Here is a 57,671-nt window from a genome sequence, read left to right on the forward strand (position 1 = left end):
TTAGGGTGAAACTTCGGAGCATGATTCACACCTGTAGTGATGATTGGGCTACGAGGCTACTTCTGCAGCCTCGGCGGGTCAATACCCACATCTGGTTTCATCCTGATCCCCTGAACGAGGTATGCGGTTGGGATGAGCGGGACTCGCGGTACCACCTGCGGTAGCGGGTAGGCGGTGCTGGGCGGCCGAGCCCAGCGTCGGTGTCAGGGGGCGTGGAGCGACCGCAGATGTGATCGGACCGATGCTAGACGCATCGGTCCGACCCACCCGCTACCGCAGGTGGTACCCTGACTGCCGCCCATCCGCCCTGACGCACCGCCCACACGCTTAGTCCTGCCGGTTCATTACGTAGTCTATTGCTTGTTGGACGCCCTGCTCGCTCCATAGGTATCGTCTGCTTCCATGGTCTGACCAGGGACTGTGTGGGCTCTTCCAATACCCTTGTTCTCGCAGTGTTCGAGTGGCATTGGATTTCAGGGCGTTGAGTACCAATTCGGGACGAGTGCCATTACAGGAAACCACTGCATGTACATGGTTGGTCCTGACATTGACCGCGAGCGGGTTCCACTGGCGTATCATGCAGGTGTTCCGGATGGCTCGCTCGACGAGGTTCCGCTGCTCGATGCTAAGTGCGACCGGCGGTTGCTTCATGAGACGTTGATCTTGCCTCCGCCAATCCTCGTCTTGCGGCAGAAACGGTGAACCGTATTGGTTATGAAGCCGGTCAGTTGATCCACGCTCATCACCATGCAGTGCCATAACAACGGAAGCTGATGAAGTAAGCCAGAGCTGGAACATCAACCATAGCGCGCAGAGTGTATCAGGAGTGCAGGACCTGCGCGCTCGCGGTACCACCTGCAGTAGCTCGTGAGTCCGGTCGTCGCCGTACGCGACCAGCCGGTGTTCACGGTACCACCTGCTATAGCGGGTGGGTCGGTTGGGAGAAAAACAGCACCTTGCTGAGCCCTTAAAGCCAAGCACTTCAGGCCACCTTGATGCCGCCTTCCGCCAGAAGGAATCCGGCAGTGGCCACAAGCAAATGCGATAAGATGACGCCGCTGTGGCAATCGCGCACCGACGAGTACGAGAAGTTGTCGCACTAGGCATTGTGCTGGCCGGAGTGCTGCGCGCCTTCGCATTAGATCCATCGCTCGACGTCAGCCAATACGCGCACACTGCCTGGAAGGTGCGAGACGGCTTCACCAAAGGCCAGATCACTTCGCTTGCGCAAACTTCTGATGGCTATCTGTGGTTGGGCACGGAATTCGGCCTCATGCGCTTTGACGGCGCGCGTGCCGTCCTGTGGCAGCCGCCAGCAGGTCAACTGCCAGGCAATTACATCGGAGCGCTGCTGGTTTCCCGCGACGACACCCTTTGGATTGGCACATTGAAGGGGCTCGCGAGCTGGAAAAACGGCAAGCTGACCACCTATCCCGAGCTGTCTGAGGAGAATGTAGGCGCATTGCTCGAAGACCGCGAGGGCACAGTTTGGGTCGGCACTATCTCGACTCTGGGGGCTGGTGGCAGGCTCTGCGCCATCCGGAACGGGAGCTTGCAGTGCCACGGCGAAGACGGCAGCTTGGGACCTGGAGTTATGGACTTGTTTGAGGACTCCAAGGGAAACCTCTGGGTGGGAGCGCAGAACGGGTTCTGGCGGTGGAAGCCTGGCACGTCGGAATTCTTCTCGGTGCCCGGAGAGCTGGATGGTGTCCGGTTTGGAGGAGATGACGATGGCGCACTGATCATTGGCGGTTTGACTGGACTAAAGCGCTTCAAGGGTGGCCACATTGAGCCATTTACTGTCTCTGGTCTTGTCCAGCCGTTCTCTGTCAGGCGAATGCTGCGCGACCGCGACGGAGCTTTGTGGATCGGCACCGCTGAAAGTGGAATTGTTCACGTGCATCAGGGAAAGGAAGATGTCTTTTCCCAAGCCGATACGCTTACCGGTAACAACCCGGGACACCTTATAGAGGATCGAGAAGGGAATGTTTGGGTCTCCACTCTCGACGGTCTCGACCGGTTTCGGCCTTACAGTATTCCCACCATTTCTGTGAAACAGGGGCTCTCGAATTCCGCGGCATGGACCGTTCTCGCGGCGAAAGACAGCAGCGTTTGGATCGGGACTTACAATGCACTGAACAGGTGGGAGCGCGGACAAATCACTGTGTTCGGCCGCCACATCGGCTCTCAGAATTCTGACGGGAAACCCATTGGACTCATGCCCACCTCTCTGTTTCAAGACAGCGAGGGGCGGGTATGGGTCGCAACCACTCACGAATTCGGATACCTGGAGAATGACCGGTTTGTCCCGGTGACTGCACTTCCGGGCGGATACGTGAATTCTATAGCGGAAGTTCCGGCGGGACACCTGTGGGTTGCGTACCAGGACGCAGGTCTCTTTCATCTATTCCAGGGAAGAGTAGTCCAACGGATTCCCTGGGCTGGCTTTGGACACAAAGACCCCGTCAAGGTCTTGGTCGCTGATCCTTCGCAAAATGGCCTGTGGCTCGGCTTTTATCAAGGCGGAGTGGCCTACTTCGCAGACGGACGTATTCGTGAGTACTACTCCAGCGGCAACGGCCTTGGAGAAGGAATCGTCAACGACCTTCGCTTTGGGCCACGCGGCGCGCTTTGGGTCGCGACCGAAAGCGGGCTTAGCCGGATTAAGGATGGCAAAGTCGCAACCCTTACGAGCAAGAATGGGCTGCCCTGCGATTCGGTCCTCTGGATGATGGAGGATGACGACCATGCCTTTTGGCTCTTGATGCCGTGCGGCCTCGTGCGCCTTACCAAATCGGAACTGGACGCATGGGTTGGCGATCCCAACAAAATCCTGAGTACTACGGTGTTCGATAATTCTGACGGGGTCCGGACTCGTGCCCGCGCTGGAGGATTTACGCCGCATGTGGCTAAGTCTCAGGATGGGAAAATACGGTTCGCCGCCTGGGACGGTGTCAGCGTCATTGATCCGCACCACCTCTCTTTCAACAAACTTCCGCCGCCAGTGCACGTCGAGGAAATCATCGCCGATGGCAAGACCTACGACGCCACAGACGGTTTGCGTCTGCCTCCCCTCGTACGCGATCTGGAGATTCATTACACCGCGCTCAGCCTCGTTGCGCCCGATAAGATCCGTTTCCGATTCAAGCTCGAAGGACAGGATAAGGACTGGAGAGAGGTGGTCAACCGACGTCGCGTGGAATACTCGAATCTTCCTCCTCGCAACTACCGCTTCCGCGTGAGCGCGAGCAATAACAGCGGCGTGTGGAACGAGGCCGGCACGTTCCTGGATTTCTCTGTCGCCCCCGCTTACTACCAGACCATCTGGTTCCGTTCAGTGTGCGTGATCGCCTTCCTCGGTTTGCTCGCCGCGCTCTATGAACTGCGGCTAAGGCAAGTGGCGCGGCAGTTCAATATGCGTCTGGAAGAGCGCGTGAACGAGCGCATACGCATTGCGCGCGATCTGCACGATACCCTGCTGCAAAGTTTTCAAGGCGTGCTGCTGAAGTTTCACGCCGTAACGTACCTGCTGCCGGATCGCGCTGCCGAGGCCCAGAAGAATCTTGAGGCCGTGATCGAGCAGGCCAGGGCAGCGATCACCGAGGGGCGGGATGCGGTGCAGGGGTTGCGCTCGTCCGCGCTTGTCACTAACGACCTTGCGGGTGCGATCACCGCGCTCGGAGAAGAACTCGCTGCCTGTCAAACCGATCAGAATTCTCCCGACTGTCGCGTGCATGTGGAGGGCGCAGCCCGGAATCTTGCTCCGATCCTCTGCGACGAGGTCTACCGTATTGCGGGCGAGGCATTGCGCAATGCATTTCGACATGCACACGCGACGCGGATCGAAGTGGAAATCCGGTATGACCGGCGGCAGTTTCGCGTGCGGGTTCGAGACAACGGCAAGGGCATTGACTCGAAGATTCTTGGTGGAGACGGGCGCGCCGGACACTACGGCCTGCCCGGCATGCACGAGCGCGCCAAGCTCGTAGGAGGCAGGCTGGCGGTCTGGAGCGAAGTCGATTCCGGTACCGAGCTCGAGCTGACGATTCCCGCCTCCGTTGCCTACGCCAAGTCAGCCGCTGGCAGCCCGTCGGTCCCCGTGGGAAAAGGCGCTTGATGAGCCATGAGCGCGGCCCCAATCCAATTCGGATTCTTGCGGTTGACGATCACCCTCTGTTCCGAAATGGGATCGCCGCCCTTCTCGCCAGCCAGCCGGACATGAATCTGGTTGGCGAAGCTTCCAACGGACGAGAAGCGATTCAGCAGTTCCGCGCGCAACACCCCGACATCACTCTCATGGACTTGCAGATGCCTGAGATGAATGGCCTTGATGCAATCATCGCCATTCGCCGAGAATTTCCCGAAGCGCGGATCATCGTATTGACCACTTACAAAGGGGATGTTCAGGTGCTGCGAGCCATGAAGCTCGGCGCTCGGGCTTACCTGCTGAAGAGTCTGCTGGATAAGGAACTCCTGAACACCATCCGCGCCGTTCATGCCGGAAAAACGACGCTTTCCGCCGAGGCCTCTGATGAGCTTGCCGAGCATGCCGGCGATGAGGCGCTGACGCCGGCGGAGGTCGACGTACTCAAGCTGATTGCCGCCGGGAATGCCAATAAGCAGATTGCCGCGCAGCTCTCGGTCACGGAAGAAACCGTTAAGGGACGAGTCAAGAACATCCTCTCCAAATTGGGCGCAAACGATCGAACTCACGCCGCGATGATTGGACTGAAGCGCGGAATTATCGAATTCTAGCGGAGTGCATTAATCCTCGGAAGTCGAGCCCGTCGTCACTATGTAAATGTTTGATCCGTGTTCTGACGATTCCAACTCCAAGAATCTCAGTCATTTAAGGCTATCGCCATCTTGAGACTGTCATCCCTCCCGTCCGACGCGGGGGATCTGCTTTTCCTGCGAGACGAGAGACAGCAGATCCCCCACTCCGCCTAAGATGCATCGACACATGAACAGCTTCGCTGCGGAGTGAGGGATGACAGCGCCTGAGAGGGTGGCTATCCCAACCGCCGCACATCGGAGAAAGTTAGTAATTGGACTTCTCATTCCCAAAATGAACCTAACGATTCCCTGTTGACTCCCTGTTAACTTTTTGCATCTCGCAAAAAAGACCTCTAAGCCTTTTGTTCACGGTTGCTTACAAAAAAATCCACAGAAATCCCTGTTCATTCCCTGCCCGCTGACGGGAAATTTGCGATTTTTGGGCAGAATTCGAAGATTTTCAGATCGAATTCGAAAACTCGCCTGTTATTCTCGCTGTTCCGGCTCGGACGATAGATTTTCCGCATGTTTCTAAGACCCCGAAAGAGGTATCTCGTCCCGCCCTTTTGGGGCTTTTTTGCGCACTCCTTAATTAGATAGCCTGCGAATGAGGTAATTTTGCGACGGCTATTCTCAACATTCGCCACAGGCCGGCCTGGCGTGGGTCTTCTGTTCATGCGGCTGGTTGCTGGGGCTTTACTAAGTGTTCACGGGATCATGAAACTGCGAACCGGGCCGATAGTTCCAGACGTCCTTGCGATCGCTGCCGGAGTGCTTCTGCTCGCAGGTTTGTGGACGCCCATCGCGGGATCGCTGGTGGCGATCCTCGGACTATGGAACATAATTTCACAATCTGGAGATCCGTCGGCGAATATTCTGTTGGGAACCATGGGCTTAGCTTTGGCGTTGCTGGGACCTGGCGCTTGGTCAGTGGATGCTCAACTTTTTGGATGGAAGCGCATTGATGTTCGAGACCGAAGGAACTAATAGTCATCCGCTCTTTTGCGGATCTTTCATGGATCTGGGATTTTTTCCCAGAACAGCACTTGTTTTCAATCGGGACCCTTCAATTTAAGTACGAGGAGCCGAATATGACGAATGCAGCTCGAATACGAATCTTGAGCGTGGAAGACCACCCATTACTTCGCGAGGGGATCGCCGCAATCATCAATTGCCAGCCGGACATGTTGCTCGTGGCGGAAGCCCCGAATGGCAAGGAGGCGATTGAAAAGTATCGCGCCGTGAGACCTGATGTCACCCTTATGGACCTCAGGCTGCCGGATCTCAGCGGCATCGAGGCGATGATCGCCATCCGATCGGAGTTTGCCGACGCTCGCATCATCATACTGACGACGGCTGCAGGCGATGTCGAGATTTGTCGGGCTCTGAGAGCGGGAGCGCATGCGTATCTGCTGAAGAGCATGCCTCCGCAAGAAATGATTGCCACGATTCGCCAGGTGCATGCCGGTAAGAGATGCATTCCGCCGGAGATCGCTGCCGGACTTGCCGAACATCTCAGCGACGAAGCGCTCAGCGAACGCGAAGTGGAGGTTTTACGCCACGTAGCTGCAGGCAACCGCAATCGGGATGTCGCAGACAGACTTTCCGTCGCGGTGGAAACCGTCAAGGCTCATATGAAGCACATCATGGACAAACTGGGCGCCTCTGATCGCACTCAGGCAGTAGCAATCGCGGTGCGGCGCGGAATCATCGATCTGTAGGCGAAGGCTCCGGGGATTCTACCCCGCAAGCCTTGATTTGCCTCGTTCGCGGTTCGCGAGATGATCCTTGTCTCCTCCTGGATTTTCGTCCCATAATCCTCCGCTCTCCTGGACTACCTTGACCGGCGGTACGCTCGGCCCCAAACTCAAAGACTCCATGGAACCGCTTCCCCAAGGTCGCGTCCGGCTCGGACTCGCGGATCTCATCGGGAAAGAAGTCTCACACTATCGCGTCCTCGAGGCCATCGGGGGTGGTGGTATGGGGATGGTGTTTGACGCAGAAGACATCAAGCTTGGCCGCCGCGTAGCGCTTAAATTCCTGCCGGAAGAACTAGCCAGCGACCCGGTTGCCCTGAAACGTTTTGAAGGCGAGGCGCAAACCGCGTCGGCGCTAAACCATCCCAACATCTGCACGATCTACGAAATTGAGGAACACGACGGCCAGCCGTTTATCGCCATGGAACTGCTGGAGGGAGACAATCTGCATCACTGCATGACGGCATCAGAGCCGATGCCCTTTGCATTGGTTCCATTGCTGGACATCGCAGTTCAAATTTGCGAGGGGTTGCAGGCCGCCCACGACAAGGGCATCATTCACCGCGACATCAAGCCCGCAAACCTCTTCGTAACGAAACAAGGGACAGTGAAAATCCTGGACTTTGGCATCGCAAAGGTGGCTGCGAACGAAGATATCGCAGAAAGAGTCAAGGCGGCAGCATCGCCAAACACACATCCCTGGCATCCGATCTCGGAGAACGCCGTGTGTGCCGACCGAATTGATGCAACCCTGACCCGTGCTGGGACAACGGCGGGCACTGCCGGGTATATGTCTCCGGAGCAGGTGCGCAAGGAGAAGTTAGACTCCCGCAGCGATCTCTTCTCCTTTGGGCTGGTCCTGTATCAGATGGCTGCTGGGCGGCGGGCCTTCACGGGCGAGACCGTCGAGGCTGTTCACGACGCGATTCTCAACCAGACACCAGTCCCAGTGCGCGAAGTAAACTCCGCGGTCCCGCCTGAACTGGACGCCGTAATCACAAAAGCGTTGCAGAAGGACCGCTCACGACGCTACCAGTCCGCCAATGATCTGCGAACCGAACTCAAGCGCCTGCAGCGGGATCCCGATTCGGATCACGCGGCGGTGGTTGCCGTGTTGCCGGCGGCGAAGCAGCGCGCACTTCCGGTCTGGGTAGGAATGCTGGGGGCGGCGCTGATAGTCGCCACAATTGCAGCATCGCTATTGCTGAGGACGTCCGGGGGAAAGACGGTGAACGCGATCGCGGTGCTTCCGTTTGTGAACGCCACCAACGTTGCCGACAACGAGTACCTGAGCGACGGAATCACCGAGGACCTGATCAACACGCTCTCGGAGTTGCCGAAGGTAAAGGTAGTGGCGCGCAGCACCGTGTTTCGATTCAAGGGCAAGGACGATGACCCAGCGAAGATCGGGCAGCAATTGAAAGTAGACGCCGTGCTCACCGGGCGGGTGTCAGAACACAACGGCGAACTCAGCATCCAGACCGATCTGATCAACACAGCCGACGGCACCGAAATGTGGGGAGCGCAATACTCGCGATCGAAGCCGAACATGATGACGCTGCGCGGCGAGATCGTGAATGACGTGGCGGCACGCCTGCGAGCTAAAGTCTCCGGCGAACAGCACGACGCCATGACCAGGCCGGAGACGCAGAATTCGGAAGCCTACGATCTCTACCTGAAGGGCCGCTTTGCCTGGAACCAGCGCGGCAGAGACAACGTGCGCAAGAGCATTGAGGCCTTCCAGCAGGCGATTGTGGCCGATCCAGCATTCGCGCTCGCATATTCCGGGCTGGCTGACGCGTATTCCGTAGCGCCTGGTTACGGCGTCTCGACAGCGAAGGACGCGCACGCGCTCGCCCTGGCAGCGGCTGCGAAAGCGCTACAGCTTGAACCTAACCTGGCCGAGGCTCACGCTGCGATGGCCGAGGCTCTGGCCCACACTCGTCAGTGGGAATCTGCGGAGAAGGAATTCAAGCGTTCGCTGGAGCTGAATCCCAACAACGCATCGGCGCACTACCTCTACGCCCACGCGTATCTCGTGCCGATGAAGCGCCTGGATGAAGCCACTCGGGAATACCATGAGGCGCTTGAGATCGATCCCTTATCTCCGATCATCAACGGTAATTACGGCGTGCTCCTCTCTATACAGCACAAGTACGACGAAGCCCTGAAGCAAATGACAAAGACCATGGAATTGCAGCCGAGTTTCACGGTGACTGCATTGCGCATGGGCGAACTATTTGCTCTCAAGGGCGACTATCAAAGCGCAGCCATCCAGTTGCACGTGTATTTTCCCACTCTAACGATTCCCGAGCACGCGGACGCGAGGAGTTACGGGCAAGCGACCGTCAACGCGATCGCTAATCTAACCGGATACCAGCCACCGTATCTAACCGCGGAGGCGTGGGTGTGGGTGGGAAACCAAGACAAGGTATTCGAGTATCTGCGACAGGGCTGCGCCGAAGAAGATCATCTGGAGCAGGTATTCTTGCGCAGCCCGTCATTCGATCCAATCCGGTCCGATCCACGTTACGACGAAGTAACAAAGTGCCTGAGGATTCCGCAGTAAATTGTTCCGAAGGTACCCTGCAGCCCCCGCGCGCGGGCGTCCTTACTGAAGCAGCCTGACTCATCGTCTATGCCATACCCCAAAAGAGTCATGGAAAATTCCTTCGATCTCGTGATGTGTTTGTCTTCCCTGACGCGGCATAGTTGAAGCGGGTGGAAATCCCATCGGGTGCACGAACACGCTTATAGGGCCCTCAACTCGTCCGAGCTTATGGCTTATCGAGACCAGAAGATCAAAGAGAGCGATTGCAAAATGCGGCGTATAAAGAACTCGGCCACACTGAGCGCGCTTCAGATATGCACTTTCCTGTTCTTGTCGCTGGCTACAGCGGCCGCCGCTGAGCCAAAGGCTCCCTCCAGTCTCACAAATATCTTCGCGCCCGAGTCCACGCCGGCCAAGTCGATCTTTAATTTGTCCATGTTCGTGTTTGCCATAACGGGAATCATATTCGTCGTTGTCTCTACTTTGCTGATCTATGCCGTGGTGAAGTTCCGCGGCAAAGCGGCGGATTCTGGGCGGGAACCCGCGCAGGTGTACGGCAGCACGCAGATTGAGCTGGCATGGACGATTATCCCGGTGTTGATCGTGGTCGTGTTGTTTCTGGCTACGGCGCGGGTGATCCACGCGATCCAGGACGCTCCGAAACCGGCAACAGCTTTGGAGGTCACCGTCATCGGGCACCAGTTCTGGTGGGAGTTTCGCTATCCCAAGCTGGGAATTGTCACAGCCAACGAGCTGCATATTCCGGTGAGCGATCCGGCTCACCCCACGCCGACATTCCTGAAGCTGCTTTCCGCCGACACTGACCACAGCTTCTGGGTGCCTCAGCTTGGCGGCAAGACCGATTTGATTCCGAATCGGGTAAACGAGATGTGGATGGATCCACATCGTCCGGGCCTGTTTCTCGGTCAGTGCGCGCAGTATTGCGGGGTGCAGCACGCGAAAATGCTGCTGCGCGTATCGGTGGACAAAGCTGACGATTTTGACGCGTGGGTTAGCTCGCAGCGGCAGCCCACAACTGACAACGAGGCAGTGATTGCCGGCAAGCGCGTGTTTGAAACCACCGCTTGCATCAACTGTCACACGATCAGCGGCACGGCCGGGAACGGACATTTCGGTCCGGACCTGACGCACCTGATGAGCCGTCGCACCATCGCGTCGGGCGCGGCAGAGAATACAGACGAAAAACTGCGTTTGTGGATACGGAACCCGGACGCCATTAAACCCGGATCGCTGATGCCGGCTATGCAACTTAGCGAGCCAGATGTGGACGCACTCGTGCGTTATCTGGAGACACTGCGGTAGTCGAAAGGATTGGGAGACCAGCTTATGTCGTCGGATGCGATGGCGATTCCAAACGTGCAGGTTGTGAGCCAGCCCTGGATCCAGACACTGCACGAATGGCTGACCACGGTCGATCACAAACGACTGGGCATTCTCTACGTCCTCTTTGCTCTGGTCTTTCTCGTGATCGGTGGAATTGAAGCGGTCATTATGCGCATTCAGTTGATACGTCCGCACAACGACTTCGTCTCGCCGCAGGTCTTCAACCGAATGTTCACGATGCATGGGACGACCATGATTTTCTTCGTGGCGATGCCAGTCTTGTTCGGGTTCGCGAACTACCTGGTTCCGTTGATGATTGGCGCGCGGGACATGGCGTTTCCGCGCCTGAATGCCTTCAGTTTCTGGCTGACGGCTCTGGGTGGCCTTGTTCTTTACTTCAGTTTCATCGGTGGAAGCGGGCTGTACGGCGCCGGCAACGCACCGGACATCAGCTGGTGGGCGTATGCTCCTCTGGCCGCTCGGGCGTTTTCCCCAGGCCACAGCTCGGATTACTGGACGATTGCGGTGCTGGTTTCAGGGTTTGGCAGTATTGGCACGGCCATCAATCTCATCGCTACGATTCTTTGCATGCGGTGTCCCGGAATGACACTCAGCCGCATGCCGTTGCTGGCGTGGCTCAACCTGGTGATGGCGGGAATGGTTCTGATCGCTATTACGCCGCTCTCTGCGGCGCAGATCATGCTGTTGGTGGACCGGTATCTGGGAGGGCATTTCTTCGATACGCAGGCCGGTGGGTCAGCCGTGCTTTGGATGCACTTCTTCTGGATATTCGGCCATCCGGAAGTATACGTCCTGATTATTCCCTGCTTTGCCTTCATGTCGGAAATCGTTCCGGTGTTTTCCCGGAAACCGATTTTCGGATACCCAGTCATGGTCGCGGCCACCATCTCCATCGGCTTCGTTAGCCTGAGTGTGTGGGCTCACCACATGTTCACCGTCGGAATGAATTCCTATGCCAACAGCTTTTTCACGATCACGACAATGGCCGTGGGGATTCCGACGGGAATCAAAATCTTCAACTGGCTCGGCACTATATGGGGCGGGAAGATCCAATTCAAGACACCGATGCTGTTCTGCATCGCATTTCTGTTTCAGTTTTTAATTGCTGGTCTCACGGGCATCATGCAGGCCGCAGCGCCCTTTGATTGGCAGCTTAGCTACTCGTATTTCGTTGTGGCGCACTTTCACTATGTGATCGTAGGCGGAATTCTGTTTGCGCTCTTCGCCGCCTTCTATTACTGGTACCCGAAGGTCACCGGAAGAATGCTGAGCGAAAGGCTGGGCAAAATCCATTTCTGGCTTTTCGTCATCGGCTTTCATCTCTGCTTCGACGTGATGCACATTGAAGGATTGCTCGGCATGCCGCGTCGAATCTACACCTACGAGCCCGGCCGCGGCTGGGACACATTGAACCTGATCGTCACCATCGGCGCATTCATCCAGGGGATCGCGGTTCTGGTGTTTGTAGCGAACTTGATCATTTCTTATTGGAAGGGTGCCATAGCGGGAAATGATCCCTGGGATGCATGGACCCTCGAGTGGTCAGTGAGCTCGCCGCCACCTGAATATAACTTTGCCTCCATTCCCGTCGTCGCCAGCCGGCGGCCGTTGTGGGACTTGAAGCATCCAGAAGACCCGGATAGTCGCTATGAATGAAAGGAGCGAGCAATGAGCGCGATCGCGTTTCCGCGTCTGGAAACACCGGCTGAAGCCTGGAGTCTTCCGTATCGCGGTACGGTGGCCATGGCCGGTCTGATCATCGCCGAGTCGGCGATCTTCACGATTTTCGTGGCTGCCTATCTCTTCTACGTAGGAAAGAGCCTCACGGGCCCGACTCCTGGAGAAGTTCTCGAGACGCCCATCTTCTACACGATCTGTTTGCTGTCGAGCAGTCTCACCGTTCACCTCGCCGGAAAGTCCCTTCAAAAGGGTAAGCGAAGCGCGTTCCTGGGCTGGTGGTTGTTCACAATTCTCTTAGGTGGTCTCTTTTTGTTCGGCACTGGCCGCGAGTGGCACCGGTTGATCTACGAGCGGGGGCTGACGATCTCTACGAACCTTTTTGGAACAACCTACTACTCGCTGGTCGGTCTGCACGCCTTTCACGTCACCGCGGGTCTGGTGATGCTGACAATCGTGCTTATCTTCGGCTTGGCTCGCCGTGTCGGCGTGGAACACTCCGCTCGCGTCGATGTGCTTGCTTTGTATTGGCATTTTGTGGATGCCGTGTGGGTTGTGGTTTTCACTGTGGTTTACGTTCTCGGGCGCTGAGGAGAAAACATATCAACGATGGCATCTGCGAAACAAATGGAGCGAGTGGTTGGGGCACCAGGCGAGATCGAAGTGCCTGCACCGACCGCGTGGCCGCTGGTGCTGGCTTTCGGACTTACCTTGGCGTTCACGGGCCTGCTTACGAGCGCGTCGGTCAGCATCCTCGGCGTCGTGCTTATTGTGGCGGGTTGTGTCGGTTGGTTTCAGGAAGTCTTGCCGCACGCGCATGAAGAAGTCGTGCGCGTCGGGCTTCGAAAGGACGTGGCCGTAACGACCGAGCGCCGGACAGTCGAGCGGTTTCCGATCACGCCAGATCAGCAACGCGCCTGGCTTCCTATCCAAACGTATCCGGTGTCGGCCGGTTTGAAGGGCGGACTTGCGGGAAGCGTAGCGATGGCCGTGGTGGCCTGTGCGTATGGAGTGCTGAAGGTCGGAAGCATCTGGTACCCAATTAATCTTCTGGCGGCAGTGATCCACGCACAGTCGCTGAAACTCGTACCCGGACAGTTGAATTCGTTTCACGCGGACAGCTTTGCGATTGCTGTGGGTCTGCACCTCCTGGTCTCCACGCTCGTCGGATTGCTTTACGGCGCGATGCTTCCAATGTTCCCGAAACGGCCAATCGTACTCGGAGGACTGATCGGCCCGGTCTTGTGGTCGGGGCTGCTGTACACAATGATGGGGCTGCTCAATCCTTTGCTGGAGAGCCACATTGACTGGGCGTGGTTTATGGCTTCGCAAGTGGCCTTCGGCGTCGTCGCCGGCATCATCGTCGTAAAGCAATCGCGAATGCCGACGCACGAGAACGTGTCCTTCGCCATTCGCGCCGGGGTTGAAGCTCCGGGGATTATTCCACCAAAAGGAAGCGGAGAAGAACGCCCGTGAACGCATTTCGGTATCTATGTGCATCTTCGGCGCTCAGTGCGATGCTGCTCTCGGGTTGCAACTCTCCGCACGGCCGGCCGCGCACAGGCTCTGAGGCTTTGGCGCCGAATCAGGTTTCGGAATTTCGAACTCTGTATGCGGAAAACTGCGCTGGATGCCACGGCACGGAAGGACGCGGAGGAGCGGCGATCGCGCTCGCCGATCCGGTCTATCTGGCCATCGCGGATGAAACGGCAATGCGCAAGGTGATCGCCAACGGCGTGGGCGAAACCTCGATGCCGGCTTTCGCTCAAAGCGCGGGCGGAATGCTGACGGATAAGCAGATCGATGTGATCACCAGAGAAATCCGATCACGTTGGGGCCGGGTGGGCGTTCTCGACGGAACCAATCCGCCTTCCTACGCACCGAAAGCTACAGGCAATGCTCTGAGAGGCGAAGCCGCGTACAAGAACTACTGCGAATCGTGCCACGGCCCGGGAGGCCGAGGCGGGCAAAAAGGGAGCGCCATCACCAATGATTCATTTCTGGCGCTGGTGAGCGACCAGGGTTTACGCACGATTGTCATCACCGGCCGTCCTGAATTGGGAGCCCCCGATTGGCGCGGTAACGTGCCGGGCAGGCCGATGTCGGACCAGGACGTTACCGACGTAGTCGCCTGGATGAGCGCGCAGCGCCCTAAATTTCCCGGCCAACCGTACTCTCCATCGCCAAAGGCAGGACAATCTCCATGAACGACTCCAACGACCTCACACGACGAGCACTCTTCGCCAAGGTTGCGCTTCTGCTGAACGGCCTGGCGGCAACCGCTCTTGCCGTTCCTGTTTTGGGATTCTTACTTTCTCCGGTGTTGCGCGGGCGGAAATCGGCATCGCAATCGTGGGTCTCGCTCGGCGGACTCGATCATTTTCCCGAAGGCCAGACCCGCCTGGCAAGCTATCGCAATCCCATGGTTAACTCCTGGGATGGTGAGACCGCCAACATCGCCTGCTGGGTTCGCCGGATGGCGGGCGAGAAATTCCAAATATTTGCCGTAAACTGCGCGCACCTGGGATGTCCGGTGCGCTGGTTTCCGCAATCGGCACTGTTCATGTGCCCCTGCCACGGTGGAGTCTACTACTCCGATGGCAGCCGCGCGTCAGGACCTCCGGAGCGCGGCTTGTTCGAGTATCCCTACAAAGTTGAAAACGGCGAGTTGGTGATTCAGGCCGGCGAATTGCCGACTCCAGGACCCAGCGCCAAACTTGGTGGCAGGAAGTCGTCATGCGCGTGACCGTCGGAAAGATCGGGCGCTGGTTCGATGACCGGCTGCAGGTTGCGACCATCGTGCGCGGCGCCGCGGCGCATCCTGTCCCACGCGAAACCGCGAGCTGGGCTTACGTGTTCGGGAGCGCCGCGCTTACCGTCTTCATGGTTCAGATCGTTACGGGTGTACTGCTGGCGCTCATCTACGTTCCTTCTGCGAGCGAGGCCTGGAATAGCCTGCAGGTCCTGAATCATGAGGTGACTTTAGGCTGGTTCATTCGTGCTGTTCACGGATGGGGCTCGAACTTCATGGTGGCGATCGTCCTCATCCATATGGTCCAGGTCTTTTTGTTCGGCGCCTACAAGTATCCCCGCGAGCTCACCTGGATCGTAGGTGTCTTCCTTCTTCTTGTCACTTTGGGAATGGCCTTTACCGGACAGGTTCTTCGATTCGACCAGGACGCCTATTGGGGACTCGGAATCGGCGCCTCTATCTCTAGCCGCATTCCGGTTTTGGGACCATGGATCGTCCATTTGCTGCTGGGCGGCCCGATCATCGCCGGAGCAACCCTTTCCCGCTTCTTCGCGTTGCACGTCTTCTTGATTCCTGGCCTGCTGATTGCATTTGTAGGCGTCCATGTGTTGATGGTTCTTCGTCTGGGAATCAACGAATGGCCGATGCCCGGCCGTGTGGTGCGTCGCGCGACTTACGTGAAGGAATATCACGAGCGCACGGCGAAGGACGGTATCGCCTTCGTGCCTTACGCAATCTGGAAGGACCTGGTCTTTTCCGCCTTTGTAGTCGTTCTTCTCATTGCGTGCGCTCTGTACTTCGGACCTTTTGGGCCAACAGGCCGGCCGGATCCCACAGTCATTCAGACTGTCCCTCGTCCTGATTATTTCTTTCTTTGGATCTACGCGCTGCTCTCGCTATTGCCGCCATCGTTGGAGACGCCCGCTCTTCTCATCGGTCCGGTGATTGCCATCTGCGGATTACTCCTACTCCCCTTTATCGCCGGAGAAGGTGAAAAAAGCTGGCGCCGGCGTCCGGTGGCTGTTCTCTCCATCGCGCTAATCGCGGTGGTCTTTGGGGAGTTTACGCATCTCGCCGGCAACGCTCCCTGGAGCCCCGTCATGAATGCGTGGAGCGGCCAACCAATTCCCGCTCAGTTCTTGAAAGGAAGAACAGCGCTCGAACGGCGCGGCGCACTGGTCTTCCAGGCCAAACAGTGTCACAACTGCCACTCCCTCGAAGGCAATGGCGGAATGCGCGGGCCGTCGCTTGATGCGGTGGCCGTGCACCTGACTCAGGATCAACTGATTCGGCAGGTGATTCAAGGTGGCGGAAACATGCCTGCCTATGGAAAGAATCTCAGCCCCGCCGAGACTACCGCGCTGGTCGCATTCCTCGAGACGTTGCATCCACTACGCCAGTCTCCAGCGCGTGATGCCTCGCAGGCAGCGACATTAGGAAACGAATCCAGCGGGCCTTCTGCGGTTCAAAAGTAGGTTATGCACTCTCACCTTCATCAGCCGGAGTCTTGGTCGTTTCCTCTGGGCCTGACTGCTTCCCTGCTAGCCGTCGCGATCGTCTACGTTCGCGGTTGGTGGCGCTGTCGCACGACGTTTCCCAAAGTAATTTCCGTATCGCGGCTGGTCGCGTTTCTGAGCGGACTCTTGTTTGTGTGGATCGCAGTAGCTTCTCCGCTGGGAACCCTCGATCACGAGATGCTTACTGCCCACATGCTGCAGCATCTTCTACTGATGGCAGCCGCCGCACCCTTGATTTTGCTCGGAGCTCCGGCCGTCCCACTATTGCACTGTCTTCCGCAATCATTCATTCGTACAGGCGTTAGTAGTCTCTTCCGCCGCCCGTGGGTGCAATGGCTCGGACGCGCTGTGACGCACCCGATGTTTTGTTTGTTTGCGCCCTCACTTGCGTTGATCGCGTGGCACGTTCCTGTGCTGTTTGAGATTGGAATGCGATCCCAGGCGTGGCACGACGTTCAGCAGATGTCTTTCTTCGCGACTGGAATTCTCTTGTGGTGGCCTGTAATTCAGCCCTGGCCAAGCGTCGCGCGCTGGCCACGGTGGTCGATTCCGCTATACCTGTTCTTCGCCACCTTGCCCTGCGACGCTCTTTCCGCTTTTCTCACATTTTGCGATCGCGCCATTTATCCCTCGTACCAAACTGTTACCGCGCCTTTCGGCCTGTCACCCCTTGCTGACCAGCAGCTCGCGGGCTCGTTAATGTGGGTTTGCGTAACTTTTATCTACTTGTTTCCGGCCGTCGGAATCACGATGCGGATACTCTCTCCTTCGCGCCGGCAGCGCTCGTTCTCGGAGGCTCCCAGCGCTAAAACACCGCCCAAGGATCCGTCCGGGATCGGAGTTTCCTGGTGATGGTCAGTCAACCTGCAGCCCTGACGTTGGGAGTGGAAGAAGCTCCGAGATTGCAAGCTCGCCTTGCAACACTTGCCGACTACTGGATGCTGACGAAGCCGGAAGTGAATCTCCTGATTCTGATCACAACGCTCGCAGGATTTTGCTTAGCTCTTCCATCTTCAACTCAGCACTTCCCGGTATTACTCCTTATTAATACGTTGCTGGGAACGCTGCTGGTCGCCAGTGGGACAGGAGTTCTAAATCAATTTATCGAGCGTACTTTCGACGCTCAGATGAGAAGAACTGCTCGACGCCCGATAGCGTCCGGCAGAATAGCTGCCTCGAGTGCCTTCTGGTTCGGGATCGCGTTGGCTTGCTCGGGCTGCCTTTACCTCGGCGTGGCCGTCAATAAGCTCGCAAGCCTGCTCGCGCTCCTCACGCTGTTAAGTTATTTGTTTGTCTACACACCGCTTAAAAGAAAGACTCCGCTTTGCACGCTCGTGGGAGCCCTCCCGGGTGCGATGCCACCGCTGATCGGATGGGCCGGGGCAGCCGGCAAGTTGAGTCTGGAGGCTTGGTCGCTATACACCATTCTCTTCCTCTGGCAATTCCCGCACTTCATGGCGATTGCCTGGATGTATCGGGAGGATTACTCACGTGCCGGGTACCTAGTTCTTCCTCACGAAGAGTCGAGGGGAAGCCTTATGGCTCTGCAGGCCGTTCTGCCATGTCTGCTCCTGGTACCGGCGGGCCTCATTCCATTGATTCTCGCGCATTCTTCTTTCCCCTATTGGGTCGCCAATCTACTGCTCACCTCTGGCTTCCTCATCTACGCCGTCCGACTGGCTGTTGAAAGATCAAATGCGGTGGCAAAGCGACTGCTCTTAGTGTCCATCATTTACCTGCCGCTAGTCTTTTTCACAATTCTGCTCAGCAAGCCCTGAACGTCAAGCCTCGTCTAGTGACTGCGGATCTTAGGGTGTGAGCGTGGGTTGAGGGATACCGATCTGGAACTAGTATCTGCAAATCGCAAGCGAGATCTGTAAGCGATTCAGACCTGACTCGTCGTTATGGAACTATACGATTCAGAGGAGGGAGGAGGGTTCCGGCCGGGACGGTTGGTCCGACCCGCGCGGGAGGAGGTTAGAAAGTCACGCCGGAACCGGATGAGCCCTCCACGGCGACTTCCCAGAAACTTTGACAGCGTCTTACTTCTTCATTGCGGACTTACAGGCAATCTCTATGCACCGTAGCCTGCGCATCCTCCTTGTTGTTGATTAAAGGCTGCGACTGGCAAGTGCGCCACGGCCTGTGTACGTTCAGGTCGGTACTCGGACGAAAACGCTTTGCGTCCTGCTTTCAAGTCAAGGCTGAATTGGGTCTTGGTCCTGCGCGTGGCGTTTTGAAACCGCTGCGTGAGTTTGGCGCGGCCACGAGTGAGCTGCGCTTTGATAGTTCCGTGGGGTACGCCCAGTGTCTCTGCAGCCTTTTTTATGGAAAAGTCATCCCGCTGATGGAGCCGCAGAGCCGCTTGCTGCGAGGATGGAAGGCCAGCGATTAGCTTGCGAACAAGTTCACGCTGCTCGCCCTGTTCCAAGGTCTGCTCCGGAGTGGGACTCGGGTCCACGAGTAATTCCGAAATCGCCCACTGGCCGTCCTTGGGAGCTTCGTCTAGTGACAGCATTTGGCGTCGACCGCGCCTTCGCAACTGCATGCGTACTGCATTAATGACAATCGATATCAACCAAGTCGACATCTGCGCACGACCGTCGAATTGCGCAATGTGTCGAAATGCCGACAGCATAGCGTCTTGCACTGCATCTTCGGCATCTTCGGGATTGCGTAGAGAGCGCATCGCTATGCGCTTCAGGCGAGGCAGCGCGTCCGAGAGAATCTTCTCGAACTCGCGTCGACGTTCGCAGCTTGTCGCTACGGGGACTCCTTGGGGACCAGCAACGGCCACGAAGGGAAGACTGGAATCTTCAACTGCAGGCATCAGTGTCGGCATACTTCGCGAATCTCCGTTTCCGAAAGCTGTTTTTCGAACCGAATGTCGTTGTTCGCTTCTCACTTCCGATACAGAGCATTTTCCGTACCAACAGCAAACCGGCCCAAGAGTCCCTTGCCTTCTGTAGGAATTGAGAGGCTGTTGTGGAAGCACTGTCATGTGCTTACGAGCACTGGACCGTTGGCACACTCGACGGGCACGGTCTCCGGCGCTCGCGTGCATCGGAAGTCACAATGTCGACTCCGTGAAAGCGCCGACTGTCAGATGCCAACTGCTTGACACTGGCGTTTGTTTCGGACATAGGAACCGGCGGCTCCTCTCTCCATGCATGGCGGCTAAACGATTGTCCTGCAGCAAGATGGGCGCGGGAGCCTGCGGCATTCGTATGGAAGTTCGCATGCCCTTTAACGAGAGCGAACCCTGAACGTAAGAAATTTGGCTTGCGGTCAAGGCGATGACATCGTCGAGGGCATGATCTGAAGAAAATTCTGTTAACACACGGCGCAGTTACTCCGACCGATGATCTTGAAATCACCGTGGATCATGGCGAAGAGGGCGCTCTCGTGCGCTTGAATGGCCACCTCAACATTGATTCTTCACCAGCCCTGCGTAATCGGCTTCTGAGCATGCTGAGGGAGCAGTCAACCAAAACCGTGATCGTCGACTTGACGAGAGTCTCCTACATTGACTCTTCAGGCATTGCGACTCTGATCGAGGGACTCAAAGTCGCGCTCAATCGCCAAATCACGTTGCGCTTGCAAGGTCTGCAAGGTCGTCTCCTTCATTTATTCGAGACTACGGGCGTATTGGCTCTCTTCGAAAGGGATGGCGGTAAGAGCACTTCCTCACCGCCAAAGGTTTCCTGATGGCAACTGCTCTCGAAAACGTCGGAAAAAACACCATTACTCAACTCGACTACGTCGGGAGCCTGAATATTCAGTTGTGGGCGACTCTCCGGGCAATGGGGACTGCGTTGCCGTTTGTGGGAAATCGTTATCGGTGGCAGGCATCCGTGCGCCAGATGCTGCAGATCGGCGTTGACGCCCTGCCGATGGTGTCACTGATGGCTATTTGCACCGGCTTCATTCTGGCCATGCAGGGAGCGTCTGAATTGCGACGCTTCGGAGCTTTGCACTACGTCATCGACCTGGTTGCAGTTGGCTTTACACGTGAACTCGGCCCGCTGCTTACTGCTATCGCTGTCAGCGGACGTTCTGGTTCGGCTTTCGCGGCAGAAATCGGAACTATGAAGGTGACCGAAGAACTCGATGCGCTTCGCGTCATGGCGCTCGAGCCTGTGGAGTTCCTCCTTGCGCCGAAGTATCTCGCAGCGCTGATTTCAGTTCCCTGCCTCACCGTCATCTGTAATGTGTGCGGCATATTGGCGGGCGGATTATTCATGTTCTTCAGCACGCATCTGACGCCATTGCTCTACTTGCGATACGTGTTGACATCCATCCAGTTGCAGGACGTGATCACAGGACTCATCAAGAGCGTGGTCTTCGCCACGATCATTGCGCATGTTGGCTGCCTGGAAGGGTTCCGTGTCCGTGGAGGACCCGATTCGGTAGGACGCTCCACAACCAGCGCGGTCGTGAAATCAACGTTCCTGGTCATTATCGCTGACGCCGTTTTCACGGCCATCTTTTACTTCATGGGAAAGTCGTAATGCCGATCATTTCGATTCGCGACTTGGTGGTCGAATACGACGGGCGACGCGTATTGGACGGTCTCAATCTCGATATCGAACAGGGAGAGACGATGGTCCTGTTGGGCGGCAGCGGTTCTGGGAAGAGCACGCTATTGCGGCAGATCATCGGGCTTGAACGTCCGAAGTCAGGCAGTGTTTACGTAAAAGGAATTGATATCACCCGCTGCTCACCCGCCCAATTGAAAAACGTCCGGCGCTCAATAGGCGTGGCCTTTCAAAGCGCGGCTTTATTCAACTCGCTGTCAGTTGAGGAGAACGTCGCGCTCTTGCTGCGGGAACACACAGCACTCGCTCCGTCGATTATCGATCTGATGGTCTGGATGAAGTTGGCGGTGGTAGGGCTGGGAGATTTCGGCAAGTTGCAACCGCAGGAGCTGTCGGGCGGAATGAAGAAGCGTGGCGCCGTCGCCCGTGCTCTGGCGCTGGATCCTGAAATTCTTGTGCTCGACGAACCTTCTGCGGGTCTGGATCCGATCGTCGCCGCGGAACTCGACGAACTGATTCTGCTTTTGAAAAACGCTTTTCAGATGACAGTGATCGTCGTGACCCATGAAATGCCGAGCGCCTTCCGGATCGCCGACCGCATCGCGATGCTGTACAAGGGCGCGTTCAGGTCGGTTGGCACAAAGGAAGAAATCAGGGCCAGCAAAGATCCACGCGTCCGGCAGTTCCTCGATCGCATTCCCGGGGACATGGCAAAGGCGCCAGCCGTAGCCGCTTACTTCGAAAAATACCTGCAGCATCAGGAGATGTACAAGTGACAACAGAAGCAAAAGTAGGAGCGTTTGTCCTGGGATGCTTCGGGATCCTGGCGTTCACGCTCATTTACCTCATGAACGCGCAATTCAGCGGCGCGACAGTTCCATATCGGACCTATCTTAAGTATGCCGGTGGGCTGGAGCCGGGAGCCTCGGTGCTCTTTGGCGGCATCAGCGCCGGCAAAGTAACAGCCGTTCGGCCCTGGGCGACAGACCCAACCCGAATCGAGATTCTTCTCGAAGTAAAACAGGGTACGCCTCTCAATGAGAAGTCCGTGGCCAAACTGGGTCTGGTCAGCATTATGAACAGCGCTTCTTTATCAATCACTACAGGCAGCAATGATGCAAAGCGACTTCCACCGGGGTCATCCATTCAGTCGCAGGAAGCCGCCAGTCTGGATGAGATCGCCGGCAAAATGGCCACCATCGCGGACAACGCAAATGCCTTGGTCACGCAGGTTAAGGGAGAGCTGGAAGGAATCAGCGGCGACGCCCGACATCTCCTCGCCAACCTCAATACCGTTACGGGACCGGTCAATCAACAGAAGATTCGAGCCGTGCTGGATAACGTGAACACCATGCTCGCGACGGAAGGTCCGAAGATTGATCGCATCTCAGATCAGTTGATCGCAGTCAGCCAGCATGCCGATGACACCATTCAGAATGTGAATGGCACAGTCACCGATATCCGGGACCCGATACGCAAGGATCTGGCTGAGTTGCAGAGTACTTTGCAGGCAGCCAAGAGCTTACTCACGGATATGCAGGTTATGGTGCGAGCGAACGACTACAAGATCGACGATACGGTGGACAACCTGCGGGTAGCAACCGACAACCTGGATCAACTGACCGACTCACTGAAGCAGCGTCCCTGGAGCATGATTCGGATCAAGCAACCGAAAGAGCGGCAGGTCCCGCAACAATAAGGAAGGGCGCATATGAAAAAGCGCGTGATGATATTTCTGTTTGCCATAGCACTCCCGATCGTTCTGGCGGGTTGTGGAGGCGCGGTGAAGTACCCGAACTACTACACTCTGCACGTGCCGCCTCCACCCGATCCACCGGCGCAGGAAGGCAATCGCACATCTTTGGCAGTACGCGAATTTCGATCGCCCTCTTACCTGCGGCAAGGGGCCATTGTCTACAAAACGTCCCCGGAGCAGATCGGGTTTTATAACTACCATCGCTGGGCCGTGGATCCTCGTGAGTTCCTGACCAACGCAGTTGCGGAGCGCCTCAGCGCGAGTGGAAACTTCGCGAACGTAAAGCTGTACGACGGCCGCTCCAACGTCGATTACGTTCTCAGCGGACGCCTTGAGAAGCTCGAGGAAATTGACTACGAGGGCGGCGTCAAGGTCGAGGTTGCGATTTCAGCTCAGATGACGAACCTTGCCACTGGTGCGACCGTGTGGAGCAATGCTGTCTCCGAGGTTGGAACAGTCAACAAGCGCGATGTACCTGCTGTTGTATCCGAAATGAACCGGACGATGGATCGGGCGATCGAGAAATTGCTCACGCCGGCTCCTGCAGTCACCAAGTAAAAGGAGGTGCTAATGGCAGTTCCTGGTGGTCAAGCCACAACTATTCCTTCTACCGAGTTTCGAATTACCAGCACAGATGGGTTGCAAATAGCCTGCGCGCGGTGGGACAGCCGTGGGGGTGTGCGAGGCGTGGTCCAGATTGCCCACGGTATGGGTGAACATATCGGGCGGTATGCAGGGTTGATCGAGTTTTTGGTATCCGCGGGGTTCACTGTTTACGGAAACGATCACCGCGGACACGGCCGCACGGCGTCTTCCGCGAAGCACTTCGGCGACTTCGGCCACTGGGGCTTCGACTTGCTCGTCGAGGACATGGTGCGGTTAAGCGCTATTGCCAGAGAAGAAAATCCCGATGCTCCATTCATCCTGCTAGGACACAGCATGGGCTCTTTCGCAGCCCAACAATACGTGCTCGAGCATAGCCGCCAAGTCGACGCACTTGTCCTTTCTGGATCAGGCGCTCTGGACGGACTCGCACACCTCGCCAGTGCAGCGCCGCCGGGCAGGAACATTCTGAACGCTCCCTTTGAGCCGGCGCGGACTCCACTCGACTGGTTGAGCCGCGATGACGCAGTTGTCAATGCGTTCATTAACGACCCGCTGTGCTTCCCGCGACTTCAGCCCGCGTCTTTCAATTCATTTCTCGCGGCTGCGCCTCGATTGTCCGATCCCATGAGGCTTGGAAGGATACGTTCCGACTTGCCTATCTACCTTTTTTCGGGCAGTGCAGATCCAGTGGGCCAACAACTCGAAGGGCTTGAAATCCTGATAGCTCGCTACCACCAAGCGGGACTCTACGACATTACGCATGATTTTTACTCCGGCGGGCGGCACGAGATGCTCAATGAACTAAATCGCGACGAAGTCCGGGCTAATCTGCTTGCCTGGATCTTCGGGGTTCTGAAGAAAGAGGACCAGAGCGAGGCCGCTTCCGTTAGGGAAAACGCAATTCCTGCGGAGGATCAATCGAACATGCAAACAGAAGATGGTAGGAGCTAAGCAAGCTACATGCCGACGTCTGTAGCCATTACCTTTGTCCTGATTATCGTGGCGCGAATCACTGATGTCACGCTGGACACAGTTCGCACCGCGGCGATCATTCAAGGCCGTCGCGTATTTGCAGCGGTCCTTGGCTTCTTTGAAGCCGTCATCTACATCTGCGTCGTGGCTAAGGTCCTACTCAACGTGAATCACCCGATATATGCGCTCGCATACGGGACCGGATTTGCTTCCGGAACATTCTTGGGAATTTTGATCGAGCAGCATCTGGCCTTCGGGGAGCAGGTGGTATCACTTTTCACGAGGAAGGGCGCAGAGCTCTCCAAGGCGCTTGCAGATGCTGGCTATCTCACGGCGGAAGTGCACGGGCATACGCGCGAGGGAGACTTGGCGATCCTCCACGTTGAGATTCCCCGCAAACTCACTCGCGACTTAGTTCGGGATGCCACCGCCGTCGATCCGAGTTGTTTCTGCGTGATCAACGATGTGCGAATGGCGAAATTCCTAGCAGGCTCAACGCAAAACTCCACGCACATGGGCATGAGCACCTCAGATGCGCATGGATTTGCTCGTTTGAAACGTCAATAAGGTCAGCCAAGTGTTTGTCACCTGCCATCGCCCTCGCAACTCTTCATCGACCGTCGGCTTCCATTTTCAAACGCTTACGAGTGGTCTCAGGGTTGCACTTCTGAGGACGCCATCAGCGAATGGCAAGAGCCAACCACTTGGGCAACGAAACGAAAATCCATTCCGACTCCACCGCGGGGAGCAAGGAGCTTAAGAAATGACCCCAGTCGTAGAAGAAATCGTAGAAGTAGCAGAAGAGCCGTCAACCACTTCAAGTTTGAGCGCATATGGAAAGGCGAGATCCACCGTTCAAGGATCGCCCCTGAACTCCGAGGAATTAAGAAAGACAGACGCTTATTGGCGTGCCAGCCTCTACGTCTGCCTGGGGATGCTTTACCTTCAGGACAACCCCTTGCTCCGTGAGCCGCTCAAGATTGAGCACGTCAAGCCACGCATGCTGGGTCACTGGGGCTCGGATGCCGGCCAAGCCTTCACTTACATCCATTTCAACCGACTGATTAAGAAGTACGATCTGAATGCGTACTACGTTTGCGGACCCGGGCACGGGGCGCCCTCGGTTCTGTCCCAGGGCTACCTCGAGGGGACATATTCCGAGGTCTACCCGGACAAGAGTGAAGACCTCCGCGGACTGCAACGCTTTTTCCGGCAGTTCTCATTCCCGGGAGGGATCGGCAGTCACGCCACCCCCGAGACCCCCGGCAGCATCAACGAGGGCGGCGAGCTGGGCTACTGTATCTCGCACGCCTACGGATCGGTCTACGACCACCCCGACCTGATCGCCCTGACCGTGGTGGGCGACGGCGAGGCCGAGACCGGCCCGCTGGCCACGAGCTGGCACAGCAACAAATTCCTCAACCCGATCCGCGACGGGGCGGTGCTACCGGTGCTGCACCTCAACGGCTACAAGATCAACAACCCCACACTGCTGGCCCGCATCAGCCGCGAGGAGCTGGAAGCGCTGTTCGTCGGCTACGGGTACACCCCGCATTTTGTGGAGGGCAGTGACCCCGAAAGCATGCACCAGGCGATGGCCGCGACCCTGGAACACTGCGTCCTGGAGATCCGCAAGATCCAGGATGAGGCGCGGCGGACCGGCAAGCCATCGCGACCGCGCTGGCCCATGGTCATTCTGCGAACCCCCAAGGGCTGGACGGCCCCGCGGAAGGTGGACGGACAATACCTCGAAGGCTTCTGGCGCGCGCACCAGATCCCGCTGCCTGACGTCCACTCCAACCCTGCTCACCTGCAACTGCTGGAAAAATGGCTGCGCAGCTACGAGCCGGAGAAGCTCTTTGATCAGGCGGGCCGGCTTATCCCGGAACTGCGAGCGCTGCCGCCTGAGGGAACTCGACGGATGAGCGCCAACCCCGTGACCAACGGCGGGCTGCTTCGCAAGCCTCTCGACATGCCGGACTTCCGCACCCTCGGCATCGAGGTCAAGAAACCAGGAACAATCCAGGTCGGTAACGCCGGCTTCCTCGGTGCCTTGATGCGGGAGATCATGAAGCGGAATAAGAACAACTTTCGACTCTTCGGGCCGGATGAGTCGCAGTCCAACAGGCTCGACGCCGTGTACGAGGTCACCGAGAAGGCTTGGCTCGCTGAGTATTTCCCGGAGGACGCCGATGGCGGCCACCTGGCCCCGGACGGGCGCGTCATGGAGATGCTCAGCGAGCATACCCTTGAAGGGTGGCTGGAGGGCTACATTCTGAGCGGCCGGCACGGCCTGATCAACAGCTACGAGTCGTTCGTCCACCTCCTCGACTCAATGTTCAACCAGCACGCAAAGTGGCTGGAGAAGTGCAGCGAGGTACCGTGGCGGGCGAAGGTCTCCTCGCTCAACATGCTGGTCAGTGGCCTGGTCTGGCGACAGGACCACAACGGGTTCACGCACCAGGACCCCGGCTTCCTCGACGTGGTCGCGAACAAGAGCCCGAGCATAGTGCGCGTCTACCTTCCGCCCGACGCCAACTGCCTGCTCTCAGTCGGCGATCACTGCTTCCGCAGCGAAAACTATATCAACGTCATCGTTGCAGACAAGCAGCCGCAGGACATGCAGTACCTGGACATGGAGGCGGCGATCGCCCACTGTACCAAGGGCCTGGGTATCTGGAACTGGGCCAGCAACGACCAGGGGACAGAGCCCGACGTGGTAATGGCAAGCTGCGGCGACGTGCCGACGGTGGAGTGTTTGGCGGCCACCGCCCTGCTGCGGCACCACATCCCCGATGTGAAGATCCGTGTCGTGAACGTCGTAGATCTGTTTAAGCTGCTGCCCAGCACCGAACACCCGCACGGGCTGACGGACCGTGAATTCGAGGCCGTCTTCACGGCGGACAGGCCGGTGATCTTCACCTTCCACGGATACCCGGGGCTGATCCATCGACTCACCTACAGGCGGCCAAGCCAGCACAACCTCCACGTGCGCGGCTACAAGGAGCACGGCAACATCAACACACCCCTGGAATTGGCCATCCGCAACGAGACCGACCGCTTCACCCTGGCCATCGATGCCATCGATCGGATCCCTCGCTTGCGCACCACCGCCGCCGCTGTTCGCCAAGAACTTGCCGACCAGCGAATTGCGTGCGAGCAGTACGCTTACGAGCACGGCATCGACCGGCCCGACATCACCGAATGGAGGTGGCCGCACCCGACCTCCTAGGTTGGAAACAGCGTGAGGGGTGGCTGGCAACGGGGAATCGGCCACCCTCGGGCAACCACCAAGCGCAACACTTGAAAGCGCAATTCCAGAATACGCATTGCGGAACGATGATCACCGGAGCGATGTGAATGAGTCTGCTTACGACATCAATGACAAGATTGGGTCCATCATCAAGAAAAACCGGGAGCGTCGCCTATGTCTGACACTGGTCTTGCGTGCCTCGCTTCGCCTGATGTATTGGCCCGTGCCCGTAAGATCAAACTTTTTCTGATGGACGTAGACGGTACGCTGACCGATGGCGGCGTCTGCCTGATCTCGGCCACAATCGCCGACGGCTTAGGAGAACCGATCGTCTCCGAAATGAAAGTGTTCAACTCCCGGGACGGCCAGGGATTATCGCTTGCCCACACCATGGGGATTCAGACAGGCTTCATCACCGGCCGACATTCACCGGCCGTGGCTAAGCGTGCTCAAGAGCTGAAGGTCACTTTTGTTTATCTGGGACAGGGGAAGAAGACGGCGGCTTTCGAAGAGTGCGTACAAAAGGCAGGCGTGAGGGAAGACGAGGTTGCTTATATGGGTGATGACCTGCCGGACATTCCTCTGGCGCAGCGAGCCGGACTGGCAGTGTGCGTAGCCAACGGGGCACCTGAGTTAGCGGCCGTATGCCACTTCACCACTCGCCAGCTTGCGGGGCGGGGTACCGCGCGCGAGGTGGTGGAACTAATCCTGAAGGCGCAGGGACGTTGGGAGGAGGCGGTGCCCCAGGCGCTTGCGTAACAAAACTGCCGATTAGGAATTTAGAACGAAACCGACACTAGACCGCCACCAGCGAAAGGATCTGTATGAGTGTAACCATCGAGACTCCCATCTCTCAGGCACCCCAGGACATCAACACCGTACCATTCCGGGAACCGGCGCGCAGCGCCTCCGGAGCACAGCAAGACATGGATTTGCTCAGCATCAACACCATCCGCACCTTGTCCATGGATGGTGTGCAGGCGGCGAATTCAGGGCATCCCGGAACTCCAATGGCATTAGCGCCGGTGGCGTACTGCCTGTGGCAGCAGTTCCTTCGATTTGATCCGCAAGATCCCGTATGGCCCAACCGCGATCGCTTCGTGCTCTCGATCGGGCACGCGTCGATGTTGCTCTATTCACTGCTTCATCTGACCGAAGTGCGAGCCGTTAGCAAAGACTATGAAACTCTCGGCGAAGTATCGGTGCCGCTGGATGCCATCAAGGCGTTCCGCCAGCTGGATAGCCGTTGTCCCGGACATCCTGAATATCGCTGGACGTCGGGCGTCGAGACCACTACGGGACCGCTAGGTCAGGGTGTCTCTACCAGCGTCGGCATGGCGATTGGTCGGCAGTGGCTGGCCGCGCGCTACAACCGCCCGGGTTTTGAGGATCTGTTCGACTTCAACGTTTACGCTTTGTGCGGCGATGGATGCATGATGGAAGGCATCTCTCACGAAGCCGCCTCCCTCGCCGGACACCTGGGGCTCTCAAATCTCTGCTGGATTTACGACAACAATCACATCACGATCGAGGGCAACACATCGCTGGCCTTTACCGAAGACGTGGCCACTCGCTTCATTGGCTACGGTTGGAATGTGACGCGGGTGGGTGATGCAAACGACCTCAACATGCTCGCTCGTGCCTTTCGAAACTTTCAGAGCACGAAAGGTCGCCCTACCTTAATTATTGTGGACAGCCACATCGGCTATGGCGCACCACATAAACAGGACACTAGTGGGGCCCACGGCGAACCCCTGGGCGAAGAAGAGATCCGGCTGGCCAAACGAAACTACGGCTGGCCTGAAGACAAAAAGTTCTACGTGCCAGATGGAGTCTACGATCACTTTCGTCAGGGCATCGGAAAGCGGGGTCAGCAGTTGCGCGACGCCTGGTTCGCGCGAATCGCCGAATATGGCAAGCAGTACCCAGAGCTGGCGAAGGAATTATTCCAGATGCAGCACCGCCAGCTCCCTGAAGGATGGGAGCGTGACTTGCCTGAGTTCCCGGCCGATGCCAAAGGCCTGGCAACTCGCGAGTCTTCAGCAAAGGTGTTGAACGCAGCCGCCAAAAACATCCCCTGGTTAATCGGAGGATCAGCAGACCTAGCACCTTCTACGAAGACCCGCCTCACGTTCGAGGGCGCAGGGGATTTCTCGTCAGACAATTATGCCGGACGCAATTTTCATTTCGGGATTCGCGAGCACGCCATGGGCGCCATCCTCAACGGAATGAGTCTGGTTAAAGTCCGCCCCTTCGGCTCGGGATTTTTCATCTTCGTCGATTACATGCGCGGGTCTCTGCGCCTAAGCTCCTTGATGGAGCTTCCTGTCATTTACGTCTTCACGCACGACTCGATTGGAGTCGGTGAGGACGGTCCAACCCATCAGCCCATCGAGCAACTTGCCCACATGCGCTCCATGCCCGGGCTGATTATGATCCGGCCTGCAGACGCGAATGAGGTGACTGAGGCGTGGAAAGTCATACTGCAACTGCATCACGGGCCGGCGGTACTGGTGCTCACTCGCCAGGCCGTGCCCACGATCGACAGAACGAAATATGCGGCCGCTTCGGGACTGACGCGAGGCGCCTACACTCTGGCCGATGCCCCCGGTGCCGACCCTGAGGTCATCCTCATCGGCACCGGTAGCGAGGTTGCACTCTGCCTCGAGGCATATGAGCAACTGACTAAAGAGGGCGTGCGGGCGCGAGTAGTCAGCATGCCGTCGTGGGAATTGTTTGACGATCAGGATAAGGGCTACCGAGAATCGGTTCTGCCTCCGAGCGTGAGAGCGCGCGTGTCGGTAGAAGTGGCATCGGATTTTGGCTGGTCCAAATACACTGGCTCCGAAGGGCATAACCTTTGTATCGAGAGCTTCGGCGCTTCCGCACCTCTCAAGCAATTGTTGAAGAAGTTCGGCTTCAGTGCGGACAAGATAGTTGCTGCGGCGAAGAGCCAGATCGCCCGGCACGGGAGCACAAAGTGAAAGTAGGCGTGGGAGCAGATCACGGCGGTTTCGAAATGAGACTGCAACTTGCGAAGTTGCTGAAGGAAGAGGGCTACGATGTCGTCGATTTTGGCAACAAGGTCTATGACACCAGCGACGACTATCCGGATTTTGCTATTCCACTTGCGCGGGCTGTGGCCGGCGGGGAGATAGATCGGGGCATTCTCGTGTGCGGCAGTGGCGTCGGAGCGTCAGTGGCTGCCAACAAAATTGTCGGCGTTCGAGCCGCGCTCTGTCACGATCACTTTTCGGCACGTCAGGGTGTGGAAGACGACAACCTGAACGTACTTTGCTTCGGAGGCAGGACTACGGGCATCGCAATCGCCTGGGAGTGTACGCAAAACTTCCTCAACGCCCGGTTCAGCGGCGCAGACCGGCATCGTCGCCGGCTGGCCAAGGTTACTCAACTCGAAACACTACGGTCACAGCCAGAAGTGGAATGTGACTGTCCGCAGCTATGAGCTTGCATAACAGGAGAAAACAATGACGCTGTTTGAATCGTTGAAGAAATACACGACCGTTGTAGCGGATACCGGTGATATCGAGGCTATTGCCCGCCACCGTCCGCAGGACGCCACAACCAATCCTTCCCTTCTTTATCACGCTGCCCAGATGCCTGCTTACCGGCACTTAGTGGAAGAGGCTGCTGACGTTGCGTCGGAGCTCGGCGGTAGTCATGCACAAATGGCGGAGGAGTTCATCGATCATCTCTTCGTGCTCTTCGGATCCGAGATTCTCAAGGTAGTTCCTGGCCGGGTATCCACGGAAGTTGCAGCGAGCCTGAGCTTCGATTCTCCCGCCACAGTCGCCAAGGGTCGCAAGCTCATCTCGCTCTACGAGAAGAAAGGCATTTCGCGCCAACGCATTCTGATCAAGATCGCCAGCACATGGGAAGGAATTCAAGCGGCCGCGATGCTGGAGAAAGAAGGCATCCACTGCAATCTAACTCTTCTTTTCAGCTTCGCCCAGGCAGTCGCATGCGCCGAGGCTGGAGTCACCTTGATCTCGCCTTTCGTGGGCCGGATTTACGATTGGTATAAGAAGGAGGGTGGTGGCAAGGAAATTCCTCCGGACCAGGACCCCGGAGTTGAGTCGGTTACGCGAATCTACAACTACTACAAGAAATATGGTTACAAGACCCAGGTGATGGGCGCGAGTTTCCGCAATGTGAATCAGATCGTCCGCCTGGCTGGATGCGATTTGCTCACCATCAGCCCCGAACTTCTCGACCAGTTGGAGAAGACGGAGGGAACTCTAGAACGCAAACTCGATCCAGCCAAATCTCAAGCAAGCAAAGATGAGCGTCTGCGCCTCAGTGAAAAAACCTTCCGCTGGATGCACAACGAGGACGCAATGGCGACGGAAAAGCTCGCTGAGGGAATTCGCAAATTCAACAGCGACGCGCGTCACCTGGAAGAGTACGCGCTCTCGCAAGTCGCCGAAAAGGTCGGGTGAGTAGTGGCCCCCGCGAAGGGTGCGGCTCACCTTAGGTCGAGCCGCACCGCATCGTGCGAGATCAATAGCTTTCTTGAGTGGAATCGCGTTGCGGCACATTTTCATCAAACAAGTATCCGCGTTGGAGGCTGTAGATGAGCGCTAGTCGGGCGGTTCTTTGGGATATGGACGGGACTCTCATCGACTCAGAAGAGTTCCACTGGATCTCCTGGCGGAACGCGCTCGCCGATGAGGGCATCACCATCACGCATCAGCAGTTTCTTGCCTCGTTCGGCCAGCGCAACGATTCCATCCTCCCGCAATGGCTGGGCACTGCGGCGACCCCAGAGCTCATCGAGAAAATCGCAAAAGCCAAAGAGGAGTTATACCGTCATCTGATTATCCGAGACGGAATCTCTCCCCTACCCGGCGTTGGCGATTGGGTGGACCGACTTCACAAACAGGGATGGCTTCAGGCTGTTGCCTCGGCAGCTCCACGCGCGAATATCGATGCAGTCCTTGAAGCTCTATCGGCGACTCATATTTTTCAGGCCATCGCCTCCGCCGAAGATGTGCACCGAGGCAAACCAGATCCTGAAGTGTACTTAGTGGCTGCTTCGCGGGTCGGCGTGCCGCCCGAACGATGTGTAGTTGTGGAGGATGCGGCTGCCGGAATTGAAGGAGCACGCCATGCTGGCATGCGGAGTATCGGCGTTAGTCGCGACGGTCATCGTTTGGCGGCTGATGTAGTAGTGCAGTCCCTTGATCTTCTGGATTCTGACGCTTTTGAAGTGCTACTTCGGGCAGGACAGTTGCTGTAACAGAGCGGGGGAGTGCATAACTTACAGTCAGAATCAGGAGCGCTTGCTTCAAACCGGCTGAGGTAAACAGGGACTCTTAGGAGAAAGATTTTGAGGAGAAAGATAATGATGAAGTTCAAGCTGAATTACGGATTGGTTGTTGCATTGTGTCTGGCCGCGTCAGTCGCGTCGGCCGATTCTTTGGAGCTAAAGAATGGCAGCCTGATTCAGGGCAAATTCGTGAGTCGCACGGATACTGAAATCACCTTCCAGGTTGGCTCATCGATTCAGAAGTACAACCTGTCTGACATTGTTTCGCTCAAGTTCGATTCCGAAACGGAACGAAACGACACGCTGCGGCGGCGGAGTTCGCTCTCGAGCGAACCGAACACCGTGGGGCGTAGCAGCTTGAGCCCACCGGTGTATGTCACTATCCCGGCGGGAACGCGGATTTCTGTGCGGACGGTTGATGGCATCGATTCCACCAAGAATCACCCCGGGGATCGCTTTCAGGCTTCGCTGGAAGAACCGCTGATGGTAGATGGTAACGTGATTGCCGCAAAGGGGAGCGACGTCTATGGCCGACTGGCGGAGTCGAAGAAGTCAGGGAAGTTTACTGGGAGATCGCAACTACAACTGGAGCTAACCGGGATTGTTGTGAATGGTCAGACCGTGCCTGTGGTGACGGGAGAATATGAATTGACCGGCAAGTCGCGCGGAGCAAGCACTGCCAAAAGGACAATCGGCGGAGCGGCGGTCGGGTCCATTATCGGAGCCATTGCGGGCGGAGGCAAAGGAGCAGCGATCGGTGCGGCCGCCGGCGGTGGGCTTGGCGCAGGATCGGAAATTATCACCAAGGGCGACCAGGTGAAGGTGCCAAGCGAGACCCTGCTTGATTTCACGTTGCAGCAGGATCTGTCGATCCCGAGCCCCGGAGCTAATTCGGGAGAGTAACGAAAAATCAATAAACTCCGGTTCTGAAAAGCATCAGATAAGTCGCCCGGATTTCAGAGAATCGTCTTTTCCTATAGGATTAGTGCGCTTCGTGAGGAGATCTCCATGGCAGAACAGTCTCCCATCGACATCGTGCGGCATGCCTCGACCTGGTCAATCGTGTGGGGCGCGCTGCTGATTATCTTCGGCATACTGGCGATCAGCTCGCCCATGCTCGCCGCCATCGCGGTCAGCACTGTCATTGCCTGGCTCATCGTTTTCGCTGGCGTAGTCCACGTGATCCTGGCATTCCACGCTCATGGCGCCGGCAGCCTGATCTGGAAGCTGTTAGTGGGAATCGCGTATCTGTGCTTCGGTGGTTATCTACTGGTGCATCCAGTGCTGGGTGTGGCGTCGCTTACGCTGTTGCTCGCGTGTCTGTTCCTGATTGAAGGTATCTTGAACATCGTTCTGTTTTTTCGGATGCGCTCCATGCGCGGGTCAAACTGGGTGCTGATTGATGGGATCGTCACCCTCCTATTGGGTCTGATGATCTACCTGCAATGGCCGTCGAGTTCCGCCTGGGCGATCGGCACCCTGGTTGGCATAAGCATGCTCATCAGCGGCGTGACTCGCGTGATGCTGTCGTTAGCCGTGCGCCGAATCGCGACTGCGGTGGCGTAGTTGCGTTTGGCGAAGGCTGGGGAAGAATACCGTCCATGGCTGGCGCAGTTCGCTGGTAGTTCCCTGTTATTTTTTTGAATCTCACGCGAAATAACGCCAACTGTTTTGTTGACGGTAGGTTAGGGAGATATCCACAGAACTCTCTGTTAATTCGCTGGTCCAGAGCAAAATTTGCGGATTTTGGGCAGAATTCGACGATTTTGAGATCGAATTCAAAAATCCCCCTGTTTTCTTCCCTGTTCTCTTGCATTTTCCTGGACGTCACCCGGTCTTAACCATAGGCGTCATCTTTTGAGAGGCAATTTCTTTTTCAAAGTTGAAATCCGAGGATGCAGCGCCAGTAATTAGCCGCGCTCCACGGCTGAAGGTCAGATCCTGGATCGCCCATTTCATGAAAACGATGATGCGACTCTGAAACTCGACTATGTACATGAGGTGGATGAACACCCAGACCAACCAGGCCGGCAGGCCCGAAAGGTGCACGCCGAAGACATTGGCAACTGCGGCCGCCCGACCAATCACGGCGAGATTTCCTTTATCGAAATACTCGAAGGGCTCCGGCTTCGCTTGGCCTCGCACTTTCCTCACGATCGCTTTCGCTGCATACGTTCCTTGTTGCATCGCAACTTGCGCGACGCCGGCGAGTGGCTCTCCATTCTTGTTGACAGTAAGCGCGAGATCTCCGATGACGTAGATGTCCGGAAAATTAACAAGTGTAAGGTCGGGGCCAACCTTGATTCTTCCTCCCCGGTCGGTTTCAGCTCCAGTGCGTTTGGCCAGTGTCCTCCCCAAGGGAGAAACCGTGACACCGCCAGCCCATATGACGGTCTTCGAGGAGAGGCGCTCTGTGGAACCGTTGATCTGAAGGCTTACTCCGTCTCGATCGACATCCTTAACCATCGTGCCCATCTTCGCTTGGACGCCGAGCTTCGCGAGGAATCGCTCCGCCTTGCGCGCCAAGTCTTCGGGAAACGACATGAGCAATCGCGGAGCTCCATCCAGCAAAATGATCTGCGCCTCTTCGGGATGTATGGAACGAAAATCGTTCTTCAGCGTCTGCCGCGCAATTTCCCCGATAGCCCCCGCCAGTTCCACCCCTGTGGGTCCTGCTCCCACGATCACGAAGGTGAGCCAGGCGCGCCGTTGGGCAGGATCGGGAAGCCGTTCTGCAACCTCAAATGCGTAGAGGATCTTGTGCCGGATGTTGATCGCTTCTTCCACACTCTTCAGGCCCGGAGCCCATTGTTGCCAGACGTCGTGACCGTAATAGGAGCTTTGCGAGCCGGCCGCGACAATCAGAGAGTCGTAGTCGAAACTGGCGCCGTCGGCGAGCAGCACGCGCTTCGATACAGGATCAATGTCGCGGACGTCGCCCAGCAACACGCGAGTATTTTTTTGATGGCTCAAGACACCGCGCAGTGGCGCGGCGATCTCGCCGGGTGAGAGCGAACCGGTAGCAACCTGATACAGCAGAGGTTGAAACAGATGATAGTTTCGGCGATCGATCAGGGTTACGTCGACAGGAGCCGACTTCAGCGCCTGAGCGGCGCATAAACCACCGAACCCACCTCCTATAATAATGACCTTCGATTTTCCACTCATAAACCTTCGCTCCTCTCGAGCAAGACTTCACCACTTCACAATCGTCGCGAACGACCCAGGATCCAGGCTGGCTCCGCCAACTAACACGCCATCGATTTCCTCTTTTGACATTAACGCAGTAGCGTTTTCCGGTTTGACGCTGCCGCCGTAGAGGATTCTTAGACTTGTTCCTGCACCGTCGCCGACGGCTTTCGCTGCTTCCTTGCGAATGAAAGCGTGCGCTTCGGCGGCCATTTCTGGAGTGGCCGTCTTCCCGGTGCCGATAGCCCAAACAGGCTCGTAGGCAAAGCAGAAGTTGTCCGCGTCGGTGACGGAGACCTGGCGCAGGGCGGTGGCAACTTGCCGGGATAGCACGCGCTCGGTTAATCCCGATTCACGCTCTTCGAGTAATTCGCCAACACATACAATCGCTTTCAATTTTTCTTCGAGAGCGCTTCGAAGTTTACGATTTACGTCAATGTCGGTCTCACCGAAGTACTTGCGGCGTTCGGAGTGTCCGATGATCACTTGTCGACAGCCCATTGCTGCCAGCATTGCTCCACAGATCTCGCCGGTGAAGGGGCCCTCCTTTTGCCAGTACATATTTTGCGCTCCGACCTCGATCTGACTGCCTCGGACGGCGTCAAGCGTGGCCGAGAGACTAATGAATGGCGGCAGGATAGCGATATCGTCGCGTTCGTGCCCCGAGATCAGCGATGTGAATTCGCGAACGAAGGCCACAGCCTCGTCGGGCTTTTTGTGCATCTTCCAATTGGCTGCAATGAGCTTTTTCCGCATGCGAGTCAGCTCATGGCAGCCTTGTGCCCGCTGCGCTGTCGAAGTAAGACAACGACGGACCTCGGCGCCACTCTGTAGGTCGCATTTTGCAGAGGCACACCTTTGTCCGAGAAATCATCGGGACTGGCCAGACTTGTATCGACGATTCGTTTCCACTCCTGTGCTCTTCCTTCCTGGACGTTGAATTCCAACTCTTCCCAGAACGCATTAATCACCACGTAGATGTCGTCATCGTTTTGAGAAGCGCCGTGCAGGCAGAACGCCAAACTTCGCGAGTCATGCGACAAGTCTGCCATTGGACCGGTTCCGTACCAGACAACATCCTCCCGCCAGAACCTGCTGCGGCTCAGTGACGGATGACTTTTGCGGAACGCAATCATGCTCTTGAAGAAACGGAAGATGTCCTGATTTGTCCGAAGCTGGCTCCAATCGAGCCATCCCGTTTCGTTATCCTGGTTATACGGATTGTTGTTGCCGAACTGCGTGTTGAGGAACTCATCCCCGGCTCGGAACATAGGAGTCCCGTTCGACAGCATGAGTAAGCAGCAGAAATTCTTTACCTGCTTGCGGCGCAGTGCCAGCACTTCAGGCGGCGCAGCTTCGTCGCCTTCGTGACCGCAGTTCCAACTGTAGTTGTCGTTCATGCCGTCCTGGTTGTTGTTGCCATTCGCCCAATTGCGCTTTTGGTTGTACGAGACGAGATCGTAGAGGGTAAAGCCGTCGTGAGAAGTCACGTAGTTTACGCTCTGGTAGGCGTGATATGCGTCGGCGCGGTTGTCGGGGAAAAGATCGTCGCTTCCATAAATGCGCCGCATCAGATCCGGAACCATTCCGGGATCACCTTTGACGAAACGGCGGACATCGTCCCGAAACCGAGCGTTCCACTGCAGCCAGGTTATGCCCGGAAATCCGCGGCCAAGTTGATAAGCCCCTGTATCCCAGGGCTCCGCGATCAACCGTAGCTGGCCCAACTCCGGGTCGCCGGCAATCTCAGCGAAGATCGGAGCGTGTCCCCAATTGAGGGATCCGTCCGCATTGCGGCTGAACACCGATGCCAGATCAAATCGGAAACCGTCAATATGCATCTCTTGCTTCCAATAACGCAAGCTGTCCATGACCATCTTGCGCACGTGTCCTCTGCCAAAATTCAACGTATTTCCCGTACCGGAATAATTCGCGTACGGATTTGTCGGGTCAGACGACATCATGTAATAGCTGGCACTATCGATACCTTTATAGCTGTAGATCGGGCCTCGGTGATCTCCTTCGCAGGTGTGGTTGTAGACGACGTCAAGCACAACTCCGATGCCCGCCTCGTGAAACGCCTCCACCATTTTCTCGAATTCAAGATGCTGCTGATCGTCATCGCGAGTACTGGCGTATTGAGCGTGCGGTGAGAAGAAGTTCAGAGGCATGTAGCCCCAGTAGTCGCCCTCTTGTGGATCACGCTGAAACACCGGCATCAACTCGACAACGGTGATGCCGAGTTCTTTCAGATAGGGGATCTTTTCTATCAGCCCTGCGTACGTGCCGGCGCGCGATTGAGCTACGCCAGAGTTGGGATTCTTCGTGAAGCCCTTCACGTGAAGTTCGTAAATGACTGCGTCGGACTCGTGGTGCTGTAACCGATCTTTTGTCCAGTGAAAGTCGAGACGAGAAGGCGTGAGCACACCGAGCGGTGCCCGCCCCGCATTTGATCCTTCCCGCATTGCCAATTCGCGATCAAAATCGAATGGAAAGAAAACAGCCCGAGCATAGGGATCGAGCAAGACCTTCTGCGGGTCAAAGCTGTGAACGTTGTCCACAGCCTCTCCCGAAACGGAATATCCGTAATAACGACACTCACGAATTTTCACGATAGGTATTCGACAATGCCAGATTCGTCCCGACTTATTCCTCAGGAAGTCGAAACGGTACGCCAGCAGCGGATTCACCAAATCTGTGGGAGCGTAGAGCAACAGTGTGACGCTCTCGGCATGCTCGGCGTGAACCGCGAAGTTGAACGCTTGCTCCTCTTCCATCCATGTGACACCAAGCGGCAGCGGACTGCCTTCGGCCTGTTCCCATGTCGGCCGCTGCGGACGCACGGAATCCGCCGGCTGAACGGTGCCCTCAGAATCGTCCACGTCGGTATTCAACCCTTGGATAGGATCGTTCACTTTGGCTCTTTGACTAGTGAATGATCAGTGCTGGCCCTGCTGGAGCTCTCCGGCAAGAGTTCCGATTCAACCCGCGGACCGGCAGTGGCCGCGCGATCCGCGAAAATCACGGCCTGAGATTGGGAGACCCTTCCCGCCGGTATTGACGGATCGCCCTCGCGCAGACGGACGAGCGGGCCAGCCTTTTCGCTGCCGGTGGCCAACCACAGAACCCGCCGGGCGCGATTGATGATTGGGTACGTCAAGGTCATTCGGAGCCTTCCCTGGTAGACGCCGGTCACAGCTACGTCCTTGTCGATCACGTTGAGTACCGGATCCCCGGGCACCAGCGAGGCAGTGTGTCCGTCCGGCCCAAGACCCAGATGAACAAGATCGAGCGTCGGCGGTGAGCCGGCGATCTCAGAGAGAAGCGAGGCGTACTCGCCGGCTGCGACACCAAGATTGGGCGATTCCACCGGCATAGCGTGAATCTGCTCCGGCGGAATCGGCGAATGATCGAGAAGACTCTCTCGCAGATGCGTGAGATTCCTATCTGCGTCTCCCAGTGGCGCGACTCGTTCGTCGACCTGTACTACGTGAATGCTCTGCCATAGGAGTTCTTCATTGGCCAGGGCACGCAGCATGATCCACGGAGTACGACCGCCGCTGACGGCCAGCACGAAGCGACCGCGTGCTGCGACAGCGGACCGGGCTTCGGCAGCGATAGCCTTCGCGGCGGCTTGGGCAGTGGCTTGTTCGTCGGCGAACACTTCAATCTTCATCGCGGCTGTCCCTTCTGAAGTAGCTGACGGTTCAGGCAGCGTTGCCGACAAGAGCTAGCGCCTCGAGTCCGACACGCGGGTTTTGCCAGCCCCCGGCTGGTGTGACGCGTTCCACTTCATTTGGGCCCCAGCTCCCAGCTTCATATGGGTAAACTGGGGTCTCCAGCTTCAAGAGCGGATCGACAATTCGCCAGGCTTCTTCCACATAGTCTTCGCGCGCAAACAGCGTGGCGTCGCCGGCCATGGCGTCGCCCAGCACACGTTCGTAAGGATCCATTTCTTCCGTGGTCTTTGGGCTGCTTGCGAACATCTCCGCTGACTGGCCTATCAGCTTCTCGCCCGGAGCCAGCACTGTCATTCCCATCGCGATTCCTACTTCGGGACTGATTCGGAACCGGAGATAGTTCGAATGAACTACGTCTGCGGGGATGACGGTGGGCGGCTTCCGCAGCCTGCAGACAATTTCCGTAGAAGTAACCGGCAGAGACTTCCCTGCCCGGATGTAGAACGGAACTCCTTGCCAGCGCCAGGAGTTGATCTCCAGTCGAAGCGCAGCAAACGTCTCCACTTTCGAATCCGCCGCCACTCCTTTCTCGTCGAGGTAACCGCGGAACTGCCCGCGCACAACGTTCCTTTCTTCCAGCGCGGGAATTGCCTTCAGGACCTTGACCTTCTCGTCTCGAATCGATTCGCTGTCCAACCGCACGGGTGCTTCCATGGCGAGGTTGCAGAGAACCTGAAACAGATGATTCTGGATGACGTCGCGGATCGTGCCAGTCTGGTCGTAAAAAGCGCCGCGGCCTTGCACGCCAAAGTCTTCAGCCATCGTGATCTGTACGCTTTCAATGTAATTGCGATTCCAGAACGCCTCCATGAATGCGTTTGCGAAACGAAAAACGACCATGTCGTGCACCGGACGCTTACCCAGGTAGTGGTCAATCCGATAGATCGATGATTCGTCGAACTTGCGCAGAAGAACTCGGTTAAGGTGCTGTGCGGATTCCAGATCATGGCCGAAGGGCTTCTCGACGATAATCCGGGCACCCTGCATGCATTCGCAATCCGCTAGTCTTTCGAGCACCTCTTCGAACATCGCGGGCGGAATTGCGAGATAGTGCGCCGGTCGCTTCGTTCCTTTTAGCTCCTTGCCCAACGCTTGAAAAGTAGCAGGATCGTTGTAGTCGCCATCGATGTAACGAAGCAAGGAAGAAAGCTTTGCAAAAGCCGCCGGATCGGCTCCTCCTCCATGTTTCTCGAGACTGTCGAAAGCGCGCGCACGAAGTTGGTCAAGAGTCCAACCGGCCTTGGCAACGCCGATGACCGGTATATCAAGATGGCCCCGCTTCAGCATCGCCTGCAGCGCGGGAAAGATCTTCTTGTACGCAAGGTCGCCGGTTGCACCGAAGAACACGAACGCGTCAGAATGGGAATTAGTCATCGTCATCTCCTCAGGCCACCTTGGACTTGTCGTCAGACTTCTCTAGATGTCCGCCAAACTGATACCGCATTGCAGACAAGAGCTTATTGGCGAAGCCAGCCTCGCCTCGCGAAGTGAATCGCTCATACAGAGCGGTGGTTAGAACCGGTGCTGGTACGGCTTCGTCGATGGCGGCTTTGATCGTCCACCGACCTTCGCCGGAGTCGGATACTCGTCCCGCAAACTTCGAGAGGTCCTTGTCTTCCTGCAGAGCGGAGGCCGTCAGGTCGAGCAGCCACGAAGCGATTACGCTTCCACGACGCCACAGCTCCGCAATATCGCGCAGGTTCAAGTCGTATTGATATTCTTCGGGGTTGCGTAACGGCGTAGTCTCGGCGTCGATAGCGTCGCTCGCCCGCTTGCCGACGTTAGCCGAGCGCAGGATTCCCAATCCTTCGGCGTACGCAGCCATTACTCCGTACTCGATCCCGTTATGGACCATCTTGACGAAATGGCCGGCGCCGTTTTGACCGCAGTGCAGATAACCCTGCTCGGCTGTGCCATCATTGTTTGACCGGCCGGGTGTGCGAGAAATGTCGCCCATTCCAGGTGCGAGCGCGGAGAAGATTGGATCAAGCCGCTGGACCACATCTTTTTCGCCTCCGATCATCATGCAGTAGCCCCGTTCGAGTCCCCACACGCCTCCGCTGGTGCCCACATCGACGTAGTGAATCCGTTTTGGCGCAAGCTCTTTGGCGCGCCGTATGTCGTCCACGTAATACGAGTTGCCTCCGTCAATGAGGGAGTCACCGGGCTCGAGGTGAGGCAGTAGATCGGCGATAGTCTTGTCGACAACTGCGGCCGGAACCATTAACCAAACAGCTCGCGGCCGCTCGAGCTTCTTCACCAGATCTGCGAGCGATTCAGCGCCGACTGCCTTGTCTTTAACTAATTCGCCCACAACTTCAGGCGACCTGTCGAAGACCACGCAGCGGTGACCTTTGTTAATAAGTCGCCGCACCATGTTGGCGCCCATTCTTCCAAGACCGATCATTCCAAGTTCCATAATGAAACCTCCTTAGTGAAACAGTTATTAAGCTAGAACCGCGTTGCTGCTGGATAGGACACTTCTACAGAGCTGATCCATAGCGGCGGTCACGCCAGCTCTCTCGCCGAAAATCGATGATCCCGCGACAAACACATTGGCTCCTGCCGCAGCGGCCAAGGGTGCAGTGATTGCATCTACGCCACCGTCGACCTCCAACTCAGCCCGAACGTTCATGCGTTCGATCATCCGATGGACCTGTTCGATCTTCGGCAACGTGCTACGAAGGAAATGCTGATGACCGAAGCCAGGATTCACTGTCATGACGACGACTAGATCCACGTCCGGCAGAATCTCTTCCAGCACCACAGCGGGAGTTGCAGGATTGATGACCACTCCCGCGGGTTTGCCCAGTTCCTTGATCCGCGCGACGGTCCTATGCAGGTTGTTGTTACCTTCCCAGTGGACAAGAAAAGAATCGGATCCGGCCTGAACAAACTCTTCAAGAAACAAATCCGGATCCGAGATCATTAAGTGTGTCTCGAGAGGAAGACGAGTTACACGCCTCAGCGACTGCACAATTGGCGCTCCCATCGACAGATTTGGCACGAAGTGCCCGTCCATCACATCGATGTGAATCCTGTCGGCCCCAGCCTTCTCCGCCTCCGCTACCTGCTCACCCAAGCGAGCGAAGTCGGCGGCAAGAATTGACGGGGCTAGTTTCACAGTCTCTCTTTCCATCTTTGGTCTCTCTTCCTGATTCCTTAAGCGGGAACGGCCTTGTCACTGGTTTCGAAGATCTCCACGAACTCCTGATAGCGGCGGGCAATCTCGGCCACCGCTGCATCTCGCGTAATCTTCTTGCCGCGCCAGTCAACTAGCGGATCCCAGAAGCTGGTCCGGCCGACAGCAAAGCCAATGAAGCCCGGCACGCCGGATGCAGTCGTGAGCCATTCGCGGACTCTCCGATCGTCTTCGCCGCGTCCGAGGATGATGCAGCCGACGCGGTTTCGGCCTTCCCGACGCGCGGAGGCCACGATCCTCTCGCAATCTTGCCGCCGCTCGAGCCCTTCGATCTTCCAGACGTCCGGCTCGACACCGGCATCCTGCAGCTCCTCGATAGTCTCGGCCATCAGTCGCGGACGAAGCTCCAGATCGTAGGCCTTCTTATCTCCTTTGACGCGCTCCAGCTGAGCCTTCTCCGCTGGCACGAGTAGTTCGAACATGAAACGGCTGGGACTTTTGTCGCTATGGAGATATTCCGATAAGCACTTCAGTCGAGCCGCTTGCTTTTGATTAAGAGTGCGATCTCCCTCCGGGTTGTAGCGAACGAGAACCTTACAGAAGGTTGGACGAAACGCTTCAATGTGCTTGGCGAACTCTTCTCCGTATTCGAAGTCGAACTCATCCTGTCCACTCTTCTCCGCTGGACAGGAAGTTGAGTATCCTTCTGCTTTTGCATCGCGCAGAATTGCAGCGCCGAACTGTTCGTCGACCAGAATTCCCGCTTTACTTTTGGGAACGCCGGCGTTAACTGCGGCGGTGAAGGCGTCGTAGATCACCCGCTTCGCGGCAGCGATCTCGGCCGTTTGTTGGGGGCTCAAGGTCCCATCCCATCCAAACATCTTCTTCTGGAACGAGCCCCGATGATCGAAGGGCAGAACGTATAGCGGTTTATCAAAGCCGAGAGTTGTCATGCGGTCTCCTTGGATTTTCGGTAATAGCTGATCAAGTTGTTGGTTGAGCTGTCGTGGGCGAGCTTCGGTTCTTCCTTGCTCTCGAGTTCTGGGATTATGCGTTGCGCGAGAACTTTCCCCAGCTCGACACCCCACTGGTCGAAGGAATCGATGTTCCAAATTGCACCCTGGGTGAAGGTGGAGTGTTCGTATAAAGCAACGAGCTTGCCCAAAGTTTCTGGTGTCAGCCGATCCACAAGGATCGTGTTCGATGGACGATTGCCCTCGAACACACGGTGGGGCACAAGCCAGTCGGGAGTGCCTTCAGCCGCGACCTGCTCGGCGGTCTTGCCGAAAGCCAGCGCCTCAGCCTGCGCGCACACGTTGGCGATCAGCATGTCATGGTGCCGACCGAGCGGATTGAGCGGTTTGGAAAAAGCAATGAAGTCGCACGGGATGAGCCTGGTTCCTTGGTGAATCAGTTGGTAGAAAGAGTGTTGACCGTTAGTTCCCGGCTCGCCCCAGTAGATGGGGCCCGTGTCGCGAGCTACCCTGTTCCCGTCGACGGTGACGTGCTTGCCATTGCTCTCCATCGTCAATTGCTGGAGGTAGGCTGGGAAGCGTTTCAGATATTGCTCGTAAGGCAACACCGCTACGGTCTGCGCGCCAAAGAAGTCGTTGTACCAGACCCCTAGGAGACCCATGATGACGGGAAGGTTGCGTTCGAATGGCGCGGTCCGGAAGTGCTCGTCCATCTGGTGCAGACCAGTCAGCATCGCTCGGAAGTTATCCGGGCCGATAGCGACCATGGTCGAGAGCCCAATTGCCGACGACATGGAATAGCGACCGCCAACCCAGTCCCAGAACTCGAACATGTTGGCGGTATCGATACCGAACTTCGCAACTTCCCTTGTGTTCGTTGAAACCGCCACAAAATGCTTCGCGACTGACTTTTCGTCATTCCCCAATCCGGATAGCGACCAGGCGCGAGCCGTCTGGGCGTTCGTCATAGTCTCCAGAGTCGTGAACGTTTTCGAAGAGATGATAAAGAGCGTTTCCGATGGATCAAGATCGCGGACGGCCTCTGCAAAATCCGTGCCGTCGATGTTGGACACAAAACGGAACGTCATGGCTCGATCGCTGTAATGTTTTAGCGCCTCATACGCCATGACCGGGCCCAAATCGGAACCGCCGATGCCAACATTGATTACGTTACGAATGCGCTTGCCGGTATGTCCCTTCCATTCGCCGCTGCGCAGCCTGTTTGCGAAATCCGCCATGCGATCGAGCACAGCGTGCACCTTGGGCACAACGTTCTCACCATCGACGACGATGGAAGCGTTGCGCGGAGCGCGGAGCGCAGTGTGCAAGACTGCTCTCTTCTCAGTGACGTTGATTTTCTCGCCACGAAACATCGCGTCGATTCGTTCCCGCAATCCACATTCTTCGGCGAGTTGGATCAGCAGCTTGAGCGTTTGATCCGTTACGCGATTCTTTGAGTAGTCCAGATAGAGGCCGACAGCCTCGGCTGTCAAACGTGTGCCGCGCTTGGGATCATCCGCGAAGAGTTCTCTCAGGTGTAGTTTCGAAACCTTCTCGTAGTGTGATTCGAGCGCTTTCCACGCCGACTGTTTGATCGATCGTTTTTTTGCCAGCGGTTGAGGATTTGCTGCCACTCTAATGCTCCTTTTCGTTCCTATTCAGGCTGCCTTGCGTGCCGGTGATTTTGACGAGGTTAAAAGTGCTGCTCATGCGCCATTTCTGATGCTCTTCAGGCTCTCGAGCCCAAATGTGGCAGCTCCGAGGAGTGCCGCACGTATAGTGATGACGTGAATGGGAATTTGTTCCATTAGATTTTTGAAGCGGCCCTTTCTGCTGAAGGCTTGCATAAACCGCGGATGCTTTAGCGCGTCCGACAAGTGCACCGCTATGCCCCCAGCCAGGTAGACACCACCTGTGGCAAGAACTTTCAGGGCGAGATTGCCGGCTTCGCTTGCCAGAATCGAAACCAGCATTTCAACCGTGGCCCGACACAACTCGCTTGACAGTTGCGGGTCAAGGGCAGCGCCCAGGATTGCTTTCGTGTGATCTTTTGCCGAGGCAATCAGTTGAGCGACTTCAGGCTGTTCCGGTATCTTCTCCTCGTCGCGCAGAAATTCATAAATGTTGGGAACGCCGATTCCAGAACAGACGCGTTCAACACCTACATGACCGAAACGCGGAAGCAAGTACGCCAGCAGACGCATTTGCCGCCGGTCTGTCGGCGCAAAATCTGAGTGACCACCCTCAGATACATGGGCAACGTACCGCGAGCTATCCCAAGTCAGGAACGATTCACCCAAACCCGTCCCTGGCGCGATGATCGCGATAGGACCATTCGAAACCGGCTCTCCTTTATTTATTGTGAGCAAGTCCTGTACACGTAAAGTCGGGACCGAGAGCGCGACCGCCTCCAGATCGTTCAACAGGTGGACGGATTTCAGATTCAGGTCCTTGGCCAGCGTGCTTTCATCCATCGTCCACGGCAAGTTGGTGATTTTGACCTGGCCGTTGATCACAGGACCGGCGACGTCAAAGGAGGCTACGTCAACCGGCATCTTCACGCGATCGAGAAACTCCATGACGAGGGCCTGCAGGCTGGGATAGTCGGCGCTGCGAACTTCTGTCTCAGCCAAAGGTGTGTGCGGCCCCGATTCGCTCGAGTAGATTGCCAGGTCTGTTTTTGTACCGCCGATATCGCCCGCAATTAACATTCTTTACTCCGCAGACATTTCTAAGCTGTTGTGTAGCGCTCGCTGTTCGGCTTCGATCCGCTCAGCCCGTAGAACAAGATGTACAAATAGCAAATCACCGGCAGAACAAAAGCGTGGTGAAGCCCAATTTGGTCAGCAATTACGCCCTGGATCACGGGCAGGATGGCACCGCCCACTATGGCCATATTCAGCAGGCCGGACCCGTTTCCCGTGAGAGGCCCAAGTTCTGCCACTCCCAGACTGAAAATCGTAGGGAACATGATGGAGTTGAAAAGCCCCACGGTGAGAATTGTCCACATCGCGGTGTGCCCGCCCAACAGCATCGAGATGGTTACCAGCGCCGCGGCAAAGATCGCGCACACAGCAAGCAGACGCCCGGGCTTGATCCGCCGCAGAAGTCCCGCGCCGAGAAACCGTCCGATCATGGCGCCGCCCCAGTAAAACGAAACAAAACCTGCTGCCGTCCTGGTGGAAAGACCCGCAATCTCGGGCAGACCGAAATAATTCACCAAAAAACTTCCGATGGACACTTCGGCGCCCACATAGGCGAAAATCCCGAGGGCGCCAAAGAGGAGATTTGGATGCTTCCAGATCGAATCGTTAATCTTCTCTCCAGAACGCGACGTGGCGGTTTCAATTCGGGGTAGCCTGGAGGCGCCAATCAAGACCGCCAGCAAGATTAGTGCGATGCCGATCACTGTGTATGGAATCTTGACCGACCCTGCTTGTTGCACACGGTAGGCTTGTAGTGCTTGCGGAGCAAGCTGTCGCAACTGTTCAATCGCTAGTGGCGCGGCACTCAGGATGAGCAATCCCCCGATTTTCGGAGCGATCGTGGTCCCCAGCGAGTTGAACGCCTGCGTCAGATCCAGGCGGCTAGATGCCGTTTCAGGCTTGCCTAGCAAATCCACATAAGGATTAGCCGCCACCTGAAGACCAGTGATCCCCGCGGCGAGGATCAGGAGTGCCGTCAAAAACAGGGGGAAGGAAGCAGCGGATGCGGCAGGCAGGAATAGAAACGCGCCACAAGCCATGGTTAAAAGCCCCACTACCATGGTCCTTTGATATCCGATCCTATTCACGAACCTCGACCACGGCACGGAAAATAAAAAGTAGGCAGAGAAAAATGCAAACTGAACCAACATGACTCGCGCGTAGCTGAGGTCGAAGATTGACTTCAGATGCGGCACCAAAATGTCGTTCAGGCTCGTCAGGAAACCCCACATGAAAAACAAGGTGGTGACGATCGCGAGTGGACGAGTGTAGCTTCCCGCATCCGGCGTCGAAGCGTTCTGCGCTGTCGCTGAGCTGACCGTTATTTCTCGGCTTGCCATGGTCTTACCTTTCGTCCTACCACCACGTTTCCGCTTGCACTCCGTATGTAAGTCCGTCTGTTCGGTTTTGGAACGGAGTGCCGCCTACAAAGCCACGAAGCCCGTCAGACCAGTTCGCATAGGTCAGGAAGGCGCGAAGAACCGGCCGGCTGAAGAACTTTCTTCCCGCTCCAATTTGTGGAGCTATCGTGAACTTACGCAGCCATCCGTCGTACTGACCGCGAAGACGCGTATGGTCGACGCCTCCTTCAAAGGCTAGGGAGAGATATTTGGTGAAAAAGACCTCTGGTCGCGCGCCGAATGACACCCACTGATTCCAGTCGTGCTGCGGATTCCCATCTTTGGTCCGCTGGTACACGAAGATTGGCATGATGGCGAATCTATCGTTTGGTTGAAAGAGGACCTGTTCTGTCGCGAGAAGCCTTGCCGAATTACGGCGAAATGCCGTGGGATCGTCCAGCGACGCACTGAAGTTGCTGGCCGCGCCCGTTCCATATTGAAAACTAAAGGTATGATAGCCTCCGTGCCATTCCAGGCGCTGGTGGCGCAGACCAACTCCGTACCCATCCGTTGTGGGAATCTTTATGCCCGCTGATGTCGCGCCGCCTTTCGACGTCGCGAAATTGAACCACGCTCCCCAAAGACCACCGGGGCCTTTCACGTCGTACAAGCGCAGATCAATGTTGTTCTTTGCGAGATAGCCGTTCTCCGTTACGATGTCAGGCCGCGCGCCCGATATGTAGGCGACAGCCATCTTGCCGACACCGACATTGAAGTCCTCGACGCCGGCACCGTACCCGCTCATGTCCAGCGGATAGAAATCGTCGATCTCGATATGCTGGCGCCGATAGTACCTTTCGCCGGCCCAGAACTTGGCGTTCGGTTGTCTCTCGAAGATGTTTCCCGCCTGAACGAAGGCCTCCCGAAAGCGGAATTGATCGTTTCCAAGTCCGCCAGAAAAATTCGCGTAGTTCGCCGAGTTGGTGGTGTTAGCCTCGATCATCACCTCGGTCTTCATCCAGGCTTTGTCGGAATCGCGCTCCGGGTTCAGCCAGTTGTTGACAAAGATGAGTTCCGCGTACGTTTCCGCCTCATTCCCCAAACGGTACTTGGCGTCCGCTCCCGGAGCCTGAAACGCGACTTGCTCTCCGCCTCGACTGTTTACTCCGTAGCCGGAACGGAAGTATCCATGAAATTCGAACACGCCCAACTGCTGGCGCAAGCCCTGGATTTCGGTTTGCGCCTCCTGCAGGAGGTCATATGTCGGACGCGAGGGCAACTGTCCCTGGTACTTGGCTCCAACCTGATCCGATGCTCCGAACAAGACCTTCTTGACTGCCTGCTCGGCGGCGAGTTCTGAGACTGATACCGTTGTCTCCTTCTCCTTCGCCGTCGCGGCTTTCTGTTCTTCGATCTGTTGCTCCAGCGTGGCGATGCGCTGCTGAAGATCGCGAGTGGTCGCTTCGTATTGCTGTTTCAACTCTTGTAGTTGCTGCTGGAGCGGATCCGACTGTTGGGCGCGAGCGGACGGGACGAGAGCAAGCATCGCAGTGCACCAAAGTGTCCCAATTACTGGCCGCTTACGATGAATGCGTGCTCCGCTGATCATGGACTTGATTCGTGCTTTCGCCGCGTTCTTTTGTCCCCGCGGAACCGACAAAGTTCGGCGGAGGTGAAGCATGTTTATTTCAAGCATTCGCGATTCCATCTCGTGGAGCCGGCAGCAAATGCGTTCTGGGCTTAAGGTGCAAGGACTTACAGGCAGGTCGTCGAAGGGAGAGGTAGTTGGGCCTTCAACGGACACGAAGAGGTGCCAAGCGTTTGGCACGTGACAGACACGACGCTGATTCCGGATCACTGGCAGGTCAAGTTGGGAGATTGCTATTCCGCTCGGTATCCCGAGCTAACGGGGAAAACGCGTGGAACAAAGGCTTAGTGGAGTTCCGACTCGTGAAAGGGCCTCGACTTCCAGTCGTGCCTTCAAGTGCCCCCTTACGCTCAGGCTTTAGCCGCTGTGCTTTTGACTGGTGAAGCAACAAATATCCAGAGGCTAAAGCCGGACTTGAGTGCGTTCATCGGCACGACTGAAAGTCGGATGCCCTTTCACAAACCACGCTCAGGTTAACTCTTATCACTTTTCGGGTTAGCCTAGTGCTGCGCCCTCTTCACCCTCGTGGATGGCGCCGCTTTACATACAATTGCGCCACTGAGCGAGCCAGAGCCGCGTTGACGGAGGCTACTTCCTGGGAAGACAGTTTTTCGCGAAGCCGCGCTGCGGCGCGCTGGCGCGCTTCTTCTGCCTTCGCTTCGTCGATGTTGTCGGCAGCAACCGCCATATCTGTCACGATGGCTACGCGGTCACCCGTGACTTCAACGAGTCCCTCGCCAACTGCGAGAAATTCATCGCGGCCGCCCTTGTGCACGATCATTTCTCCCGGAACTAATTGCGTCATTAGCCGGACGTGCTGAGGGTAAACACCCATCTGCCCGTCAACCCCTGGCAACGTAACCAACTCAACGTCTTCGGAGTACACGGTGGCAGTCGGCGTGACAATTTCAAGTTTTAGAGTGTTTGGCATGTTTCACATATGTTGGAGCTCTCGACCCCAAACCATTCAGCCTTGTTTTATTTCTTCAATCGCACCCTTCATGTAGAAGTTCGCTTCCGGCACGTCGTCGTGCTTGCCGTCAAGGATCTCCTTAAAGCCGCGAACGGTTTCAGCTACAGGTACCTGTCTTCCTTCACGACCGCTGAAGACTTGCGCTACGCTGAACGGTTGACTCAGAAAACGCTGAATCTTGCGCGCACGGAATACGGTTAGCTTGTCCTCAGGTGCCAGCTCATCCATTCCGAGAATCGCGATGATGTCCTGCAGGTCTTTGTAGCGCTGAAGCACCTTCTGTACTCCACGCGCCACCTCATAGTGCTCTTGGCCTACGATTTCTGGTGCGAGAGCGCGAGAGGTCGAGGCCAGCGGATCCACTGCCGGATAGATTCCCAATTCGGCAATCGCGCGGTCGAGGACGATGGTCGCATCCAGGTGAGCGAAGGTTGTGGCCGGCGCTGGGTCGGTAAGATCGTCCGCAGGAACGTACACGGCCTGAAACGACGTGATCGAGCCTTTCTTGGTTGAGGTAATCCGCTCTTGTAACGCCCCCATCTCAGCGGCGAGAGTTGGCTGGTAACCGACGGCGCTGGCCGTGCGACCTAGCAGTGCCGACACCTCAGATCCGGCTTGGGAAAAGCGGAAGATGTTGTCAATGAAGAGCAACACATCCTGGTTCTTCTCATCGCGAAAGTACTCGGTCATAGCAAGGGCGGAAAGCGCTACGCGCAGACGCGCACCCGGCGGTTCGTTCATCTGACCGTATACCAGCGTGATTTTGGACTCGCCCAGGTTGTCCTGTTTGATAACTCCGGAGTCGGACATGTCGTGGTAAAGATCGTTTCCTTCCCGAGTGCGTTCGCCAACGCCAGCGAACACTGAAACGCCTCCATGGAGCTTCGCGATGTTGTGTATCAACTCCATGATCACGACCGTCTTGCCCACTCCTGCGCCACCGAAGGCGCCGACTTTGCCGCCCTTCAGGAAAGGACAGATCAAATCGAGAACTTTGATTCCGGTCGCCAGCACTTGCGGAGAAGTTGATTGGTCCACAAGCGGTGGCGGTGTGCGGTGAATGGGATAGTATTTCTCCGCCTTAACAGGTCCGCGTTCGTCGACCGGGTTGCCGGTGACATCGAATATCCGACCCATGACACCTTCACCGACGGGCATGGAAATCGGGCCACCGCTATCTGTGACGTCGAAGCCGCGTTTGAGTCCCTCGGTGCCGGCCATGGAAATTGCCCGGACCAATTTATCGCCGAGGTGTTGCTGCACTTCGAGCGTCAGTTTAGCGGGCTGGTTCTGCAATTTGTATTCAACGGTCAACGCGTGATAGATCCCAGGCAATGCTGCGGGGAACTCAACATCCACTACCGGACCTGCAACTTTTACGATCTTGCCTATGTTCATATTGATACCGATCTGCGACGGGCAGTGAGTTCGCTCACTCAGCCTGACCGCCGGCGATTTCCAGTAACTCCTTCGTGATATTGCCCTGCCGTTGCTTGTTGTATTCAAGCGACAAGTCTCTAATCAGGTGGTCGGCGCTGTCGGTGGCATTCTTCATTGATACCATGCGCGCGCTTTGCTCACTGGCTTTCGCATTCAGCAAGACCTGATAGATGTAAAAGTTCAGATAGTGCGAGAGCATATAACCGAGAACCGCTTCTGGATTAGGCTCGAACAGCGACTCGTTATTGTCCTCTGCTAATTCCTTTTCCGATTCCATACCGGGAAACTGCAGCGTCTTGATTTCGCCCACTGGCAGAAAGTCGATTGTGATCGGATGTTGAGTAAGTGTGTTGACGAATCGCGTAGCCACGATCTCGACCCGGTCTACTTCCCTTTTTAGGAATAGATCGCGGGCGAAGGCCGCAATCGCGGAGGCTTCGGAGAACTGGGGCGTGTCAGCGTATTCGAACTCCGCGGCAAGCCGTCGGCCGCTGTGGGCAACGAATTGCGCAGCTTTGCGTCCTGCCGTGATGAAGACTGTTGATTGGGGATCGGACTGGGAGGCCACGCGGAACAAGTTTGTGTTGAGCGCCCCGCACAAGCCCTTATCAGCGCCGATGAGGATAACGGCTTTTTTGCGGACGTCACGCACCTCAAGCAGGGGATGCGTGAACTCGCCCATACGCGTCGTCGCTTCGCGCTGAATGCGGTACAACAGGTACGCAAATGGACGGCCAGCCAACGCAGCCTGCTGGGCTTTGCGCATTTTCGATCCCGCCACCATCTGCATTGCCTTGGTAATCTGCGCAGTGCTGCCGATGGACCGGATGCGTCGGCGTAAATCGCGGATACTATGCATGATTAGACGTGGCGCTCATTTCCATGTCTGCTTAAACTCGTCGGCCGCAGCCTTCAATTCCGCCGCTAAGGCGTCGCTGAGTGCCTTCTCGTTTTCGATTTTTCGCAGTAGCTCGGTCTTGCGCATGCTTAGATATTCAGTCAGCCTATTTTGGAACTCCTTGACCCGCTCCACTGGCACATCATTCACATACCCGTTTTGGACGGTCCAAATGACAGCCACCTGAAGCGCAACGGGAATCGGGCTGTACTGCGGCTGCTTGAAGATCTCGATAATGCGCTTGCCGCCGTCGATCTTCGCCTGCGTTTTCGCGTCCAGTTCCGAGCCGAACTGCGCGAACGCTGCGAGTTCGCGAAATTGGGCGAGATCACCTTTGAGCTGTCCGGCAACTTGCTTCACGGCTTTGAGCTGCGCCGCGGAACCAACGCGGGAGACTGAGAGGCCTACCGAAATGGCGGGACGGACGCCCTGGTAGAACAAATCCGTTTCGAGATAGATCTGGCCGTCCGTAATCGAGATGACGTTGGTAGGGATATAAGCGGATACGTCGCCAGCCTGCGTTTCAATAATCGGCAAAGCCGTTAGCGATCCGTTGCCATATTTCTCTCCAACACGCGCCGCGCGCTCAAGCAGCCGGCTATGGAGATAGAACACGTCGCCGGGATACGCCTCGCGGCCCGACGGCCGCTTCAACACCAGCGACACCTGCCTGTAAGCCACGGCGTGCTTGGAGAGATCGTCAAACACGATCAAAGCATCCATGCCGTTGTCCATGAACCACTCGCCCATCGCCGCTCCGGCGAATGGAGCCAAATACTGGTTCGTCGCCGAATCGGAGGCAGGAGATGCCACGATGATTGTGTACGGCATCGCCCCGGCTTCCTCGAGCACGGAGATAATGCGGGCAATACTGGATTGTTTCTGACCAATCGCTACGTAGATGCAATACAGAGGGCGATGCGACTTGTCGCCGGCACCTTCAGCGGCCTTGTTGAGACGCGCCTGGTTGATGATGGTGTCGACACAGATGGTCGTCTTGCCGGTCGACCGGTCGCCGATGATCAACTCACGCTGACCGCGGCCAATCGGAATCATCGAGTCGATCGCCATGATCCCCGTTTGTACCGGCTGGCTGACGGGACGGCGACGGATGATGCCTGGAGCCATTTTTTCGACTGGATAAGCGACATCGCTCTTGACCGGACCCTTGCCATCCACTGGCTCGCCCAGCATGTTCACGACTCGGCCCAACAGGCCCTTGCCCACAGGCACCTGTAGCAGCTTGCCTGTTGTGCGTACCTCGTCCCCTTCTTCGAGCCGCGTGTAGTCTCCTAGAATCGCCACTCCGACTTCGGTTTCGCCGAGATCCAGCGCCAGGCCAGTGATGCCGTTGCCGAGGTCGAGCATCTCGTTGAGCATCGCGTCGGTGAGACCTTCAACTTTGGCGATACCATCGCCGACCTCGCGTATGATGCCGACGTTCTCCTTGCCGGCAGTAGCCTTAGCTCCGTTGATTTGAGCTTCAATTTCCAGTAACAGGTCAGCCATAATTTCCTTCGCCTCGATGCGATTAATCGTCAGACCTTCGAGACTTTGAATTCCTTTCAAAAACTCTTCTGCAGCGAGGCCAATTCAGCTCGCACGCTACCGTCATAGACATCACTACCTACCCGGATCCGCATTCCTCCGATCAGCGATGGGTTCAGTGCAAACGATGTGCTCAACCCCGGTCCATACAGGCGATCGAGATTCGACAACACGTTTGCGCGCAACTCATCAGGCAATGAAGTAACGCTCTCTACTTCGGCGGTGTGCCGGGCACGTTCCAGCTTCACTAAGTGCTGGAAGCGGGAAAGCAGGGTGAGGCTTCCTCGCCGCTTGGCGTCGAGAACTTTTTGCACTGCCTCGCGAACCCGAGCCTCATCCAGCGATCCTCCAACCAGGCACACGCGAAACAGCTGCTTGGCTTCACGCTCGAGTTGTTTCGTAGATTTCATTCCTGGTTCAACCTAATTTGTGCGCTATGCCGTCAATTGCGCGGCTGTTTCCTCGGCCAAACGTTGCTGATCTTCCGGAGTCAGAACTTTGCCGGTGACAATGGCCGTCGTCTTTACAACCAGTCGACCGAACTCAGACTTGAGTTCCGAGAGCATGCGCGTCCTATCTTGTTCCGAGGCTTCGTGCGCCCGCGCCATAATCTGTTCGGCCCCAGCGATGGCTTTTTGGGTTTCCTGTTCCTGCACGCGGGCAGCGGCAGCGCGACCTTCTTCGATCAGTTTGCTGGCTTCGGCGTTTGCCCGGTCCAGCACTTCTCTGCGCTGCGCCTCAGTGCGGGCCAACTCGGCCTTGATCTGCTCGGCGTTCGCCTGCCCTTGCGCGATCTGCTGCCGCCGTTCCTGCAGCATTTTGAGAACGGGTTTGTAGGCGAATCGCTGCAGAAGAATACAAACGATAGAGAAGCTGATCATCTGAGCGATCAGGTGAGACCAGTCCACACCGAAGGTCCTCGCTATCTGCTCGACCTGCCCGCTACCGCCTGCTGTCACCAGCAGTGCCAATGCATGCATAAATCACACTCTCGTCTCGGCAGCGTCAGCGCTCGTGTGCTGCGCGCCGATTTTTTTCTTACTTCACAAGGAACAGCGCGTAGAAGACGATTGCTTCTGCGAAGGCAATAGACAGAATCGACTGCACCAGAATCTTCGTAGCAGCTACAGGATTGCGTCCGACTGCATCTGAAGCTTTCGCTCCGATTAGACCTACACCGAGCGCAGCGCCTAACGCCGCCAGACCAACGTGAATACTTCCGTTCATATGAGTTTTCCCTTCTTCCTTTTCTTCCGACGGCTCCCGCGATTGAACACGGCCAAGCCGCCGATTATTAATTCGTCAGGCCGGTGAAGTGGCTGGCTCCTCCGCCTCACGCTGGCAGATAAGCAGCGTGAAGACAGCGGTCAGCAACATGAACACCAGGGCCTGAACCAGACCAACCATCAACTCCATAAAATAGAATGGAACCGGCAACAGCCATCCCAGATTAGGAATCAGCGTGCTCATCGCGTCCAGCATGTTTTCTCCCGCGAACACGTTTCCGTAGAGACGAAAACTAAGCGAGATAGGCCGGAATAAAATCGAAATAATTTCCAAGCAGCCCGCGGCAAAGAACACGACCACCATGACCACTTTCATGAACCCGTCAGTCTCGCCTTTGGGCGCAAACAGCTCTTTGAGAAATCCGATCAAACCGTCTTCCCGCAGTGCCCAGACAATCCAGCAGGCAAAAAAGACCAGGGCCATAGCAAGTGTCAGGTTCACATCCGCGTTCGCGCCGCGGAACAGCGGCTCGTCGATCCTGAAACCATGCGCCCCCTGATGTCCCCAACCGATAGTTCCCACACCGGGAATCAGCCCCAGCCAATTCGCGGAGAGGATGAAAATGAAAATGCTCGCGAAGAACCAGAACGTTCGCTTCACCAGATGTGGCCCGATGATGCCTTCGAGAAATGTGTACAGTCCCTCCACCAGCCATTCCCAGAAATTCTGGATTCCGTCGGGAACTGACTTCATGTGCCGCGTAGCCACTTGAGCAAAGACGATGAGGCCCACGGCAACAATCCAGCTCACGACCATGGAATTCGTGATTGGGAAACCAAACGGCCTGGCGATCTCTACGGCTTTTTGCGAAGGGCCGTGTTCCTCTGGTTCAGCGGTCACAGCAGCTGGTGCGGCAAGTACGGCGTTCGCCTGTGTCGCCGGCTCATTCCTCAACTCCGTGTTCACAGCGAAGGCCCACACGGCGCCAAGGCAGAGGAACACAGCGGTAAGGAGCAGCGATATCAGCTTAGTTTTCACGCTGGGCAAGACCTCGGCACCTCTGCTCCACCTTTCATAGGCCAACTTCTTCCCTGGTTTAAGCATTCGTGATTCCAATCCAGCATCTGCCGCTGCTATTGCCGTATTGCACTTTGGAGCTAGGCAGTTACAGTGCCCTCCGTCATCGAGGGCTTGCGTGAGAGTGTTTGTCGTAAGAGCCGTAGACGAACAGAATTTGGCAAGTGACAGGTGAATCAGGAAATCCTGATGAGGAATTAGACATTTTGCTTAGGCACTCCAGACACTGTCATCCCTCAGTCCGCAGCGAGACAGGGCTTATGTCGTCAATAATTTCACTGCGGACTGGGGGATCTGCTGTCTCTCGGTGAACACAAAAAACAGATCCCCCGCACAAAGAATGCGCGAGGGATGACAGTTTCACAATGTCGTTGGGGTTCTTGTCGTGGATCAATCGTCAAACTAACCCAGTACTCATTCTCTGCACGAGTGGAGCGAGCGCCTTACTTCGACTTCAAAAGGATCTCTTTCGCTTCGGCGATTTCCTTGAGTTTTTCCTTGTCAACGCTGGGGTACGCCAGATCAAGAGAGGCCAGAGTGTCGATGATGGCCGAAGCAACAATCACGCGACTGAACCACTTGTTGTCCGCAGGCACGACATACCAAGGGCTATCCTTGGTGGCGGTGTTGCGAATCATGTCCTCGTAAGCGTTCTGGTACTGATCCCAGAAGCCGCGTTCTGCCATGTCCGAGGGGGAAAACTTCCAATTCTTTTCGGGAGTATCCGCGCGTTCGAGGAAGCGGCGCTTCTGTTCGTTCTTCGAAAGATGGAGAAAGAATTTCACGACCGCGATGCCGTTGCGGTGGAGGTAGCGTTCGAAACTGCGGATATCCTGGAAGCGCTCCTCCCAAATGCGCTTCGTAATGAGCGACGGTGGAATTCTCTCCTTTGCGAGAAATTCAGGATGCACACGGACGACGAGCGTCTCCTCGTAGTAGCTGCGGTTGAAGATGCCGATG

Annotated in this window: 53 protein-coding genes (2 of these 53 cut by a window edge); 30 read left to right on the forward strand and 23 right to left on the reverse strand. The window is 56.6% G+C overall.

Features of this window, described 5'->3' with window-relative positions:
• A protein-coding gene (locus VNX88_21675; GenBank protein ID HWY71291.1) for a TonB-dependent receptor crosses the window boundary here: on the reverse strand, nucleotides 1–22 show its beginning. Its footprint begins 3,107 nt before the window's first position; only the first 22 of its 3,129 coding nucleotides appear in the window; the start codon lies at nucleotides 20–22; its stop codon lies off the left edge, out of view.
• Between the two features lie 503 nt (nucleotides 23–525).
• On the opposite strand from VNX88_21675, the gene VNX88_21680 reads away from it, so the two are divergent.
• The 15 genes from VNX88_21680 to cyoE all read left to right on the forward strand — a co-directional run bounded on the left by VNX88_21680 (nucleotide 526) and on the right by cyoE (nucleotide 18,173).
• The gene (locus VNX88_21680; GenBank protein HWY71292.1) at nucleotides 526–702 is read left to right on the forward strand and encodes a hypothetical protein; all 177 of its coding nucleotides are present in this window, start codon (nucleotides 526–528) and stop codon (nucleotides 700–702) included.
• A 358-nt stretch (nucleotides 703–1,060) separates the two neighbouring features.
• Nucleotides 1,061–4,117 (forward strand): two-component regulator propeller domain-containing protein, encoded by a 3,057-nt coding sequence (locus VNX88_21685; GenBank protein HWY71293.1) that lies wholly within the window; start codon nucleotides 1,061–1,063, stop codon nucleotides 4,115–4,117.
• Nucleotides 4,117–4,755, forward strand: coding sequence for a response regulator transcription factor (locus tag VNX88_21690; GenBank protein ID HWY71294.1), 639 nt, complete (start codon nucleotides 4,117–4,119; stop codon nucleotides 4,753–4,755). The genes VNX88_21685 and VNX88_21690 overlap by 1 nt, the downstream gene beginning before the upstream one ends.
• A 639-nt stretch (nucleotides 4,756–5,394) precedes the next feature.
• On the forward strand, nucleotides 5,395–5,763 hold the full coding sequence (locus tag VNX88_21695; GenBank protein HWY71295.1) for a hypothetical protein: 369 nt from the start codon (nucleotides 5,395–5,397) through the stop codon (nucleotides 5,761–5,763).
• A gap of 104 nt (nucleotides 5,764–5,867) precedes the next feature.
• The gene (locus VNX88_21700; protein ID HWY71296.1) at nucleotides 5,868–6,497 is read left to right on the forward strand and encodes a response regulator transcription factor; all 630 of its coding nucleotides are present in this window, start codon (nucleotides 5,868–5,870) and stop codon (nucleotides 6,495–6,497) included.
• A gap of 67 nt (nucleotides 6,498–6,564) precedes the next feature.
• Nucleotides 6,565–9,102 carry a protein kinase gene (locus VNX88_21705; protein ID HWY71297.1) on the forward strand — a complete coding sequence of 846 codons (2,538 nt, stop codon included), beginning with the start codon at nucleotides 6,565–6,567 and terminating at the stop codon, nucleotides 9,100–9,102.
• A gap of 252 nt (nucleotides 9,103–9,354) precedes the next feature.
• Nucleotides 9,355–10,407, forward strand: coding sequence for a cytochrome c oxidase subunit II (gene coxB, locus VNX88_21710; protein HWY71298.1), 1,053 nt, complete (start codon nucleotides 9,355–9,357; stop codon nucleotides 10,405–10,407).
• Between the two features lie 24 nt (nucleotides 10,408–10,431).
• Entirely contained in the window at nucleotides 10,432–12,105 is a 1,674-nt protein-coding gene (gene ctaD / locus VNX88_21715) for a cytochrome c oxidase subunit I (protein ID HWY71299.1), read from the forward strand.
• Nucleotides 12,106–12,117: 12 nt separating this feature from the next.
• A complete protein-coding gene (locus VNX88_21720) occupies nucleotides 12,118–12,717 on the forward strand; it encodes a cytochrome c oxidase subunit 3 (protein ID HWY71300.1) in 600 nt (199 codons plus the stop codon).
• An 18-nt stretch (nucleotides 12,718–12,735) separates the two neighbouring features.
• Nucleotides 12,736–13,602, forward strand: a complete 867-nt coding sequence (locus VNX88_21725) for a hypothetical protein (GenBank protein ID HWY71301.1) — start codon at nucleotides 12,736–12,738, stop codon at nucleotides 13,600–13,602.
• The gene (locus tag VNX88_21730) at nucleotides 13,599–14,333 is read left to right on the forward strand and encodes a cytochrome c (GenBank protein ID HWY71302.1); all 735 of its coding nucleotides are present in this window, start codon (nucleotides 13,599–13,601) and stop codon (nucleotides 14,331–14,333) included. Before VNX88_21725 ends, VNX88_21730 begins: the two co-directional genes overlap by 4 nt.
• The gene (locus VNX88_21735) at nucleotides 14,330–14,872 is read left to right on the forward strand and encodes a Rieske 2Fe-2S domain-containing protein (GenBank protein HWY71303.1); all 543 of its coding nucleotides are present in this window, start codon (nucleotides 14,330–14,332) and stop codon (nucleotides 14,870–14,872) included. Before VNX88_21730 ends, VNX88_21735 begins: the two co-directional genes overlap by 4 nt.
• Nucleotides 14,863–16,353, forward strand: coding sequence for a cytochrome b N-terminal domain-containing protein (locus VNX88_21740; protein HWY71304.1), 1,491 nt, complete (start codon nucleotides 14,863–14,865; stop codon nucleotides 16,351–16,353). Before VNX88_21735 ends, VNX88_21740 begins: the two co-directional genes overlap by 10 nt.
• Before the next feature lie 3 nt (nucleotides 16,354–16,356).
• Nucleotides 16,357–17,247 carry a cytochrome c oxidase assembly protein gene (locus VNX88_21745; protein ID HWY71305.1) on the forward strand — a complete coding sequence of 297 codons (891 nt, stop codon included), beginning with the start codon at nucleotides 16,357–16,359 and terminating at the stop codon, nucleotides 17,245–17,247.
• Nucleotides 17,247–18,173, forward strand: coding sequence for a heme o synthase (gene cyoE / locus VNX88_21750; GenBank protein ID HWY71306.1), 927 nt, complete (start codon nucleotides 17,247–17,249; stop codon nucleotides 18,171–18,173). The genes VNX88_21745 and cyoE overlap by 1 nt, the downstream gene beginning before the upstream one ends.
• Before the next feature lie 296 nt (nucleotides 18,174–18,469).
• Here the strand turns inward: cyoE and VNX88_21755 are convergent, their stop codons facing one another.
• A complete protein-coding gene (locus VNX88_21755; GenBank protein ID HWY71307.1) occupies nucleotides 18,470–19,237 on the reverse strand; it encodes an RNA polymerase sigma factor in 768 nt (255 codons plus the stop codon).
• Nucleotides 19,238–19,773: 536 nt separating this feature from the next.
• Here VNX88_21755 and VNX88_21760 point away from each other — a divergent pair.
• The 15 genes from VNX88_21760 to VNX88_21830 all read left to right on the forward strand — a co-directional run bounded on the left by VNX88_21760 (nucleotide 19,774) and on the right by VNX88_21830 (nucleotide 34,376).
• Nucleotides 19,774–20,103: an STAS domain-containing protein gene (locus tag VNX88_21760; GenBank protein HWY71308.1), complete on the forward strand. Its 330-nt coding sequence runs from the start codon at nucleotides 19,774–19,776 to the stop codon at nucleotides 20,101–20,103.
• On the forward strand, nucleotides 20,103–20,906 hold the full coding sequence (locus VNX88_21765) for an ABC transporter permease (GenBank protein ID HWY71309.1): 804 nt from the start codon (nucleotides 20,103–20,105) through the stop codon (nucleotides 20,904–20,906). Before VNX88_21760 ends, VNX88_21765 begins: the two co-directional genes overlap by 1 nt.
• Nucleotides 20,906–21,709 (forward strand): ABC transporter ATP-binding protein, encoded by an 804-nt coding sequence (locus VNX88_21770; GenBank protein HWY71310.1) that lies wholly within the window; start codon nucleotides 20,906–20,908, stop codon nucleotides 21,707–21,709. The genes VNX88_21765 and VNX88_21770 overlap by 1 nt, the downstream gene beginning before the upstream one ends.
• Nucleotides 21,706–22,632 carry an MlaD family protein gene (locus VNX88_21775; GenBank protein ID HWY71311.1) on the forward strand — a complete coding sequence of 309 codons (927 nt, stop codon included), beginning with the start codon at nucleotides 21,706–21,708 and terminating at the stop codon, nucleotides 22,630–22,632. Before VNX88_21770 ends, VNX88_21775 begins: the two co-directional genes overlap by 4 nt.
• Nucleotides 22,633–22,644: 12 nt before the next feature.
• The gene (locus tag VNX88_21780; protein HWY71312.1) at nucleotides 22,645–23,247 is read left to right on the forward strand and encodes an ABC-type transport auxiliary lipoprotein family protein; all 603 of its coding nucleotides are present in this window, start codon (nucleotides 22,645–22,647) and stop codon (nucleotides 23,245–23,247) included.
• Nucleotides 23,248–23,259: 12 nt separating this feature from the next.
• A complete protein-coding gene (locus tag VNX88_21785; GenBank protein HWY71313.1) occupies nucleotides 23,260–24,246 on the forward strand; it encodes an alpha/beta hydrolase in 987 nt (328 codons plus the stop codon).
• Nucleotides 24,247–24,255: 9 nt separating this feature from the next.
• A complete protein-coding gene (locus tag VNX88_21790; GenBank protein HWY71314.1) occupies nucleotides 24,256–24,834 on the forward strand; it encodes a DUF5698 domain-containing protein in 579 nt (192 codons plus the stop codon).
• A gap of 196 nt (nucleotides 24,835–25,030) precedes the next feature.
• Nucleotides 25,031–27,499, forward strand: a complete 2,469-nt coding sequence (locus VNX88_21795; protein HWY71315.1) for a phosphoketolase family protein — start codon at nucleotides 25,031–25,033, stop codon at nucleotides 27,497–27,499.
• Between the two features lie 195 nt (nucleotides 27,500–27,694).
• Nucleotides 27,695–28,279 carry an HAD hydrolase family protein gene (locus VNX88_21800; GenBank protein ID HWY71316.1) on the forward strand — a complete coding sequence of 195 codons (585 nt, stop codon included), beginning with the start codon at nucleotides 27,695–27,697 and terminating at the stop codon, nucleotides 28,277–28,279.
• Nucleotides 28,280–28,344: 65 nt separating this feature from the next.
• Nucleotides 28,345–30,504 (forward strand): transketolase, encoded by a 2,160-nt coding sequence (gene tkt / locus VNX88_21805; protein HWY71317.1) that lies wholly within the window; start codon nucleotides 28,345–28,347, stop codon nucleotides 30,502–30,504.
• 8 nt (nucleotides 30,505–30,512) lie between these two features.
• Complete coding sequence (locus VNX88_21810; protein ID HWY71318.1) at nucleotides 30,513–30,986, forward strand: RpiB/LacA/LacB family sugar-phosphate isomerase; 474 nt, start codon at nucleotides 30,513–30,515, stop codon at nucleotides 30,984–30,986.
• A 22-nt stretch (nucleotides 30,987–31,008) separates the two neighbouring features.
• The gene (tal, locus tag VNX88_21815; protein ID HWY71319.1) at nucleotides 31,009–31,980 is read left to right on the forward strand and encodes a transaldolase; all 972 of its coding nucleotides are present in this window, start codon (nucleotides 31,009–31,011) and stop codon (nucleotides 31,978–31,980) included.
• A gap of 134 nt (nucleotides 31,981–32,114) precedes the next feature.
• Nucleotides 32,115–32,780, forward strand: a complete 666-nt coding sequence (locus VNX88_21820) for an HAD family phosphatase (GenBank protein ID HWY71320.1) — start codon at nucleotides 32,115–32,117, stop codon at nucleotides 32,778–32,780.
• 105 nt (nucleotides 32,781–32,885) lie between these two features.
• A complete protein-coding gene (locus VNX88_21825) occupies nucleotides 32,886–33,713 on the forward strand; it encodes a hypothetical protein (GenBank protein HWY71321.1) in 828 nt (275 codons plus the stop codon).
• A gap of 105 nt (nucleotides 33,714–33,818) precedes the next feature.
• Nucleotides 33,819–34,376, forward strand: coding sequence for a DUF308 domain-containing protein (locus VNX88_21830; protein HWY71322.1), 558 nt, complete (start codon nucleotides 33,819–33,821; stop codon nucleotides 34,374–34,376).
• Nucleotides 34,377–34,637: 261 nt separating this feature from the next.
• On the opposite strand, the gene VNX88_21835 is transcribed toward VNX88_21830, so the two are convergent.
• The 21 genes from VNX88_21835 to VNX88_21935 form a co-directional block, all read right to left on the reverse strand.
• Complete coding sequence (locus VNX88_21835; GenBank protein HWY71323.1) at nucleotides 34,638–35,978, reverse strand: NAD(P)/FAD-dependent oxidoreductase; 1,341 nt, start codon at nucleotides 35,976–35,978, stop codon at nucleotides 34,638–34,640.
• A gap of 27 nt (nucleotides 35,979–36,005) precedes the next feature.
• Nucleotides 36,006–36,755, reverse strand: coding sequence for a triose-phosphate isomerase (tpiA, locus tag VNX88_21840; protein ID HWY71324.1), 750 nt, complete (start codon nucleotides 36,753–36,755; stop codon nucleotides 36,006–36,008).
• Nucleotides 36,756–36,760: 5 nt separating this feature from the next.
• A complete protein-coding gene (locus tag VNX88_21845; protein ID HWY71325.1) occupies nucleotides 36,761–38,914 on the reverse strand; it encodes an isoamylase in 2,154 nt (717 codons plus the stop codon).
• The gene (gene pgl / locus VNX88_21850; GenBank protein ID HWY71326.1) at nucleotides 38,911–39,675 is read right to left on the reverse strand and encodes a 6-phosphogluconolactonase; all 765 of its coding nucleotides are present in this window, start codon (nucleotides 39,673–39,675) and stop codon (nucleotides 38,911–38,913) included. Before pgl ends, VNX88_21845 begins: the two co-directional genes overlap by 4 nt.
• Before the next feature lie 31 nt (nucleotides 39,676–39,706).
• A complete protein-coding gene (gene zwf, locus VNX88_21855; GenBank protein HWY71327.1) occupies nucleotides 39,707–41,113 on the reverse strand; it encodes a glucose-6-phosphate dehydrogenase in 1,407 nt (468 codons plus the stop codon).
• A gap of 10 nt (nucleotides 41,114–41,123) precedes the next feature.
• Nucleotides 41,124–42,158: a decarboxylating 6-phosphogluconate dehydrogenase gene (gene gnd / locus VNX88_21860; protein HWY71328.1), complete on the reverse strand. Its 1,035-nt coding sequence runs from the start codon at nucleotides 42,156–42,158 to the stop codon at nucleotides 41,124–41,126.
• A 27-nt stretch (nucleotides 42,159–42,185) separates the two neighbouring features.
• Entirely contained in the window at nucleotides 42,186–42,878 is a 693-nt protein-coding gene (gene rpe / locus VNX88_21865) for a ribulose-phosphate 3-epimerase (GenBank protein HWY71329.1), read from the reverse strand.
• 23 nt (nucleotides 42,879–42,901) lie between these two features.
• On the reverse strand, nucleotides 42,902–43,834 hold the full coding sequence (locus tag VNX88_21870; GenBank protein HWY71330.1) for a DUF2090 domain-containing protein: 933 nt from the start codon (nucleotides 43,832–43,834) through the stop codon (nucleotides 42,902–42,904).
• Nucleotides 43,831–45,489: a glucose-6-phosphate isomerase gene (gene pgi / locus VNX88_21875; GenBank protein HWY71331.1), complete on the reverse strand. Its 1,659-nt coding sequence runs from the start codon at nucleotides 45,487–45,489 to the stop codon at nucleotides 43,831–43,833. Before pgi ends, VNX88_21870 begins: the two co-directional genes overlap by 4 nt.
• A 72-nt stretch (nucleotides 45,490–45,561) precedes the next feature.
• Entirely contained in the window at nucleotides 45,562–46,566 is a 1,005-nt protein-coding gene (gene glk, locus VNX88_21880; GenBank protein ID HWY71332.1) for a glucokinase, read from the reverse strand.
• 20 nt (nucleotides 46,567–46,586) lie between these two features.
• A complete protein-coding gene (locus VNX88_21885) occupies nucleotides 46,587–47,900 on the reverse strand; it encodes a sugar MFS transporter (protein HWY71333.1) in 1,314 nt (437 codons plus the stop codon).
• A gap of 16 nt (nucleotides 47,901–47,916) precedes the next feature.
• Nucleotides 47,917–49,581: a carbohydrate porin gene (locus VNX88_21890; protein ID HWY71334.1), complete on the reverse strand. Its 1,665-nt coding sequence runs from the start codon at nucleotides 49,579–49,581 to the stop codon at nucleotides 47,917–47,919.
• Nucleotides 49,582–50,065: 484 nt separating this feature from the next.
• Nucleotides 50,066–50,479 carry an ATP synthase F1 subunit epsilon gene (gene atpC / locus VNX88_21895; GenBank protein ID HWY71335.1) on the reverse strand — a complete coding sequence of 138 codons (414 nt, stop codon included), beginning with the start codon at nucleotides 50,477–50,479 and terminating at the stop codon, nucleotides 50,066–50,068.
• Nucleotides 50,480–50,515: 36 nt separating this feature from the next.
• Entirely contained in the window at nucleotides 50,516–51,919 is a 1,404-nt protein-coding gene (gene atpD, locus VNX88_21900; GenBank protein ID HWY71336.1) for a F0F1 ATP synthase subunit beta, read from the reverse strand.
• Nucleotides 51,920–51,953: 34 nt separating this feature from the next.
• Nucleotides 51,954–52,820: an ATP synthase F1 subunit gamma gene (gene atpG / locus VNX88_21905; GenBank protein HWY71337.1), complete on the reverse strand. Its 867-nt coding sequence runs from the start codon at nucleotides 52,818–52,820 to the stop codon at nucleotides 51,954–51,956.
• 15 nt (nucleotides 52,821–52,835) lie between these two features.
• On the reverse strand, nucleotides 52,836–54,368 hold the full coding sequence (gene atpA / locus VNX88_21910; protein ID HWY71338.1) for a F0F1 ATP synthase subunit alpha: 1,533 nt from the start codon (nucleotides 54,366–54,368) through the stop codon (nucleotides 52,836–52,838).
• A 56-nt stretch (nucleotides 54,369–54,424) separates the two neighbouring features.
• Entirely contained in the window at nucleotides 54,425–54,817 is a 393-nt protein-coding gene (locus VNX88_21915; GenBank protein HWY71339.1) for a F0F1 ATP synthase subunit delta, read from the reverse strand.
• A gap of 24 nt (nucleotides 54,818–54,841) precedes the next feature.
• The gene (locus VNX88_21920) at nucleotides 54,842–55,387 is read right to left on the reverse strand and encodes an ATP synthase F0 subunit B (GenBank protein ID HWY71340.1); all 546 of its coding nucleotides are present in this window, start codon (nucleotides 55,385–55,387) and stop codon (nucleotides 54,842–54,844) included.
• Between the two features lie 58 nt (nucleotides 55,388–55,445).
• Nucleotides 55,446–55,634: a hypothetical protein gene (locus tag VNX88_21925; protein HWY71341.1), complete on the reverse strand. Its 189-nt coding sequence runs from the start codon at nucleotides 55,632–55,634 to the stop codon at nucleotides 55,446–55,448.
• 75 nt (nucleotides 55,635–55,709) lie between these two features.
• Nucleotides 55,710–56,672, reverse strand: coding sequence for a F0F1 ATP synthase subunit A (gene atpB, locus VNX88_21930; GenBank protein HWY71342.1), 963 nt, complete (start codon nucleotides 56,670–56,672; stop codon nucleotides 55,710–55,712).
• Nucleotides 56,673–57,154: 482 nt separating this feature from the next.
• Nucleotides 57,155–57,671 carry the 3' portion of a polyphosphate kinase 2 family protein gene (locus tag VNX88_21935; protein HWY71343.1) on the reverse strand. Its footprint extends 389 nt past the window's final position, so only the last 517 of its 906 coding nucleotides appear in the window; its start codon lies beyond the right edge, outside the window; it ends in the stop codon at nucleotides 57,155–57,157.

The organism is Terriglobales bacterium, assembly GCA_035567895.1.
Classification (GTDB): Bacteria; Acidobacteriota; Terriglobia; order Terriglobales; family Acidobacteriaceae; genus Gp1-AA112.

Bases quoted from the DNA above. Each gene is read 5' to 3' on its own strand.
- tal (HWY71319.1), top strand. From the start codon at position 31,009: ATGACGCTGTTTGAATCGTTGAAGAAATACACGACCGTTGTAGCGGAT.
- VNX88_21800 (HWY71316.1), top strand. From the start codon at position 27,695: ATGTCTGACACTGGTCTTGCGTGCCTCGCTTCGCCTGATGTATTGGCC.
- VNX88_21885 (HWY71333.1), bottom strand. From the start codon at position 47,900: ATGGCAAGCCGAGAAATAACGGTCAGCTCAGCGACAGCGCAGAACGCT.
- atpD (HWY71336.1), bottom strand. From the start codon at position 51,919: ATGAACATAGGCAAGATCGTAAAAGTTGCAGGTCCGGTAGTGGATGTT.
- rpe (HWY71329.1), bottom strand. From the start codon at position 42,878: ATGGAAAGAGAGACTGTGAAACTAGCCCCGTCAATTCTTGCCGCCGAC.
- tpiA (HWY71324.1), bottom strand. From the start codon at position 36,755: ATGCGGAAAAAGCTCATTGCAGCCAATTGGAAGATGCACAAAAAGCCC.
- glk (HWY71332.1), bottom strand. From the start codon at position 46,566: ATGTTAATTGCGGGCGATATCGGCGGTACAAAAACAGACCTGGCAATC.
- VNX88_21765 (HWY71309.1), top strand. From the start codon at position 20,103: ATGGCAACTGCTCTCGAAAACGTCGGAAAAAACACCATTACTCAACTC.
- VNX88_21790 (HWY71314.1), top strand. From the start codon at position 24,256: ATGCCGACGTCTGTAGCCATTACCTTTGTCCTGATTATCGTGGCGCGA.
- VNX88_21890 (HWY71334.1), bottom strand. From the start codon at position 49,581: ATGCTTCACCTCCGCCGAACTTTGTCGGTTCCGCGGGGACAAAAGAAC.
- VNX88_21920 (HWY71340.1), bottom strand. From the start codon at position 55,387: ATGCATGCATTGGCACTGCTGGTGACAGCAGGCGGTAGCGGGCAGGTC.
- VNX88_21820 (HWY71320.1), top strand. From the start codon at position 32,115: ATGAGCGCTAGTCGGGCGGTTCTTTGGGATATGGACGGGACTCTCATC.
- VNX88_21770 (HWY71310.1), top strand. From the start codon at position 20,906: ATGCCGATCATTTCGATTCGCGACTTGGTGGTCGAATACGACGGGCGA.
- atpC (HWY71335.1), bottom strand. From the start codon at position 50,479: ATGCCAAACACTCTAAAACTTGAAATTGTCACGCCGACTGCCACCGTG.
- VNX88_21780 (HWY71312.1), top strand. From the start codon at position 22,645: ATGAAAAAGCGCGTGATGATATTTCTGTTTGCCATAGCACTCCCGATC.
- zwf (HWY71327.1), bottom strand. From the start codon at position 41,113: ATGACTAATTCCCATTCTGACGCGTTCGTGTTCTTCGGTGCAACCGGC.
- gnd (HWY71328.1), bottom strand. From the start codon at position 42,158: ATGGAACTTGGAATGATCGGTCTTGGAAGAATGGGCGCCAACATGGTG.
- VNX88_21725 (HWY71301.1), top strand. From the start codon at position 12,736: ATGGCATCTGCGAAACAAATGGAGCGAGTGGTTGGGGCACCAGGCGAG.
- VNX88_21700 (HWY71296.1), top strand. From the start codon at position 5,868: ATGACGAATGCAGCTCGAATACGAATCTTGAGCGTGGAAGACCACCCA.
- VNX88_21755 (HWY71307.1), bottom strand. From the start codon at position 19,237: ATGCCGACACTGATGCCTGCAGTTGAAGATTCCAGTCTTCCCTTCGTG.
- VNX88_21720 (HWY71300.1), top strand. From the start codon at position 12,118: ATGAGCGCGATCGCGTTTCCGCGTCTGGAAACACCGGCTGAAGCCTGG.
- atpA (HWY71338.1), bottom strand. From the start codon at position 54,368: ATGGCTGACCTGTTACTGGAAATTGAAGCTCAAATCAACGGAGCTAAG.
- ctaD (HWY71299.1), top strand. From the start codon at position 10,432: ATGTCGTCGGATGCGATGGCGATTCCAAACGTGCAGGTTGTGAGCCAG.
- VNX88_21870 (HWY71330.1), bottom strand. From the start codon at position 43,834: ATGACAACTCTCGGCTTTGATAAACCGCTATACGTTCTGCCCTTCGAT.
- coxB (HWY71298.1), top strand. From the start codon at position 9,355: ATGCGGCGTATAAAGAACTCGGCCACACTGAGCGCGCTTCAGATATGC.
- VNX88_21690 (HWY71294.1), top strand. From the start codon at position 4,117: ATGAGCCATGAGCGCGGCCCCAATCCAATTCGGATTCTTGCGGTTGAC.
- VNX88_21740 (HWY71304.1), top strand. From the start codon at position 14,863: ATGCGCGTGACCGTCGGAAAGATCGGGCGCTGGTTCGATGACCGGCTG.
- VNX88_21835 (HWY71323.1), bottom strand. From the start codon at position 35,978: ATGAGTGGAAAATCGAAGGTCATTATTATAGGAGGTGGGTTCGGTGGT.
- VNX88_21785 (HWY71313.1), top strand. From the start codon at position 23,260: ATGGCAGTTCCTGGTGGTCAAGCCACAACTATTCCTTCTACCGAGTTT.
- VNX88_21830 (HWY71322.1), top strand. From the start codon at position 33,819: ATGGCAGAACAGTCTCCCATCGACATCGTGCGGCATGCCTCGACCTGG.
- VNX88_21925 (HWY71341.1), bottom strand. From the start codon at position 55,634: ATGAACGGAAGTATTCACGTTGGTCTGGCGGCGTTAGGCGCTGCGCTC.
- VNX88_21915 (HWY71339.1), bottom strand. From the start codon at position 54,817: ATGAAATCTACGAAACAACTCGAGCGTGAAGCCAAGCAGCTGTTTCGC.
- VNX88_21825 (HWY71321.1), top strand. From the start codon at position 32,886: ATGATGAAGTTCAAGCTGAATTACGGATTGGTTGTTGCATTGTGTCTG.
- cyoE (HWY71306.1), top strand. From the start codon at position 17,247: ATGGTCAGTCAACCTGCAGCCCTGACGTTGGGAGTGGAAGAAGCTCCG.
- VNX88_21745 (HWY71305.1), top strand. From the start codon at position 16,357: ATGCACTCTCACCTTCATCAGCCGGAGTCTTGGTCGTTTCCTCTGGGC.
- pgl (HWY71326.1), bottom strand. From the start codon at position 39,675: ATGAAGATTGAAGTGTTCGCCGACGAACAAGCCACTGCCCAAGCCGCC.
- VNX88_21735 (HWY71303.1), top strand. From the start codon at position 14,330: ATGAACGACTCCAACGACCTCACACGACGAGCACTCTTCGCCAAGGTT.
- VNX88_21795 (HWY71315.1), top strand. From the start codon at position 25,031: ATGACCCCAGTCGTAGAAGAAATCGTAGAAGTAGCAGAAGAGCCGTCA.
- VNX88_21680 (HWY71292.1), top strand. From the start codon at position 526: ATGTACATGGTTGGTCCTGACATTGACCGCGAGCGGGTTCCACTGGCG.
- atpG (HWY71337.1), bottom strand. From the start codon at position 52,820: ATGCATAGTATCCGCGATTTACGCCGACGCATCCGGTCCATCGGCAGC.
- tkt (HWY71317.1), top strand. From the start codon at position 28,345: ATGAGTGTAACCATCGAGACTCCCATCTCTCAGGCACCCCAGGACATC.